Origin of the sequence: Nostoc foliaceum FACHB-393 (assembly GCF_014698505.1) — a bacterium.
GTDB classification, from domain to species: domain Bacteria; phylum Cyanobacteriota; class Cyanobacteriia; order Cyanobacteriales; family Nostocaceae; genus Nostoc; species Nostoc foliaceum_A.
Genome location: NZ_JACJTD010000018.1, coordinates 57,672 through 115,342, shown reverse-complemented (window position 1 = coordinate 115,342; position 57,671 = coordinate 57,672). Strand labels below are relative to the sequence as shown.

Genomic DNA, 57,671 nt, shown 5'->3' with positions numbered 1-57,671 from the left:
ACTATCGCACTCCAATTGATTAGATTATATTTTGTCGATTAAATGAGTTTTGAAACTTTACTCAAATTCAGTTTCACAAAAAGCTTTTAACAAATCGATACAATGAGCGATCGCTCCTAAATGAGCAATTTCATAGCCATGTGTATTTTGGGTGGGAAATGCCAAACACGCAGCACGTCCAACATGCCCAAATTTCATTGCAATCGAAGCATCGCTACCAAATCCGCTCAAAGTTGTTAACTGCACTGGCATATCGAGTTGTTTGGCACTATGGCGCAGTTGCCCATTTAGCCCCTCATCATATATCCCATAAGCATCTTGAGATAAAAGTACAGGACTTTCCCCATCTTTCACAGGATATTCCTCAGATAATGGACAAATTTCTAAAGCAATCAAGGCATCCAAAGGCTGGTTTTGAGTGAAAAATAGCGCCCCAATTGCTCCTACTTCTTCTTTAGCTGATGCCACTAAATAAACATCAAAAACTGGCTGTTTCAAGCTTTGAGCTAAAGCTAGCAAAATGGCAACAGAAGCTTTGTTATCCAAGGTGTAACCGGCAATATGATCCTTTAACCGAATTGGCCGCTTGCGATGCTTGCCAATTACCATTCTAGTTCCAGGTCGAATGCCAGCTGCTTCTAATTCAGCAGATGTGAGCTTCGTTTCAATCCAGGCATTTTCCCACTTAACAGTAGTATCTTCCTGCTGCACTTTTTGGGGCGATTCGTGGGAAACGTGGCGGGAACCAAAGCTGAGAATACCGTTAATGGTTTCGTTATCTCCGAGTAAATCGACAACGCCTTCGCCGTAAACCCACGGGAAAGAACCGCCGAGTTTGCGGACTTCCACGCGACCTTCATCACCGAGATTCTTGACAATTGCGCCAATTTCGTCTTTGTGTGCCGTGATAGCGATCGCTCGGTCTGGACTTTTGCCTGGAATCTTGGCAATAATATTATCGGCGCGATCGCACCAAACTTCTACACCCAGCGCCGCAAATCGTTGCATCAACAACTGATTAATCTCAGCTTCTACACCACTAGGAGAATGGTGCATGACTAATTCTTCAATAATTTCAAATAAGCGATCGTAATCCCACATCAATACAGTTAGTTTAGTTTTCAACTGTTGTATGAAACAATTGTGCATCAACAACCTGACCTGCTGTCATAAATGCTGATCTTTTTTGTTGACGCTTCAGCACTCCTAGCGCACTAAAAGCACCAAGGGCTAAAATCCCCAAGTTGATCGCAGGTTCAGGGACAGACTTAGCTTCAATTGCAGCCAGTGCAGTATCTGCTACTAACTGATGAACGCCTGTTGTTGGATGCACAGAGTCAAAGAACAAATAATCGTTGGGTTGAGAACATACACTTGTGATTGTCTGTAAATTCCCTACTACGCAAGGGGTAGCCACATCTTTCAACCCAAATTCCCCTGGATTTGCTTGTACTTGATTAAATAGGGAAAACACATCCACAGAAATCAGATTCAGGTCAGGGTTATTGCTAAATTTGCCTAGTTCCTCTGCTAATCTTGTGTTATGGTCATTTGTCAAACCAGTCAAGTTACTAGATTGACCTGTTGCGAATGCAAATGGAATCTTGCCCAAATCAGGTAAATTAAAGACTAAAATATTTTTTGCGCCAGATGAGGCAAGTAACGCTACTGCATCTGATAAATTCTGGACTGTTTGAGCCGGATTGATAGCTTGACCAAACAGATAATCATTTGCACCTCCCGATACAGCATAAAGTGCATTTGGATCAAGCTTCTGATTGGCTTGGAAAATCGGTTTTGTCAACAAGCCGACTTGCTCTAGTACTCCCGGTAACGTTGCACTAGGAACAATAGCATTACCCTGACCAGAATTAGCGCCGCCCACAGCAAAGTTAATACCTTGATTGGGAATAGTAGGATTTAAAGTAATGTATGGAGAGGGTTTTAATCCTAGTTGCTCTCCGAGGTAGTCTACCCACACCCGCTCATTGGAAAAACGCCCTTGAAAGTAGGGTGGATCTTGGGGAATGGCTGTTGTCGGAGCAACTAAACCACCAGTAGCAGCGAAAACATTGCCAGTATCAGAAAGACTGTCGCCAAATACATAAAATTTGCTAAAACTCGCAGCATTCGCTTTGAGCGGCAACATGAAAGATAGGAGAACAAATCCTGCTGCTACAGCTTGTTTTTTCATATTTGTTTTACCCGTGATTTTTTTTAGCTTGTTTAAAAGCAATGAAAGGGCTATAGTTCGACAACTTGTCTTTTGAGTTACTTCAAAATTAAGTAGGTCTATTGAGTAACTTACGTTGTTTCACTTAACTATGCCTCAAAAATTCAACAAACACAGGTAAAAACGCTGAAAATACTTAGATTTACCTTTTCTTAATAAAAAATAGTTGTTGTACAAAGAAACGGCAAAATTTACCTCCCAAAAGGTTGTAATTGCTCGCTTTTATGCTAATGATAGACCAACCGCCTTTTAACTTTGCTTTAATTTCAAAGCCTCAGCAGCCGATACACCCTCGCCCTGAGTGCCGAAATACCACAAAGCCGTAGCAGCCTCAGCACGAGTTACTGGTTTTTTGGGTTGAAACAGAGTCGTATAACCAAACACCCGCCGAATATTCGATTGTTCGCTATTCTGGTAATCAGCCAACACTGCTCTTAAAGCTTTGGGGTCAATTCGCGCTGCATCTTGGAAACCCCAGGTTTGTTTGACCGCATCTAAGTTAGCAGAGGGTAAAGCTTGGCGAGTATCTAGGGGTAATTTCCACAGCAGCAACTGTTCCCGCGTTAGGGGTGCATCAGGACGAAACAAAACTACTGTAGAATCTCCAGACAAAGGACTAGGAATTAATCCAGCCTCAGCTAATCCCTGAATTGCTGGAAAATCAGGGTCTTTTGCGGACACATCACTAAAAGCTGGTTGAGTACTTTCTGAAGCCAAACGAATTTGTTTAGCTGGATTGCTGGCATACATGGCATTGTTAGCAGCAATTAGCCAACGGGCGTATTCCCGATGTGTAACGATTTTATTGGGTTCAAACTGGTTAGTTATGGCAGTAGAGTTGCCCTTAGTTGTCTTTGGTTCTAGAGATAAAACACCTAATGCAGCCAAGTCTTGGATGTGTTGCCGCCATTCTTGCGGTACCTTATTCAGATCGTTGAATTCCTGAGATTCAGGTGTTGCTGTAGGAGTTGTTTGGTTATTAGCTGTACTTGGTGGCTGCGCTGCCAAGTTTGCAGGTGGTATTGGGCCAATAAACTGTGTATCTCCTGGTTGAGGAACGGCGTTAGTAGTTTCGTTAGAACTTGTAGTTGGGGTAGGTTGTGCCGTTGCAGTACTATTCGGTACGTACTCAATTAATAATTCAGTGGCTGTTTGGGGTTGATTAAGTGTAGCGTTAGTAACTGATTTAGGCTGAATGGAAACCTTCAACAGCAAATCATTACGACGTGCCTCAAAAGCACCTCCCGCATCATCTGTTGGCTGTTGTAAAATCTGCCAGTTATTTGTTTGAAACTGGCTACTATAAAAGCTAGCAATAAAGTTGCTGGGGTCAGAACTTAACCAACGAGTTGAGACTCTGTTTTCTGAGCCACTAGCAGGTGTAACTTCCTGTAGTTTGGCATTGGAATATAGTGGGATATCTTTGGGAAAATCAGATGGTAACTGAAGTGTTGATTCGTTTTGCTGTGCTTGCGGTTGGTTACCCTGAGATTCTCCAAAGACAACTGGATTGCTTTGCAGCTTAGGATCTGCCGCCAAAGATTGCTCAAGGTTTTTGGCGACTGGACTGTTAGCACAGGCTGTTAACGAAGTGAGTAGAACAGCCCAAATTAGAAATACAGCTGGACGTTTACAGGGAAGCACAGGAAATCACAAATTGAGTTTCAATTCCTACCCTAGCGCAGACTGTTCATTAAATGTGATTTGGACATTGGACATTGGGAAGAAACAAGGGAGAAACTTGTTTAATAATTCTCCCTTGTCCCCGTTGTCCCCTTGATCTCTCCCTCTTCCCCTGCTTATCTTCGCCTTGGTGAAGATGATATCTCAAAAAATTAGTAAACGGTAGCTTTTGCTACCGTGTTGTCTTCGTTCTACGCTTATTTGTTTTACGCTTATTTATATAGTTCCCTAAAATTCTGGCAAACTAACATTTTCGGAAAAAAAATAGAAATAAAGCTGTAATACTTGCTATATAAGAGTTGTATGATTTGGATGCTTGAAGTAATACTCCACCACAGGGATTATGAAAGGTTAAGAGAGTTCATAGTAAGTACTTTAGTGATTAGATGAGGGCTAGAGCCACCCACTACGAACTGCTCAAAATTAATGTGGCAGACTACCAGATTGTGAATCAGTTTTTCAGATAGTTCTGTAATTATTCAGTTACCAGAGCGGATAACTGATTGATAACTCACCAAAAAACAGTGTAGCTACCAAAAGCTTTAATCTTCTTCCAGATGCACTAGCACTCAGGCGATCGCAAAGCAATGGAAGTGATAGACTAGGATTAAAGCCCCCCTTAGCCTCACTCAAGGAGGGGAATAGATCAAGTTCGCTAACGCTCACTTACAATCGATTCTGGAAATTATTCATCTGACGATGGTAAGCTGAGTAAGGCAATAGCCAGAAAATGCCAGTGTTAAGCAATTTCAGGAACTTAGCGTAAGTTTGTGGTCCTTGGAGTCCGGGGTCATAGGCAAAGCAGCCAAGTGTCGCGGCAGTTTCCCTAATATCTATAAATAGATTTTCTGGGGAAATGCTACTTGTGCTGTAGTCAAGAGTTTCTTGGCAGCTTCGAGAGCAGTAAGTGCTTCCTCTAGAAATGCGTAGTTTACCGCCGTAGGCATCGCCTCTATGTTATCCAAAGCTTTCTTTGGGGCAATCCATCCCCTGTTCTTCTGGGATAGGGCAACGGTTCTTTAGGAAGGCTGGGCACAGGGTGCGCTTTACAAGTTATAGAGGCAGTACATAGTCAGCTATGACTTTTTACCCAATCCTACAAATGATTGGGTAGAGGCAAAAAAGACACTTCATCGGATGCACTGGCGGTTGAGAAAACCCTCTACAAACTTGGTCTGAACAGTTAACAGCTTCCTGATAGATTAGATACAATTAGCATCTGCGTTTGCTTGGGTGATCGCTTGTTCAAAGCGAGTACTCTAATTGACATGCTGCTCCACTAGCCGATTTGACATAGTATTAAAACTTTTACCTGCTAGCTCTGGCGAAAATTTTTGATTCAGGGCAAATTAAGACTTATATTCAAGAGCAAGGATGTTTCTTGGAGATGAAGTCAGCGAAAAAGGGGCAAAAGGTTGAAAAACATATGTCTGATGTCAAAAATTCAGATCTGATAAGAGTATGAAAATCTAAAATAGATATTAAATTGAAGAAAAACAACGACCATTGACAACCGTCAGTCCATTTTACTTTCTGTAAAGCGTCGCCAGGTTGTTACCAGTGCTGAAACACGATTACATGCAAGTTTCCCAGGATCAGCCTATTTATTCTGAGGCTCCACTCCAGCTGTTACTGTTTGTCGATGGACGCCCAAAGTCCCGACAGCAGGTACAGCGAATACGTGCTTACTTAAAAGAATTGCAGGCTGAGTATAGTTTTGAACTTCAAACTATCGATGTTGGACAACAACCTTACTTAGCAGAACACTTTAAGCTGGTAGCAACGCCAGCTTTAATCAAAATCCATCCCGAACCACGACAGGTTCTGGCTGGGAGTAATATCATAGCGCAATTGAAAAACTGGTGGCCTCGTTGGCAAGTCGCTATAGACGCTTACTTAAAATTACAGGAAGACTTGCAAGAATGTATAGACGACAATTCTAGGGTGACATTACCCAAATCTACTATCCGTTCAGTTGCCGTTTCTGCTGAACTAATCCGACTCTCAGACGAAATTTTTCGCTTGAAACAGGAAAAAGATAATCTCCAAGAGCAGCTACAGTTTAAAGATCGGGTAATTGCTATGCTGGCGCACGATCTTCGTAATCCCTTAACTGCTGCCGCGATCGCAATTGAAACTCTCCAATCTAACTACAATTTAGAGACAGGGCAATTCCAGCGCCTCAAGCCATCGATGACGGCACATCTATTAAAACAAGCCCGCAATCAAACTAAGGTCATTGACCGGATGATTGCCGACCTTTTACAGGTAGGTCGTGGTAAAGATACAGAATTCCCGATTTTACCACAAAAAGTACAGTTAGGCAAACTGTGCTTAGAAGTTCTGGAAGAATTGTGCGATCGCTACACCGCCAAATCGCAAGAGGTAGAAACAGATATTCCTAATGACTTGCCATACGTATACGCTGACCCAGAACGCATCCGCCAAGTGCTAGTAAATCTGTTGGATAATGCCATCAAATATACGCCAGAAGGTGGCAAAATTAGCGTTGCCGGATTACACCGCACTACCCAAAAAGTTCAGTTTAGTATTGGCGATACTGGGCCTGGTATTCCTGTAGAGAATCGCGATCGCATCTTTGAAAACCACTTCCGTCTGCAACGGGATGAAGGTACGGAAGGTTACGGAATTGGTCTTTGTTTATGCCAACGCATCATCCTGGCACATTATGGCCAAATTTGGGTGGACTCTGCCCCCAATAACGGAGCATGGTTCCACTTCACACTACCAGTTTATCCTTCTTAAAGATTGGTCATTCAAATGACTAATGACTAATGACAACTAAGAACTTGAAACAAAGCGATCGCGCCCCCCAGCCTTTGCTTGGTAGAGTGCCTTATCTGCCTGGACAATCAAATCCGAAGGTGAAGATTCCCAAGTGGGGACAACAGTTGCCACGCCCATACTGAGGGTGACATACTGACTCACCGCAGACCCGTCGTGAACAATTTGCAAATCTTTAATTCCCGCTTGTATCGCTGCGGCAACGTGAACTGCTCCAGATGCAGGGGTGTATGGCATAATCACAGCAAATTCTTCGCCACCATAACGCGCTACCAAATCCTGATGTTTTTGGGCTTTAAGGTTTAAGACAGCACCCACCTTTTGTAAACAGACATCCCCAGCAGGATGGCCATATCTATCGTTATAAAACTTAAAAAAGTCGATATCACACAAAATCATTGATAGTGGAGATTCCTCTTGTGCGAGATTAATCCACTGAGTATTGAGATAATCGTCAAAGCGACGACGATTAGCCAACTCAGTTAAACCATCTACATTGGCCAGGTGCTGCAAAGCTTGGTTTGCTGCCTCTAATTGTTTGTATACTTGCGCTTGCTGTAGCAGTCGGCGCAGGCGCTGGCGCAATACAGGCCAGTGAATTGGCTTAGTGACATAATCAGTCGCCCCTGCATCAAAAGCACGGTTTACAGAGTCCTCATCGTCTAAACATGTGATCATCAATATGGGAGTGCGCTCCCATATCTTGGAGATAATAGTATTGTTAAGAGTCGAGCCAGTATCAAAGGTTGCAAGGGCCGATATTAAATTATTCCTGGCAATCTGGAGCAAGTGCTTACAGCAGGTAAAGCCATCCATCACAGGCATGACAGCATCTAGCAAAACTATATCCGGTTTGATAGTCTCGTAAGCATCTAAACATTGCTTACCATCATTGACCTCGACCACTCGATAACCTTCTTGTTCCATAGCTTTACGCAACAACACTCGGATAGTCTTGTCATCATCAGCCACTAGAATCAGTGGTGGTTGCTTAGAAAGAGAAAATGGGCTTATGCCTGACATGAGTTGCCTTCCAGTTGCGGGACTATCCGGGAAAAGGCTGTGCAACTCAATCGCATAGGGGCGATCGCTCTTTTTATCAATGCCAGAATTTGCGGCAAAGGTGTGTCTGGCTTCACAATCAACTGTTTTTTGACAATAGACTGCTCAATGTTAGTGAGCCAAGCAAGCGGTAGATAACTAAGTTGCATAGACAATCTATAATTGGAACACGAAGGCAATTGTTACCTTTTTCTTCGGCTATGGTTATGGGAGGAAATGTTACTTTTATATTTCCCCATTGTTAAAGTTAAATTACAATTTTTTGGAGAATTGCAAATACACACCTTACTTATTTAATTTTTTAGTTAGTTTATAAACTTTGTGAGACAGGGCAAAATAATTCCCAAAGTTCACTCAGAAGATAGCTAATACTAAATACTAATATCACTTGGCTTTAATTTATTTAGTCTATTCGATAAGTGTTGCAAAGATTTAGTATAATTACATAAGATTGAAATTATACTTGGTTTAAGACTTTATTTTTTAGTAATTATGGGTTAATAAATTAAGTAAAAATTCTGATTTAATTAGATTCAGTATATCTAGCTAAATTAAAAAATAGATTGTTTGTTTTGAAAGATAGAATTTTTTTAGCTATGGTTATATTAATGTAGATATAATAAATAAAGACATATTAAAATAAAATTCATATTTTGAACAACTAAATTCTATAATTACTTCAAAATCTGCACATAAAAACGCCATGTTTTTGGCTACACAAACAACCAAAATTTCTTATCAAAAAACAAAACCTATTTACATTCACTAAATCTTTAAAATGCCAGACCCATTAATGTATCAGCAAGATCACTTTGTAGTTCTAGAAACAAATCAACAAGAACAATTTCTGACACCATCAGAGTTATTAGAAAAGCTCAAAAGCACTCTCCAACAACTCATAATTCAAGATTTACCGCCTGACTTGCAAAAGTTTAATAGCGTGGAAGCTCAAGCACAATATTTACTCGACACCACCTGCGAATTAGATATTGGTCTTGGGCAATATCTACAGTGGTATGCAGTTCGTTTAGAAAAGTAACTTTTTGAGCAATTAGTTGCTTATTGGGAAAACCCCCAGATGCTTCTTTGCATTAGGAAAAGACTGTATTAGTTGGCTACACAGATCAAACCCGCCTATGCGAGTTATTTTATTAAGTCCACGTAGGTGGACTTTGTTTCTGGAGTAGGGAATTATATGAGACTGTTGGCGAATTGATAGGTGGTCTAACCCATCAACTCCAATCCATCTTAATTTTTTAATTTCAGTGTGTTGAAACGCACTTTAGCTACGAGGAAGGAATTTATTGCAGGGCGGGAAAGCAATCCAAAACGAAGCTTTTAGGCGTGGGGGTTTAACCCATCCTGAATTGACCAACAGTCTCATTCTATTCGCCCAATTGTTCTTGACTATTGACTACTGACTAATGACTCTTTTTGAGTATTTATCAGCGCTAGCTCAATTGTATTTTCAGATGGCTGCGTTATTTTAATCTCCAATCCAGGGCCAAAATAGTTGGTCATTTTTTCCTGCTTTTTTTGCCACACATCAATTGGTATTAGCGGAGAATCAAATTCTAAAATTAGGGCATAGCTCCCATTAACTTCTTCTTCTCGCAACCCTGTGACTGTTGGCCGTTCCTGGTCTGTGGGACTCAAACCCAGAAAAGAAAGGGTTGTATCTAGATGAGCATCTTGACCGTAACAATATCGGGTGATATCTTTGCGAATTTTATTTTGAGTATCAGTTGCTTGCTGTTCCCGCAGTATCAATGCTGACGGTGACGTAGTTTGGGGTACTGGCTTGAGTTCATTAGCTTTCAGCGCTAACCCTCCCAACAATAGAGGAATCCCGTAAAAAAATCCGACAAGATTGAGTGTGGCATTATTACCAGCATAGGCGACGAAGCCAATGATGGTTAATATACCGCCGATGGTTAAACCGAGTGTTCCCAAAGAGATTTGGCGTAGCATGAGCTTAAATTAGTATAAAGTTTTAATACCTTAGTTTTATTATCATCGGCTATGAGTAACAAATTAGGGAAGAAGATTGTCCCTAGGCTGTAGTATTCAAGCAACTCAAAATTGCCAAGTTAAGACTGATACCCTAACAAGTCAACAAATTCTGCCTTCCTTAGAATTCAGAACTTCGGTAGACACGGTTATACGGTGAGTTTCTAACCCATAAAATTAGTATATTGGACTACTAAGGGCGTATAGTGCCCCAGAATGTTTGATTTTAAGTTAACTTAAAACTTAAAGGTAGTTAATAGATAGGAAAAAAATAATGGATTTACAGACTATAAAAGAAAGAATTGTCGCAGTTCAAAGTAAACGCGAGTACCTGTTAAGCCTACTGGAACAACCAAACCTGGGAACTTTGAGGATTGACGTAAATCAGGCTTTGGAAGAATTGGATGAATTAATTGATGAATTTAAACGCACCATTCCGGTAGAGTAGAAAGTATCAAAAACCGCGTCGGTATAACCGTCAACTTTAGGTTATACCGACGCTCCTCATTACTATCATGTCCTCAAATCCCCAAAATTGAACTAAGCCTAAGTTGGCGAAGCAACATAGCTGTATATTTATCCTGCAACTGAACCATCTCCTGCACGCTGACCTAACTGCCTAACTAAAGCAATAAGTTCGCTTGTAGGTACATCTTTCTTGCAAACGTCATCAAAGCTAGACATTGCCTTTGCGCCCTGAAAATTTACGTCTTCCACTGAGGAGTAAGCAAGGATTTGGGTGTTCGGAGATATAGCTTTAATGTGACTAGACGCACTCCAGCCATCCATGACTGGCATCTGTAAATCTAAAACAATTACGTCAGGATGGCAACGTTTAACCATTTCTATAGCTTCTTCACCATTACTGGCTAAACCTACTACTTGAATATTTTCCTGGCAAGAAAAAACTAATTGTAAGGTTAAACGAGTCAGTTCGTGGTCATCAACTACTAGAACACGCAAGGTGGAAAGCTCACAGGATAACATTAACATTGAGGGGAAAGACAAATTTATTTAGAATAACCACTCTAGTTTATGGGAACAAGTGCCAGCACTAACTCTATCCTATGGTTGAATAACTTGTGTGAATCCATGACAAACAACTTAGATAACTTCTCAAAAAATTAAAGTTTTCTAAAAAATACTAAGTTGAGCTAGTTGTCAAGGTAGAAGTAACTGATTTTTTAATCAATCAGGTTTGAGGCTACACCACTTGAGCGTAATGCCATATTCATGAGAATTTTTTGTGAATTAGCTTCTGGAGAATCATCATAAGGACGCCGTTGAATATAAGTGCCATCAGCTTGTAATTCCCAAGCTTGCCGATTATCTGCAAGCATGATTCCCATAATTTCTTGCAAATCTTTAGCAATATCAGGGTCTTTCACTGGGGTAATTACTTCCACTCGGCGATCTAAATTGCGGCGCATCCAGTCGGCACTGCCGATATAGATTTCCTCTTGTGTATTGTTATGAAAATAATAAATCCGAGAGTGTTCTAAAAAGCGACCGACAATGCTGATTATGCGAATGTTTTCACTAATGTCTTTGAGTCCTGGACGCAAACAGCAAACGCCCCTAATAATTAAATCGATTTGCACTCCGGCGCGGGAAGCTTCATATAAAGTGGTGATAATTTGTGGATCGACTAGGGAATTCATTTTGGCAACAATGCGTCCAGAAAATCCATTTTGAACATTTTCGATTTCGCGCTGAATTAGTGCCAAAAAGCGATCGCGCATATTCACAGGCGCAACCAGCAACTCTCGATAAGATTTTTGCAGGGAGTATCCTGTCAAGAAATTAAATAAATCTGTGATGTCAGCACCCAATTCCTCACGGCAACTAAACAATCCCAAATCTGTATACAGTCGTGCCGTTTTGGGGTTATAGTTACCTGTGCCAATATGCACATAGCGACGTATCCGGTCTTTTTCCCGCCGTACCACCATAACGGTTTTACTGTGGGTTTTCAGCCCCACTAAACCATAGACAACATGAACTCCAACTCTTTCTAGTCGTCTTGCCCAGTAAATATTATTCTCTTCATCAAATCGCGCTTTTAATTCCACCAGTACAGATACTTGCTTGCCATTTTCGGCGGCGGCAATTAAGGCGTTGACTATAGGCGAGTCGCCAGAAGTCCGGTAAAGGGTCATCTTGATGGCTAACACATTCGGGTCGTAGGCCGCATGGGTAATAAAGCGCACCACTGTAGCGGAAAAGGATTGATAGGGATGGTGTACTAGCAAATCTTTTTCGCGAATTACAGCAAAAAAGTCTTTTCCTTCGTCCGTCTCTAGTGCATCTGGGTCTAGACTTGGTTCCCTCAGCCTTTGCAGGCGTAATGGTACAACAGATTGGCGTGGTGGATCTTTGAGTTCCGGCAATGGCAAGGACATAAAATACATCAAATCCCGCAGACCCAAAAGACCGTCTACTTCGTAGAGATCACTTTCTGTCAATTCCAAATCTTGCAATAATCGCGATCGCACTATTTCAGGAGTCTGCGATTGAATTTCTAGCCGGACTGGACTTCCACCCAGCCGCCGTTTTCGCAATTCCTGTTCGATCGCTAACAACAAATCATCTGCTTCATCTTCTTCTAAGACCAAATCGGCATCACGGGTAATGCGGAACGGATGATATTCTTGAATATTCATCCCTGGAAATAGAGATTCTAAGTTATGAGCGATCGCTTGTTCTAAAGGTACTCCAGTCCAGTGAGCAGGTTTTTCGTTGTTGTGATCTCCCAACTCCGGTGGTATCGGTAAAAATCGTGGTAGAACACTAGGGACTTTAACTCTGGCAAAGAATTCTTCTTCGGTGTCTGGGTTTTTGACCACAACAGCCAGATTTAGACTGAGATTAGATATAAAAGGAAAGGGATGACTAGGATCAACAGCCAAAGGAGTCAAAACTGGAAAGACTTGTTCCTCAAAATAGTTGTTGAGATGAGTCCGCTGTTTTTGATTCAAATCTATGTAATCCAGAATATGGATGCCGTGATTTGCTAGTAGGGGACGAAGTACTTCCTCAAAATGTTGGTGCTGTTTCTTTACCTGGGGAATAAGGGTAGACCGAATATCGTCTAACTGTTGTTGTGGTGTCCGACCATCGGGAGTTAACAAGCTAACTTTCGCTTCTACTTGTTGCTTTAAACCAGCAACACGCACCATGAAAAACTCATCCAAATTAGAGTTGAATATTCCCAAAAACTTGAGGCGTTCCAGAAGGGGCGTGCGATCGTCACAGGCTTCATGTAATACCCTGCCATTAAATTCTAGCCAGCTTAACTCTCGGTTAAGATAATATTGTGGATCGCTGAGATTGATGGGGGTAGAGCTTTTCTTAGATTTTGCCATAATGACCTAAGGACAGGCAGATGTGGCCCATTGAACTGGGGGACAATAAACATAGTAAGTTAAATGGTGCTTGAGCATAACGCTAAGGCAATTTTTGATTGTGCTGATTCTCTACCTCGCTACTGGTAAGGGACAGACATAATCTTTAAATCAAAAATCTATTTCTATTTAAATAACTTCAGTTAAAGATTAAAAAAAACTTGTGTAGCCATAAAACCGAAAATTACTAAGAAATTTTTTGGTTTTGCGATCGCGTCGCATCTCTTTCAGAGAATCACTCTACCCAACCCATAACTCAATACGTTTGGGCTAAGGCTTAGATCCTCTCTAGACCCTCTTTAGGGAATTAGAGCCAAGCCTTTTTAAGGGAGGATGGGGGGATCTTGCAGGGAAAAATATCACTAACACCCAGCCTATTGACCTATAACTAGATTTTATAGCCGTTTTCAACCGTGTGGAATATAGTACGAGCGCATAGTTGTACGCCCCTACAAAATATTGTATCCACATGAGAATTGCTAAAAGCCTGGGAATTCAAATCGTTACCCACAGCATATTAAGCATAAAGATGCACTTAAGATTTCGCAAAGATATGACATAGGCATTTCTGACAATTTATGACGAATTATTAAGTAGTCTTTACAGAGGATTATTGTGTTGTAAGCAGTCTAAAGCTTTACCTCCAGGGCTTTCTACACTTGGTTTTCCAAAATGCGAAATTTAGTAAGCATTGCCACAACTTCACTACAGTAATTACAAGCCATGCTATATGTCTATTTTTTGTGATTGTGCTGCTGTCATTAAGATCCGCACTAATAATTTCGTCTATTAGTTTTTTTAATTTATCACCACCAATATTTTGAATAAATTCAGTGTTATTACTGAAATAGTTATTAATAGTCAAGGTTATATTGAAAACGCAAAGACGAAAACACAAGGAGCTTGTGAATCATGAAACTATCTACAATTATCAAAGGCAGTGTTTGTGTATTAGGTTTGGTTGGCATTGGTAATTTCTTTGCGGCACCTGCAAATGCAGGAGATGCTGCTGCTCGTGGTGCGGTTACAATCGTTAGACCATCAGGTTCTTCTCTCAGCGTCAGTGCTGAGTTAACTGCACCTTCTGGTGCCTATTTTACCGGGCCAACATTAGTTGTTACACCTACATATACTGGTGTTATAGGTGGAAATGATGAAGCTGTGGATACTTTCACAATAGATCCAGGTGCAGTTATAACCCTAACTTCACCGCCTAGTGCCACAATCGAAGCAGCTATTGCAGCAGCTATTGATGCCGGTGCTTTTACAGATGTTGTAGATATAGCAACCCTTGTCAGAGCAGCTAATGGCGGTTTAGAATAGACTTATTGTTACCTGATAGAGAATCACGATAGTGTAAAAAGCGATCGGCTTTTAGTCTAGATGCTTTCACACCTTGCGTTGATTTTCAATGTCTTTTTGGGTGTTGTTTGAGAAAGTGTTGCCATCAGTTGAGACAAAACAACTGTGACATTAACACGCTAGGCATTTGCAGCAAAATATTTGGTAATACGCAAATCGACTCTTTGACAGACTTTCCTTTACCTATATCCATAGTTTTGATGCGGGATAAGGTAGAGAGCGAGTGAGACATAACAGATTGAATAAAAAAATACAGCCCCTTGAATGTAGTTGAGGGGCGGTATTCCAAACTTATCCACTATATTACCATATAAGCCCGATTTCTTGAAGAAATCGGGCTTTTGATATTTTTGATATTGTTTAAATAGATACTTCACTAAATCTTTTAAATTAGGCAATAGGCAAGAGACAACAGGCAATCGGCAGAAGCTAAAAGGCAATCGGCACAAGACAATAACGCAATAATTACTATTGCCTTTTTCCCTTTGCTCTTTGACTTTATTTACTAAGTGTTAATCCTTATACCAAATTTTAGTAGTCTAGCAATCAAATTTTCTAGGAAGTTACGGCTATATTGCTCATGCAAATCTAAAAGAGCATGAGGAGTAGATTAATTATGTATAGCCTGTTTCGTAAATTACCTCTAACTATCAAAAGAAGCCTTTGCTTGCTGGGTTTTATCAGTGTAGGCAATTTAATTACAGCGCCAGTACATGCACAACAAGCTGTGGCGCGTGGTGCTGTTTCTATAGTTTCACCTTCCGGCGCTTATCAAAGTGTTAGTGGTGAACTGTCCTTACCTGTTAGTAATAATTTTTTAAATCCTGGCACAAACACGACTTTAACAATAACGCCTACTTTTACAAATATTGGAGCAACTAATGAAAGAATAACTTCTTTATCTCTCACAGTAGGAACAGCAAGTGAAATAATCACAAATAATAATAATTCGCTTTTGAATCCAACTTTACAAACAGTCAATAATCCAGCATCAATTCCCGATGCAGCATCTCTCATTCAGGCAATCAACAGCACTAACGGCTTAGGGGCTTTAGAATAGTTGAAAAAACTATATTAATCTCGTGGCTGCATCTACGAACATGAGGATTTTTGGGGCAATAGGAAAAGTATTAATTGCCTCTTGCCCTGTGCCTTTAAAATCGATAACCACCTTGAATTTGCAGATCAAATCCATTTTCGCCCGTACCAATTTTAGATTCTAGAAAAACATTATTATCGGTAAAGTTATATCTAAAAATAGCTCCATAGTTTAAGCCAGACACTCGGCTATTTAAACCCAGATTTCTTGTAGAATAATTTTTAATATAAGCACCAACAGATAAATTTGTGCCGAGCCTTTGTAAACCCTGTAACTCATAAAAAAGATTTTTACCTAGCTCTAGGTTGGTGTTAATATTAAAACCCGTGCTAGTACTAAGTTCACCACTAAACAGTCCTAGAAACTCACCATTACTATTATCTTGAATAAAAGCTATGGCAGGCGCTAAAGAAAAACTTAAATTTCTTTCTTGATGATTAAAGTAATAGCTTAAGACAGTAGAAAAAGGATTATTGCTATTTGATGCACTATTCCAGTCAATTTTTAAGGATGGTACGTGAGTATTGATAGCTACAGGTTTTTTATTTGAGCCTAACTGGACATCAGTTTTAATATAATTAACCAGAACATTAGCATATATGCCCACAGATGGTTCTGCTAACCCTAAATTATTATTAGAAACTCCAGGCGCTGAGTTGGCATTTATATTAAACCAAGTTCCCAAGCTAGCGCTATAGTTTAAATCACCAGCAGAACCCGCAGCTAGTAATTCGACTGAGGGTAAAGATAGATAACCATTAAAGCTTTTAAAGCTCACACCTATGAGATCAACTCTGGTGAGTTCAAAATAATCGAACGCTAAATCAAATGTCCGGACAGGAATTGGTACTATAGTGTTATCTTCGGAACTAAATCGTTGGACAAATTGTCTCCCTTGAGAGTTAGTCAAAATAATTTCAGCACCGGTAGATTCGTTAATAGGATTAATATCAGTATTAGTCAAAGGGATTTGATTTCCTATGAAAGTCAGAGGACCAAATCTCTCATTAGAAAGTCTGAGTGTTGAAAAGAATGTATCACCTGGATCTAAAAGTTCAATATCCCTTTGTAAAAATTGAACTGCGCGTTTGTGATTTCCTGTTCTTATTTGCAATATACTAGAGTCATTGGGAGTAATTTTACTCTCAAGTGTAAAACTTCCAGATACCTGTTCTAGACTGCTGGCTGCATTAGAATACGCTAAAGTACGATTAATTCTATTATTAATTTGTCTTCTTTGATCTGGTGTAGACTTTGTATTTAAGGGAACAAAACTTTCTCCGTTTTTAAAGCTTTGCCGCGCTTCTGCTAAACTTTCGTCAATATTATCTATTTTTATAAATTCAAAAATTCCACCTAATGCCAGTCCTAAAGTAGAGTTAGCTGTTTGTATACCATCAATGCTAAATTCACTAAAATTAGCTGTAATCGATAATCCAGGACTAGCAAAAACATTAGAATAAGTAGCGCTAATTTCTTTTGGATCGTATTGAATAATAGTACGATTATGAGGGTGGTTAACATATAACCTGTGCCAATTAGAAGTTTTTTGTGTCTCAGATAAAACTTCAAATACGGGGTCTCTTTTGCCGAAAGATACCCAAGATAAAGAATTTAAATAAGACAAGTCTCTCTCTAGTGGCGTTAAGAAAGGATTGACTGCTATATTCAACAAATCAAAATTATCAAATTCGTCTCTCTGGGCAATCTTAATACCTGGTAATGAAGAGACAGGAGCAGTAAAACCAAAGCCTTCACCTGTCAAAATATTACCCCATAAAATACCAGCTGATTCTAGAACAGAATCAGGAATAATTTCGCCTAGTTCGAGTTTAACGCTTCCCCCATTTAGTAAAGGCTTTAAATTCGTGGTAGGAAAGGCTTGTATAATTCGAGGTGTATTAGTACCATCTAATAATTCAAATAAAGCTCCCCCACCGTCATTACTCAAAGTAGAGCCACTACCAAGAATTGGTGTAATGTTTCCCAGAACTGTGACATTAGGATCTTCAGGATTAATTCCGCTATTAATTATCACTCTACCAGCAGGTATTCCTTCAGGATTAACTAGTTCTCCTGCTATAGAAACTATAGAAAAATCATTAATTCCAGCTTCACCGATTAATTCGTCAAAATTTACAGGTAAAGTCGTAAGAGATTGTAAACCCCAAAATCCTTGGGTTGATGTCATATTTTGGGTAGTGTAATTTTCAGAAGCTCTACCTTGAGCAATAATACCTGCTTGTGTACCCTTAGTCTCAATTACTAATCTATTGTTATCAAGAACCCAGTAAAACTGTTCAGCTTTGGGAAATTTAGCATAGGTAAATTTATCAATAAACTGATTTTCTCCAGAAAATCTGATATTTAAATCCGTATCTATATAATTTTCGTCTTCATTTGGTTTAAATAATTGAGGTCTAAAACTAAGGTTATCTGTAGGGTTAACAATCCACGGGTACCTATTGGCACTAAATGTCAAAGCATCAATAATTATTTTCTTCTGATTTACTTGTTGTTGCTTTTTAGCTTGGCGTAGTTTTTCTATTAGTATTTGTTGTGTTGTTGTGTAGGGTTTCTGTTCATTTAGAGTTGATGGTTTAATCGTATCTGGTTGAGTTTCTTCTTCATCTTGCTCAGGTGGCTTGGGAGGCTCTACTTTATATTCTTCAATTGGGATAACATCAGCTATGGTGAAGTCATGTAACTGTTTTATCTTCTGTAAGTTAGAGTTAGCATCTTTTAAAGTTTGTTTTAACAGTGCTTTGCTTTGCAAATTATCTATTTTGTCAAACTTGCTATACTTTTTAACGCTAGTAATCGCACCATCATCTACTATTAATTCAACATTCTTACGATTGTCTAAATCTAATGCGATCGCAGATAATTGGACTAATATTAGTTTGAACAGAATTGTTGAAGACAACAAGCACATTGCAAGGATTTTTACCTTTTTCTTTAATCTCATTAGTGAGATGCTAAGAAACTTTTCGTTCGGGATTTTACAGGTTTCCACAATAGAAATATGCTGGTTGGTAGATTCAAAAGCAAAAATAAATAAAATTTAAATCAAGCTACTGAAGGTTGGCTATGGTTGTTTGATCTGAAAAAACAATTTATATAGTCATCCATGATTTGATTTAAAAAACTCGATTTTTTGGTTAGTTAATTTGGATGCATTCAACAGTGGTTTCAGTAAATCTCGATATAGATAGTCAAAATAAATCAATTTTTTATCCTGACTGTAAAGAATAAAATAGGATTAAGCAGATTTACTGCAACAAGAGTGTAATTCTTGAGCAAAAACTAAACCTCAGCAAAATCACCAGAAGTAAAAAAGGGAGCTAAAATTTAACCGTATATACACTTAATCTGGGGATATTAAGTCAAAAAAGTGGGTGAAAAATATGTTTCAAGCTACTCGCCGCCGTCTTGCAATTTGGTACACTGCCGTCACTGCCGTATTACTGCTACTGTTTGCTAGTGGCGTTTATTTATACGTCCGCAGCACACTGATTGAGCGGATTGATGATACTCTTAACCATGTAGTGGAAATAGTGGAGCGTTGTCTTACAACAAGCCGTTGTGCATCTACGCTTATATTTGAGCCAATTAATGCTGATGCAGATAAAGTTCGCATTAATTTAGAAGCCAGTTTTCGTGATAATGCAGACACCGTAGAAGATGACCACATTGACCTAGAATGGTTTAGTCCAACTGGTGAATTACTTTGGTCAACGCTATCCGAACCTCTAAATATTCCCATTCATGCCAACCGCACTGGTGAAACTGTGCGCGTAATTAGGCCAGAGAAAGAAAAAGGCAAAGATGATAAACTTCCCAGTACAGACGCGATTAATCGAGTCTCTCCCTACTCCCCACTCCCCACTCAAAACTCTGCACTGTTATTACGGCAAGTTACCCAACGGGTGGAAGTAGGACGGCAAGTATTAGGATATCTGCGTGTTAGTCATCCCTGGTTTGAAGTCACCAAACCCAGTCGCCAGTTAATTTTTGATTTGGCGCTAGGTATTGCGTTAATGGTGCTTTCTGTAGGTGCAAGTGGCTGGTTTCTTTCGGGTAAAGCGATGGAACCTGTAGGCGAGTCCTACCAACGCCTCAAACAATTTACTGCTGATGCTTCTCATGAACTTAGAAGTCCCATTACTTTGATTCAAACCAATGTGCAAGTCGCCCTTGCTGACTTGGATTTAGCAGAGATAGAAGCGACTACTTCTTTGCAGTATCGACAACAGTTAAAGGTGGTGGAACGGTTAACGCAGCGTTTGGGTAAGTTAGTCAATGACTTACTCTTCTTAGCACGACAGGATAGTGGTATTAGCAAAGAAACTTTTTCACCTTGTCCGCTAGATGCCTTGCTGATGGAGGTAGTTGAAGAACAAGAATTGTTAGTCCCTGAAAAAGAAATCGCCCTTTCTCTGGACTTAGTTGATCCTCCTGCTTCCGAAACTAGCCCCGAATTACTGGAAAATTGGTTTACCCTTGTGGGTAATTGGGATCAACTGGTGCGGTTGTTTACAAATTTGATTGCTAACGCCTTGCATTACACTCCAGCACGTGGACGGGTGAAAGTAGAATTGGCGCGGATAGAGGGAATAAATCGTGTTTCTGGACTACGTTACACCAGTGCCCAGTTACAAGTTAAAGTGACTGATACCGGAGTTGGAATTCCAGCGGAAGCACTACCACGCTTGTTTGACCGCTTTTATCGGGTAGATCCGGCACGGACTCATAGGACTGGAAATACAGCTACAGCCAGTGCTACTGGTTCAGGATTGGGATTAGCGATCGCTCAAGCTATTGTCGAACATCATCAAGGTCATATTCAAGTTGAAAGTATCCAAGGCATTGGCACAACTTTTACTGTCACTTTACCAATAACTCTTGAGTCTTAATTTGGCAAGAAATTTTTGTTTCCTGTGATAGATGTAGAAAATTAAAGAAATTTACTACGTAGAACAACATCTGCAATATTTAGCCATTTATTGAATTGCCACAGTTTGATATTTTGACTCCTCCTTCTTTACTTGAACAGAACAATATTATGATGTTGGTTAATTATTGAATTTAATACTAATGATTTAGCTGTTTCAGTCTTAGGAATGAAATAGTTATGTCTAATTTTTTAGTCTTTGGCTAGATACAAAAATTAGAATTAATCGTTAATATTGAAGGCATAAATTACAGATAAAGTCTTATTATTTTTATTTAACAATTCTTACAATAAATAATGTGATTGTTATTAGTTGGAGTCAATCAATGAATATGAAGTCTAAAAAATTTAGGAAGTCTGCTGAGTTATTTGGTGCTATTTGTGGAGGATTACTAATTAGTCTGCCAGCAATTCCTCAAGTAGTAGCACAAGAATCTACTCCCAAGGTTAACCCTTGTCCTAGGATTTTCTACGAAGAACCACATAACAGTCGGGTTGTGGTACCACAAGGATGTCCTCCTAATGCGCTAACTCAAAGATTAGCAGCCCAAGGGCTTCTGCCCGTCCCTGCGACCCCATCACAAGACCAAACAAGATTAGGTGTTGGCGGTGAAGCACCCGTTAGTTCACCAAGGGCTTCCGTAAGTCAACCACCTTTGCCTAGTCAACAACAAGCACCCAGCATTACGATCGCACTGGCAAATGGTGCAGTCAATATCAAGTTGGTGAATGACACTGCGGCTAATGTAACCTACCAAGTAATTGGCGATACAGCACCGCGATCGCTACAAGGTAAGTCAGATGTAACACTGCGAGGTCTAAACGCACCAGTAACGGTGACATTCCAACGAGAAGATGGCGGACAACTGACGGTAACTCCACAACCTTCATCAGAAGCAGGAAATTTGGCAGTTACATTTAACGAAGCCACTGATCCAGCACAGGGTAGAAGTGCTATGAGAATTGAACAAAACGGTTCAGTGTTCTTGAATTAATCGAAGAGTTAGGAGTTAGGAGTGAGGAGTTAACAGTAAAATAAATCTTCAATCCTAACTCTACCCTAACTCCTACTTTCGCTGAAGCATTTTAGTTAGCTGATCTAGCAATTGCACTTCTTGCTTACTGTCTTCCAATGTCCGCGCCAATATAATCGCCCTTTCGTAAAAATTACGGGCAGTTAGGTAATTACCTTGTTGCTTGTATAACTGAGCGTAAGACTCAAAAGATTTTAATTCTTCTCGCAAATTTTGCAATTCTTTAGCGAGTGCTAAACGTTGCTCTAGTAAATCAAAAGCCCGTTCGTAGCGTCCGACAGCAGTGTGAGCAGTAACTAAACCGTCAATTGCTCGTAATTCATTAGTGCGATCGCGGTTAGTTTTAGCTATCCGCATTGCTACCCCATAAGTGCTAATGGTATCTCGATAATTTCCAGATGCTAAGTAAGCATCTCCTAAATTATTTAAGGTATTTGCTTCACCGATAGCATTGCCAGTCTGACGGCGAAAAATTAAAGCATTTTCATACAATTTAATCGCCTTGTTATAATCTCCCAACCTAGCTGCTACTAATCCTAAATTACTCAAAGACAGTCCTTCGCCTTCAATATTTTTAACATTGTGAGCAATTGTGAGTGCATCTTCAACAGTTTTGCCAGCAGCAGCAAATTCTCCTAGTTGCAGCAGAAATGTACCGATATTGTTGAGCACAAAAACCTGAGTTTGAAAGTCTTTAGTATCACGAGCGATCGCTAATCCTCGTCGTAAAGAATCTTCCGCCTCTTTTAAACTGCCTAGCTGCACATAAGCCTTAGCAAGCAAATTGTAAGTCAGACCTTGTGCTTTCAGGTCGCCAATTGAGTGATAAAGTTCCAGCGCCCGCAAGGACGATGCAATTGTTTTATCGGCATATCCTGAAGCATATTGTTGTTCACCGATACGCAGCAAGCTGTCTGCTTCATCTCTTGACTGTCGCCCAACGGAACTATTTAAAGGGCGATGGAGTTGTTGTGTAATATCAACCGCACCCGCAGCTATCGGACTCACGAAAAAAGTAAATAGTAAAAAGCTGTGTAAAAGTACTTGGCGATGAGAAATCGCACCTACACAAATTAAGCCTACCTTTTGCCTGGGAAATACAAGCCTTTGTTTCATAAAAATTACCCCTAAAGTTGCGGGTTTAAGTAGAAGGTCTAAGAAGAAGTTTTAAGTTTTTAAATTGAAGACAGATACTATACGCATTTATACTTAAATCAAGATGGCGTTAAATCTTCTCCAAAGTATATAGTGCGGATATCTGTGGGTAATTTGTCCTCTAGCATACGATAGCCTTCCTGAAGAAAATTGGCTACTTCGTTAGGAGCGATCGCTTCTCCTTCAGCTTGCAGATAGGCAGCGATTCTAGTTTCGCTCCAGTGGAAAGTTTGAGCCATTAACACGATTAATCGCAAAACAGGTGGTAGTTGATCTAATGCTTGTTCTACATAGCACCATAGCGGCGGCGAAGTTGCTTGCAGAGAATAATGAATTGCTTCTGTGGGTGGTAGCTTAATCTCGTTAATACAGAAAGCTGTCATATTAATTAACCAATTTTGCATGGTTAAAGCTTCCTCGCCTGATTCAGAGTCTGTTAAATTTAGCCCACCAAGTTCGTAATAGATATGCCGCCAAGTGAGGGCAAACAGATAATCTGCTTGCACAGGCGATCGCGCCGAATGCCGAATTAAGGTATACACTATGGGACTATAGCGGCAAAAAATCACCGTAAAGTACTTTCCAGCATCTGGATTTTGCTGAAACAGAGTCAGTAGTTCATGGTCACTGTGATGGAACAGCGACTTCACCAGCGGGTGATTAGCTTCCGGGAAATGAGGAATTTGCATAAGCCTTTCGATTGATAGTTGTTAAAATAGTTTTGGGAATTGCACTCCCGTAGCTAATCGCATAATATCTTGGTGTTGCCCAGTTTGTAGCCCAAACTCAGACTACTTCAGTATTGATAAACTAGAAACAAAGACTTAATTTTAGTCTTTATCGACAATCATAAAATCGGCTCCCTTATAGAATCCTTATTTGTTCATGGTTATAGCAGTTAGTGTGATATCGTTCCTGCTCAGTCCCCTTACCTTAGGCTCCTTTCTGCCTTCCCTGCCCTTAGATAGCCTGTTCTCCACCCAAGGCATTATGGTGATGCTGCTAGCAGCTTACGCTGGTGCCATGTGGATGTTCCTTACCAGTGCGCCAAAAGTACACACTGTAATGGTGTCGGATTTGGAGATTGCCCGACAGTTGTATGAAGGGCTGCTAGATTTGCCAGCAGCTGAGGTGCCTTTGCACTACTACTACAACTACGAACAAACTATAGGCGCAACTGGGATTGATCCGCTATATATGTCTACTGGGCCGAGCTTATCTAGCAAAATGATGAATAATGCCAACGATGGACTGTGGTATCAATTAAAGAAAAACACCCAGCTACACGTTATTACTGGCGCGAGTTTAGGTAGCAAAAATCAGCAACGCCACGTTTGTTTTGATCACGACTGCCTGGAAATGATTTTAATGCGAGTCGAAGTGCGTGGTTTGAAATTCAAGATTCGCAACCAGAAGCCCCTGAATTTTTTAGTCAAGGATTATGAAGGGCGCGTTATTGAGGTGGCTGAGGTAGCGAATTAGTCATTAGATTTTAGATTATTTTAGGTTGGGTGGAGTGCGTAGATTGCCGCTGTAAGCATAACTCCACCCAATATTTTTTTATTAGCTAGGCGTAATTCAAAATAATCTACCAAGTATTGATAAATTCGCTCATTAACAGCAGGATAATTTCCCGCGTTCTACTTACCGTATTACTAAAGCTGATAGTGAGGAAGCCCTAGGAACTCAAAAGTTTTGTTAACTTTAAATGCGGGGTCTTTATATAAATTTTCACTTTCTAGGATAAGAAATTGTTCTTTAGGAAAGTACTCACAAGTATTGAAGAACCAAGATTGATCCATAAAAATGGTGCGTTAGGCAGCCATAACGCACCCGACTGTTGAATAGTACTTACTAGCTCAACTCAACTGTTCAAACTTAAATTTCCCTTTAATCAACTTGTTAAAGTATTGACCTTTAGATGGTGCATTATCTAAGTCATCCTTGATACTGGGAGGTACTTTGAAATACTCGTAAACACTTCCACTATCAAATTCAATAGTCAGTGTTTGAGTTTTTGGCTCATAGGTAAATTGCTTAATAACGCTGCCTTCAGGCTTGAGTAGCGGGAAGGCGATCGCATCCCGAATACTGGCACAATCAGTTAATAACATTACCAACCGATCAATCCCAATCCCTAAACCACCCGTAGGCGGCATACCGTATTCAAGGGCTGTCAAAAAGTCTTCATCTACACCTTGGGCTTCTAAGTCGCCAGCAGCTTTCCTTTCAGCTTGGGCTTCTAGGCGTTCTCTTTGATCGATGGGATCGGTAAGTTCTGAAAAGCTGTTCCCAGTTTCTCGCCCGACGATAAATAACTCAAATCTTTCCACCAAACCAGGTTGAGAACGGTGGGGTTTTGCTAAAGGCGAAATTTCTACAGGGTAATCAATTACAAAGGTAGGTTGAATTAAATTAGCTTCTACTTTCTCTTCAAAAGCTAAATTTAGTAACTTACCAATTGATTTAGCTTCATCTACACCAGGAATAGCTGCATTTTTACTTGCTGTTTTTGCTTCTTCCAATGTTTGGAAAGAATTGAAATCCAAGCCTGTAAATTCTTTAACTAAATCGTGCATTGTCACCCGTCGCCAAGGTGGTGTTAAATCTATAGGTTCCCCTTGGTAGGTGATTTGCAATGTGCCGAGTACATCTTGGGCGACAGTGGTAATAATTCCCTCAGTCAGCGCCATCATATCGTTGTAGTCGGCGTAGGCTTGGTAAATTTCAATCGTCGTAAATTCGGGATTGTGTCGAGTCGAAATTCCCTCATTGCGGAAAACCCGCCCTAATTCAAACACCTTTTCAAAACCACCCACAATCAACCGTTTGAGATGAAGTTCTGTGGCAATTCGCAGATACAACTCCATTTCTAGGGTGTTGTGGTAAGTGATAAATGGACGCGCATCTGCACCCCCAGTCTCACTTTGCAAAACTGGCGTTTCAATTTCCAGAAAATCTCGTTCTTCTAAATAACGGCGAATACCAGCAGTTATTTGGGCGCGACGGCGGAAAGTTTGCCGGACTTCCGGGTTAACAATCAAGTCAACGTAGCGCTGACGGTAGCGCTTGGCAACATCCGTTAATCCATGCCACTTGTCGGGTAGCGGCAACAGGGATTTAGTCAGGATAGTATATTGTTTAACGTAGACAGATAACTCGCCCTTTTCAGTCCGTTTAATAGTACCTTTAACTCCCAGGATGTCGCCTGCATCTGTGAGTTGTTTTAAGTGATTAAAGGCATCAGCATCAATATCTGCCATCCCTTCTTGGATGCGATTTTTATCCAAATAAAGCTGAATTGTGCCAGTTTCATCTTGCAAAGTGAAGAAAGCCAGTTTACCAAAAACGCGACGCGCCATAATGCGTCCAGCGATCGCAACTTCTAAATCAACTTCTTCACCACTGGCTAAATCGGCAAACTTTTCTTGCAACTGCGCTGCATGATGGGTAGATTCCCAACGATAGGCGTAGGGATTAGTCCCTAGCTGCTTGAGTTGTTCTACTTTCTCCAGCCTGGCGGCCCGGATATCTTCTTCCGACATGGTAACGAACTAAATAGGGCAAGATTAATTATAGATGCTGCAAAAGTTGAGAGTAAGAGATATTTGCACTTTTGCAGATGATGATATCCGCCTAAAAGTTATGAAACTAGAGTCAGCCTCTGGACTGTAAACGAATATCACCGGATGTTTGAGACGGTTATGATCACAGCCGATGAACGGGTGGAACTCATAGAAGGGCAAGTTATCCCCATAACCTCTACACATAGCAACAACGCTGTGTGCGTCTGAAATAATTTATTCTAGATGAAGATGCAACGTTCGTTATGCGTATTGGGCAATAGTAGGTGAGATACCTACAAGAAAAAGTGCGATCGCTTGATCGCATTTTATCAAAAAGGCTGTCAGAGAAAAGGCTATTGATATCTTCTATGACAAAAGCTCAAAATTTTACTCTACAAGTAAAACCTTTATTGCTGTACTATTTTGAGTGAATGCCTAGATGAGATTGCTTTGATTTTCAAGTTAGTAAATTGCACGATCGCCTTTACAAAATCTTGCTGTTCTGGTTGCAAATTCAGTTTTTCTAGGGCTTGATTGATATTATTACCAGCCCGAAGATTGTGATTAAGTTGGGCACGTTGCGACGTGCTTAAGACTGCCTCAATTTCCCTGTTTCTTCTCTGACGCACAGCCTGGAGTTGTTGGCTTTGTAGCGGAGTCAGGTTAATCTCCGACAACTTGGAGTAGCTAGCAGTTTTAGTTTGGGCGAAAATTACACCAGAAGTAGTATAGAGTTGAACGGGTGCAGCTAAGGCAATTCCCGGCATGAAAAGGACAAGAGCTAGAATAGCAGCTAACACAGAAAGCCGTTTTGTCAAGTGAATTGCCATATTGAGAAATGCCTACATCTAATTTAATCCTGAGATATAGTTAAGCAATTTTCAAGTCTTAACTTTGAATCTCGGATTTATCCTACCCCTAATACCATTTCCTTTAATAAGGATACTTAAAGGAAATGGTATAAGAGGACGGTAGTCCAGCTATAAAATATTATCCGCTTTGAGGGAATCCAAAAAAACTAAAGTGGTAAACTTTATCTATGCTTTTGTCGAGCAGATATCTCTATCAATGCGTAATTAGAGATTTATGTACTTTTTTTAAAAAATAAAATCTTTTGTCTCTTTAGACTGCTTCAGGGCAGCAATAATTTGAATATTTGCTTTAGGAAAACTAAACTGCTCCAGTTGTTCTAAGGTTACCCAGCGAATTTCATCTGATTCCAAAGGTTGGGGAACACCTGTAAGATGGCGGCAGTGATGTACTGTGAGGGTAACGCGCAAGTCTATATAGGAGTGGTCAATAGTAATCAGATGCTTTCCCACTTCAATTATTATTCCCAGTTCTTCGGAAATTTCGCGTTGAATACACTCTTGGATAGTTTCACCAGGCTCAATTTTGCCCCCAGGAAATTCCCACAAACCACCCATAGCTCCTTCTGGACGGCGGCGATCAATTAAAATTTGCTCTTGGGCGTTCCAAATTACTGCAACACCAATGATTTTATGGGGTGGGAAAAAACTGGTTTGACTCATAGTTGATTGAGAAGAGGGGGAGATGAAGAAGAGTAATAACTAATGATTAATAACAAAACTCGGCAGACTAGTTTTAACTCTGCCGAGTTTAGATTTATTGCAAAGGCCGTCTACCGCTATTAGTTTCTCCACAAATATGTATTAATCATTTAGCAATAAGCCTCTAGTTATAACTAATCAACAAATTACATCAGTCCATAGGTTACCACATTCAAAACTTTTGTGCTCCTCTGCGATAATCTTTGTGCTCCTATCCTGCGGGAAGGCGAATTGCCTATGCGTTTAAATTTGAATTTTAATTCGTCACTGCTTTAGATTTTAAAAAATTTTAGCTGATGCATGATTGGAAATTAGGGGCAAAGATTTCGCAGAGGCTTATTTTCACTTAGTATAGTCGTGACTGTGACTAGCTATCAGCCCAACAAGAATATTAAATTTCCCAAATTTTATATTTCTAGTCAATTTGGTTATTGTTGGTTTCAGTCCCTTGTAGGGCGATTTCAAAATTCATTCTCTGTTCAGCGTTACGCAAGAAATAACCACTAATCATAGCAGAAGCAAGAAGCCGGCCCAGACTTTCTCGACTGGTGGTTACAGTAACGCCAAAGTGTTCTGAAGGTAGGTTTCCCAATAGTCCTGTAATATTCCGTTCCATCACCTGAAAAACTTCAGTAGATGTAGGTTTGGATAGTTGGGTAACTGTCTCTGGACTCAAGGATTTAACGTACTGCCATAGTAAATCGCTAGTTTCTGATTCGCTATTGAAAAATTCTGAGACACGATTGGATGGATTACTCATTTTTTAGCTCCTTAACTACCACTGCTGGCTGCGGTGCTTGTGATTTGAACTTGTGATTTGAATATGAAATGCCTGTTTTGGATTAGACTTAGCTAGTTATTTTGTCTTCCTGTCAACTAATGTAACAGCCTAGCTTTCTGATGGAAGTAGGCGTAACCGTACCAAAGTCAGCGTATTTTCTCACCCTAATAAATAAAGTTAGGAGTGAGGAGTTTTTAATTAACTCCTCACTCCTACCTTTTAACTCCTAACTTTCTTCTAACTTGCCAAATACTCATCCATGTTGGCTTTAGACTTGCGAAGCTTGGTTAAGGCTTCCCGCTCAATTTGCCGAACTCGTTCCCGGCTGATGTTTAGGATTTCACCGATTCTAGCTAGCGTTAGGGCTTGTCCATCAGTTAAGCCAAAACGCAATGTGATCACTTCCCTTTGTTGTGGCGTGAGATCACCCATCAGGCGATCTAAGTCATAAGATAGGGAAGATTGCATGACAAACTCCTCTGGAGATGCTCCTGGATCTTCCAGCATTTCTCCCAGTTCGGTGTCGTAATTATCACCTAGCCGTAAATCCAAGGAAAGGGGCAAACGCGCCTTTTCTAGATATTCTCGTACTTGTTTGGGGGTCAATTCTAATTCTTCAGCTAGCTCACCAGCTGTAGGAGCGCGTCCCAACTTTTGAGACAATTGGCGCTGTGCCTTTTTAATTTTATTTAATTTTTCAGTAATATGGATAGGCAGCCGAATGGTGCGGGCTTTTTCGGCTATAGCACGGGTGATAGCTTGGCGAATCCACCAATAGGCATAGGTAGAAAATCTATACCCTTTGGTAGGGTCAAACTTTTCTACGCCCCGTTGCATACCAATACTACCTTCTTGGATCAAGTCCAGTAAATCGACGTTGCGCTTTATGTACTTTTTAGCAACGGAGACTACCAGCCGCAAATTGGCTTCTACCATCTTACGCTTGGCAATCTCACCATCAGCGATCGCTTCATTCAACTCTGCTGGTTCTAACTTTGTCGCTTCGGCCCACTCTTCTAGGGTCGGTTGACGACCTAACTGGGTGGCAAGAGATTCCCTTGATTCGTGCAAGGTGCAGGAACGTTGCACCTGCTTACCATAGAAAATCTCTTCCTCGTGGGTTAAGAGTGGCACACGGCCAATCTCACGCAGGTAAGTCCGCACGAGGTCTGTGGCTGTCTGAGCGGTCTTCATGGCGCTACTCTTTGGTAATGATGGGTTTGGCGGTAGGGTCATTAAGGTATAGATGCTTTGTTAGGGTACTAGCCAGTCAGTCTGGGAACCCATGCTATGGTTTGCAACTTACGCGCCCGAGAAACTCGGCTGCTCATAATAATCAAATTTAGGCTTCTTAACTGCTAAAAGTTACAGTTATTTCCTACTTTTCACAAGTATCTACAGTTAGATAAAAGGTAGCTTCTTAAACATTTTTCTATTGGAGCCTTATTAACAATTGTAACATTTATGAGAATATTTTGGCTATATGGCGACATTAAATTTCCTGGTTGTTCCAGTTCATACAATATCTACCTCTCTCTCAAGGCTGACTATTAGTCAATTTAAGAAATTATCTGGTTAACATAAGCTTCCTCATATTTGTTAAAATATCTCTAATGAGAACTATAGTCATTCTCTTATAACAATTACTTAATTTTTGCTGGGAATGGGGACTAGGGACTGGTGATTGGGTATTAGGTACTGGGGATTGGGAATTGGGCATTGGATATTAGGTATTGAGTATTTCAAAAACTTTTTTCTAGTCCCCAGTCCCCAGTTCCCACTCCCCACTCCCTACTTCCTCGCAATCGGGCAGTACTCTTGAATGGTTTTTACATCCAAAGTCGTATTTTGTAAAGAACGGATGGCGGCAACGGTAGCTTTTGCGCCAGCAATGGTAGTAATGATGGGAATTTTGTAAGCTAAGGCTGTGCGGCGGATTAACCTAGCATCAGTCTGGGCTTCTTCCCCGGAAGGAGTGTTGATAATAAGTTGGATTTTCTGGTTTTTGATTGCATCTAGGACGTGGGGACGACCTTCGTGGAGTTTTAACACTAATTCAACATTTAACCCTTGTTCGAGAAGAACTTTGCGTGTACCAAGGGTAGCCATCACTGTAAAGCCCAAATCGATAAATTCCTTCACCACGGCACCGGCAGCAGCTTTATCGCGATCGCTCATTGATACAAATACAGTTCCCGTCAGTGGTAAACGCTCTCCAGCACCCAATTCTGCTTTGGCAAAGGCCCGGCCAAAATCACTGTCAATCCCCATCACCTCACCAGTAGAGCGCATTTCTGGGCCCAATATTGTATCAGTTCCAGGGAATTTATTAAAGGGTAATACAGCTTCTTTTACAGCAATATGTGTGGGAATGACTTCCTCGGTGAAGCCTAGCTCCTCTAAGGTTTTACCCGACATAATTAAGGATGCTAATTTTGCCAATTGTACACCCGTTGCTTTAGATACAAAAGGCACTGTACGAGAGGCGCGGGGGTTAGCTTCCAGAATGTAAACTTGGGGAGAATAACTGCTTGCACCCACTACGGCAAATTGGATATTCATCAACCCCACGACTGACAGTGCTTGTGCTAGCTGCACTGTCCAAGTGCGAATTTGATTGAGAACTGCTGGTGAAAGGGAAATGGAAGGTAAAGAACAAGCTGAATCTCCTGAGTGAATTCCTGCTTGCTCAATGTGTTCCATAATGCCACCAATCACTACCCGTCCTGTATGATCGGCGATCGCATCTACATCGACTTCAATCGCATTTTCCAAAAACTTATCAATCAAAATCGGATGTTCTGGTTCCACTAATACCGCAAAGGTCATGTAGCGTTCCAACTCAGCATCGGAATAAACGATTTCCATCGCTCGTCCCCCCAAAACATAGCTGGGACGCACCACCACCGGATAACCAATGCGTTTGGCAACAATCAGCGCATCTTCGTAACTCCGCGCAATACCATTAGGCGGTTGGGCAATATTCAACTGTTGGAGAATCTTTTCAAATCGCTCCCGGTTTTCTGCCATGTCAATGGAATCTGGTGATGTACCCCAAATTTTAGTGATCAGTCCTGATGTGTCATTGTTAAGAAACTCTTGTAAAGGAATAGCCAACTTTAGCGGTGTTTGTCCGCCAAACTGGATAATTACCCCCACTGGATTTTCAGTTTCGATGATGTTAAGGACATCTTCTTTTGTTAAAGGCTCAAAGTAAAGGCGATCGCTAGTATCGTAGTCTGTCGAAACTGTCTCTGGGTTAGAGTTGACCATAATCGTCTCATACCCTGCTTTCTTCAAGGCATAGGCGGCGTGACAACAACAATAATCAAACTCAATTCCCTGCCCAATCCGGTTGGGGCCACCACCCAAAATCAACACTTTTGGCTTGGTTGCGGGCATTACCTCTGTTTCTTCTTCGTAGGCAGAATAATAGTAGGGAGTAAAGGCTTCAAACTCAGCGGCGCAAGTATCTACGGTTTTGTAAACTGGGATGATTCCTAGTGACTTGCGGTAGGCGCGAACTTCATCTTCGGTAGTTTTGGTGGCATAGGCAATCTGGCGATCGCTATATCCATCCCGCTTTACTTCATAAAGTTGCTCTTTTGTCAATTGCTGCAAGGGTGTCCGCTTGAGAAATTTCTCGACATCCAGCAGTTGCTGAAATTTATCTAAGAACCACGGGTCAATACCAGTCAGTTCGTAGATTTCCTCAGCACTAATTCCTAGTTGCAAGGCATGGCGCACGGAGAAAATGCGATCGGGGTTAGGTGTTCGCAATTGGGCGCGGATTTGTTCACCACTGGGTAATTTCTCGGCTTTGTCGCAACCCCAACCAGCGCGTCCGGTTTCGAGCGATCGCAGCGCCTTTTGGAAGGATTCGTTAAACGTCCGCCCAATTGCCATTGCTTCCCCGACTGATTTCATTTGGGTTGTCAGCACTGGATCGGAGCCGGGGAATTTTTCAAAGGCGAAGCGAGGGATTTTTGTTACTACATAGTCAATTGTTGGCTCAAAGGATGCGGGAGTTTTCTTGGTGATGTCATTTTTAATTTCATCCAGGGTGTAGCCCACAGCCAATTTTGCTGCCATTTTGGCGATGGGGAAACCCGTAGCTTTGGAAGACAAAGCCGAACTGCGAGAAACACGGGGGTTCATTTCAATTACAACTACATCTCCATTAACCGGATTGACGGCAAACTGGATATTAGAACCGCCAGTTTCCACACCTATCTCGCGGATGATTTTAATTGCCATATCCCGCAGCCTTTGATATTCTTTATCAGTGAGGGTTTGCGCGGGAGCGACGGTAATCGAGTCTCCGGTGTGGATGCCCATAGGATCAAGGTTTTCGATGGAGCAGATAATCACTACGTTATCTGCCAAATCACGCATCACTTCGAGTTCATATTCTTTCCAGCCGAGTAAAGATTGGTCAATGAGAATTTGCGAAACGGGGCTGGCATCTATACCTACCTGTGCCATTTCTTCAAATTCTTCTTGGTTGTAAGCAATACCGCCGCCACTTCCACCCATTGTGAAAGCTGGACGAATAATTAGGGGATAAGTACCAATTTGGCGGGCAACAGCTTTGGCTTCTTCCAAAGATTCGGCTGTGTCGCTGGGACATACAGCTACCCCAATCCTTGCCATTGCTTCACCAAAAAGTTTTCGATCTTCGGCTTTTTCGATGGCTGGTAGTTTAGCGCCGATTAACTCAACGCCGTACTTTTCCAACACCCCATTTTTCGCTAAAGCAACAGCGAGGTTGAGAGCGGTTTGTCCTCCCATTGTTGGTAGGAGAGCATCTGGGCGTTCTTTCTCAATGACTTTTTCGACCAATTCTGGAGTTAGCGGCTCAATGTAAGTGCGATCGGCCGTTTCCGGGTCGGTCATAATCGTTGCAGGGTTGGAGTTGACCAAAACCACTTCATAGCCTTCTTCTCGGAGCGCTTTGCAGGCTTGAGTGCCAGAGTAGTCAAACTCACAGGCTTGTCCAATCACAATTGGACCAGAGCCTAACAGTAGAATCTTCCGGAGGTCATCACGGCGGGGCATAGTCGTTGCCTTGGAGTACGAGAATACAAATCCTGATTATTTTAAGGGTCTTTACCCCCTGTCGTGCTTTTTATTATTAAGTTTTCTAAGTTTGATGACAAAGGGGAGTGGGTAGAGACACGATTAATCGCGTCTGTACAAAGCAGGGAGGCAGGGGGAGTAGGGAGGCAGGGGAAGAACTATTGATTCTTGACCAATGCCTTATACCTAATGATTATTTTGTATTTCTAATTTTATTTAATTGCGATGCTAAAATTCTTAAGGTTTTTGCGAATCTTTATTATTTAATTTAGTGAGATTTAGCAACAGATGGTGATTTATTCTGGCATATACTTTTTTGATGATTGAATATTAATAAATTTTTTAACTAAAAATATTTATTAACTATCTAATTGCCAAATATTTTCAATATTAAATATTATGAAAATATGTTTACTTAGATTAAAAATGGCAGAGAGATAAGGATTCCATTCTCTGCCATTTTTTATAATATTTTAAGAGTTAGTGCTGCTAACTTTTTCTTTCAGTCTAGCTAGACAAATCTAGATTATGAGAGTTTTAGCTTTGAGCAGCTTGGACAAATCCTAAAGTTAAGCTGTCTTTAGCGAGGAAGTGAGACAAATGATAAGCACGTTCCTCAGTTTTCAACAAAATCTTTTCGTACAGATAGCGTGTGCCCCGATCGCCTAAACTCTCTGCCTGAGCAGCTTGGCGGCGAATTACGCCAAGAATAGCTTGTTCTGCGGCTAAGTCATTTTCTACCATTTGGCGAGAGGAATATACACCTTCAGATTCTTGCTCAAAACAGGTTAATTCTGCTAGTTTGCTGAAGGTAGCTACTGGCACACCACCTAGTCCATCCAAACGTTCTCCAATTTCATGGATGTGGTCTTGTACTTGGTTGTAGCTTTCGTTAAAAAACTCATGCAGAGAGTAAAATTCTGAACCTTCAACTACAAAATGATGCTTTTGGTACTGCAAGTATAGTGCTTGGAAACTAGCTAATACAACGTTAAATCCTTCTGTGACTGGAGCTGTTACGCTGTGATCCAGCAACACAGGATTGTCATATACATTACCAAAATTACGTAACAAAGTTTGCGTTTCAGACATTGCGTTCCTCTCTTTTTAACAGTTATAGATTTTAACTGCTTATTCCTTACATATTAACATTTTAACAATAATAACAAGCCGATTCGCCATCACAAGATTTTGTATTTTTGCTTACTAAAAGTCTCAAGTTTATTGTTTGCTAGATGATGCCACACTCATCAAGTTGCATAAAATTCTCATTATTATTGACATGCAAGCTTAAATGTGCATATTTCTCAACGGGAACAGGGAGAGAAAATTTTATCTTGTCCTCTTTGCGTCCCTCATCCCCCTCTCAATATGGAATGGCTGCAAAAAGTTGATTTTTTTTCCAAAGTTACTGAGAATTCTTTGCACTTAAGGTATGCTGGTTTTAAGAGGTTACACTCCTCAGACTCTCAAAAAGCAGAGAGTTAAATCGCGGTAGTTACTGCAAGTTTGTTGCACTTGAGGGCAATTCTCTTGAAATCGTTTAGTTCAGAAATAGAAAGCAAGCACCTTGTAGAGGTGAATTGGGCAGACCGCTGGCAAGTCTATCAACGCCTAAAGGAGTTAGACATTCCCTGTAGTTGTACGGCTAACCAGCCCTTAAAAGTTGAAATTGGCTCTCCTATGGCAGCTGTTCAACTTTGGAGTGTGATACGGCGATTAGCAGCCTCCCGTCAAGACCAGATTTGGACTCTTGAGTGTTGCTGGAAAAGTCGCTACCAATAGTTCTAATCTTTAGTTGTTGCTGAGAATATCTCGCTTGATAGCTTGTATTAGTTAAAAGGAGGTTAAAAAATGGGTGCATCTCACAATATGGAAGTATCACAATTTTGTCTTGAAGGCAGGTTTATAAATTTTGTTATTAAAGATGGCTATAAGTTGAAAGGTTTATTGCTGGGTACTCATGAGGGTGAATGCTACGTTAAACTCGCTAAACATTTACGGGCTGCTTTTGACTTGCGGCTACCAGCAGGTACTTGGCTACAAGTTGTTGGTTATAAAGAACACGATATAAAAAAAGACAAAGTTACACTGAAGGCTGAACGTGTGATGGCGGCGCGTTCTGAAATGGCGACAGTTCAAACTATCGCTGCACCACAAGAACCCCCATCGATTGATAATGTCAAGGTAAAGCCAGCTAAGACTAAAGCCACGATTTTGGTGTGTCAAAAGTCTGATTGTATGAAACGCGGTGGTAAAGGAGTTTGTCAGGCGTTAGAGGCGGCTTTAAGCGATCGCGGTTTAGAAGACCAAGTTACAATCAAGGGCACTGGTTGCATGAAAAACTGCAAAGCTGGGCCAAACCTAGTTATGCCAGATAAAACGCGCCATAGCCGAATTCAAGCTGCACAAATCCCCGCACTAATGAATCAGCATTTTGGTGATAAGAGTTTATCAGCGCAGCCTGAGAATTTAAGGGAAGTGGCGATATATAATGGCAAGGTTTGGGGAAAGAATTCATAAAATCTTGACATTTCAATGAAAAAGCTTCATAATACCTTCTCAAGTGTGTTCCATTAATACTCGGCATTAGACTTTTGCCAAGTATTTGCAAGAGTTTTGAATTAAGCGATCGCCTACGGTTTGTCATAAGCAAGGCAAAGTAGTAGTTGCGATCGCTTAATATTTGTATGCAATTGGGTTTAGCGATGCCTGCGGCGGGCTACGCCTACAGCCTTTCATGAGAAGGACACAGTTGTAAAAGCGATCGTTTAATATTTTTATGCGATTGAGTTGATTGCTGGTTTGGTAGGGTGCGTTAGTAGCAGCATAAAGCATCGAAAGTATCTAAAAAGGTACGTTAGGAAAATAACACAGCCTACAAATTTTGAATCTCAGTATAAGGCTAGTTGTCTAATCAAAGCTGATGTGGGTTACTTATTGGAGTCTGATCTGAATCTTGATTGAAGTTTGTTAACTCTTTACCCTCAAGAATTGTTCCTTGAAGATTCGCCCCTTCAAAATTTGCCTTTTCAAAATTTGCGTCTACAAGATTCTCCTGAACAAGATATGCCCCTTGAAGATTCGCTTCCCTGAGATCCGCGCCTTCAATATTTATCGGAAAAAAACTGGCTCTTTTAAGATTTGCTTTTATAAAATTGCTATTTTTAAGATTAACCAAAGTTAAATTTGTATTTTCAAGGTTGGCATTTTCAAGGTTGGCATTTGACAGATTGGCATTTTCAAGGTTGGCATCTGACAGATTGGCATTTGATAGATTGGCATTTGATAAATTGGCATTTGATAGATTGGCACCTCTAAGATTCGCGCCTCTAAAATTTGCATATTTGAGATTTGATTTAACAAGATTTGTCAATATCATCTCTACATCTTCAAGATTTGCTTCCTCAAAATTTGCACCACAAAAATCTTGGATATGGAGAACTGAACCTTGTAAACATAAAAAACTAAGATATTTCAAAGATAAAACATCTTCATCTAATCTTTGTCCACGAAGACGTGAAATCCATATACCAAAAGAATCAATGTAAGGGCATTGAATGTCTGATTTTTTTCTCGTTAATTGGGCACAGGCATTTAATACAGCTAATAAAGCCTCTTCTGCATTACGTGCCTGCCAGTTGTCTAGCCAAAATTCCTGTCCCCTGTTCAAAAGTTCCATTGGCATTCCATGACGTAACATGAAACTAATCAACTGACATAGTGTCTGCTGCCAGTTACTTACATCTAATAGATGCTGTAAACGAAGTTCATCTAATATGAAGTTGAACAGATATTCATCCATTGAGGATGGACAACACAAAATTGCCCAGTGCGCTAAAGCTTGTCGATCATCCCAGCCCCGATCTAGGTCATTCTTTCGTTGTTCTAGTTCGTTATGAATACGTTTAATGCCTCGCACAATGCGTCTCGCTGTGAGATATTCACCGAAACTCTTATGAGTAAATTCAAAGGTTTTATTCTCTGATCTAACTCCACTTTGCCGGAAATAAAAAGCAGCTAACAAACGAGTCAAACCTAATTTTGCACCTTCTTGAAATATGTCTAGAAGACGTTTTAAACCAATATTTTCACAATGATTTTCTATTTCTTTGACTGTTGTTGTCCTTCCATAGCCATGCCAAGAAACAAGAGCAATCTCTTCCAAAATTCGGACAAAATCTTTTTCTTCAATTCCCTGAATTGCCGGATGCTGATAACCAGTCCAGCCTCGCTCATAAACTGCTTTAAGCAGGTCTTCATAAATAGCATTTAGGTTGCTATCTTCAGAAAAGTGTACTGTACCCCGTACAAAGCTCAAAGCAACCAAATAATTCAGCAAAGGTTGGGCAGTAATTTCTGTAAGATTTCCTTGGTCTAGTTCTGATGGTAAGCCAGTATACTCGTAACCACTAGCTTTGCCATAAGATTGCCACCAAAGTTGCCGTTGATCTTGCTCTAACAACTTGTGAGCATCAATATAATTTTTCCTTTCATCTTCAGTTACAAAATAAGGCAGTATATGTAATATTTGCTGATGTAGACGAAAGTCAGCGCTATTTGCTTGCACTACTAATTCCCGACCACTGATTAATACTTGTAAACGATTTTCACGCCCATTAAAGCGATCTACTTTTTTTTGTACTTCACGAACAAAGTCTTGGGCAGTTTTTTCCGCAATTTTGCCCTGCATAGCAAGCTCATCTAAGGCATCGAAGATAATGAGTAAACGTGATTCACCCTCGTCTTGCAGTAGAGGATTATAGCGGAGAAAACCATCATCTCGCACAAATTTACCCACTGCATCAACCAAATCATCCGAGGGATCAAAATGGTGCAAAGGTATAAATAACACAGAAATTTGTCCTTTTTCTGCCTGGTTAGCGGCAAAAATTTTTGCAAAAGAAGATTTCCCACTTCCTGGGCCACCACTAATCACTCGGATGGCATCATTGCGATCGCCCTTTTCTAACCAAAGTTCCAGTTCAGTTTCTAAGTCAACAACAATCTGCTCATATTTATTATCTTCTTTCGCCTTGCGTTCAAATTCTTCATTTTTGTCAGCCTCAAGTTTACGCTGATAGTAAGCACGCAAGGGAACGTAAACTTGTTTGAGACCAAAGGCTTCTAAAAACATCGGTTCTTCAACTTGTTTTTGTAGCCATGCCAAATAGCGTCGCCATCTTTGTTCCCGTTCACTTGCTTTAGTAAAGGGGGTATCTAGCTTCTCTTTTAAACAGGCATAGTCTTGAGGATGATTTCCCCAAAGTTCATTCAGAGCATCTACAAAATAGCTAGGAAGCCGATTACTAATTGTCTCTGCTTGAGGTTGGTTAAAACCACAGTCTTCTAACCATTCTCTAAAAGGAGTTTTAATTACTTCAAAAAGGGGTAAGTCTTTGGGACGCTCAAAAAAGTTCTGATCTATAACTAACTGACTATTTTGCAATGACTTGTCTAAACGATTGCATAATACTTTAAAATCAATTTCCTTGCTTAGTAAGTCTTTATTTCCTTCCTTTTTAACCAATAAGTCTTTATTTCCCTCTACCAAGCTACGCATTGCCTGCATTAGGGAGCGGTAAATCAGCAACCATGCCACTTGTCCAGTATCTGCTCCTAGTCCAAGTGCGCCTAAAGTGTCTACCGCATCTCCAGCTAAACTGTCCCATTTACCAAAGCCAGCATCTACCGCAGCTTTGCCTAGAGATTTAAACAAATCCCTGAAATTTACCTTGATATCCTTATTCCATATAGCAACTGGCTTGCTAACTGGAATTCCAGAGGTGTTGCTCATAATATATATAGATGCTTGACTAGCAGTATTTAGATAATCTATTTAAACAAGACTTTATAAGTAATGTCACTGCAACTAAAAAGTTGTAGCCTTTTTTGTACAGCAACAACACCTTACTTAAAGTTGTCAGGCTAAAAGGCTCAACTGTCAGGCTAAAAGGCTCAATGCTGAGGTTAAAAGGCTCAACTGTCAGGCTAAAAGGCTCAATGCTGAGGCTAAAAGGCTCAACGCTGAGGTTAAAAGGCTCAATTGTCAGGCTCAAAGGCTCAATGCTGAGGCTCAAAGGCTCAACTGTCAGGTTCAAAGGCTCAACTCTGAGGCTAAAAGGCTCAATGCTGAGGCTCAAAGGCTCAACTGTCAGGTTCAAAGGCTCAACTCTGAGGCTAAAAGGCTCAACTGTCAGGCTCAAAGGCTCAAAAATGACCTGGCGATTAGAAATCGCGGCTACACAGACAAAACCCGCACTTCGACAAGCTCAGTGACCACCTGCGCGGGTTAAAAAAATCTTTATACTATTTCAATTGATGATTGCAATACATCCTTGGGTAAAGACGCGATGAATCGCGTCTCTACAAATGGTCTATTTGTCGTATTCTTTTTTTAAATTGGTATTAGATACAAAATATGATGGGGAAGCACGGGTGTACTTCCCTACGATTAACGTGTATTGCACCCAAATTTATAACTGCTGCGATTGCCTATTTTAGGCTTTAGCTAGCTGCGGCTTCGGGTTTCTTTTTCTTGAAACGGCGGCTAAACCTTCGTCCCATTTCATCAATGACTGCATCCAAACCTGTAACATCACCGCTAGCTTTGGCATAGTTGTAAATTGCCAAGGCTGCTGCATAAGCTTCACTACCAGCCGCAATACAGGTATCATCTACCAGTTCTTGCAGTTGGGTTAAAGACAACAGCACCGGATACAAGTCCTCATATATTTCCAAATCCCGGCGCATCTCTTCCAAATCAAAATAACGAGGCAAAAAGTTAGGGTTCTGTGTCGCCACTTCTAAAGCTTTACTGACAAAAGCCCGACTTTTATCTCCCATCTTAACTATGGTGCGTCGGTCTTCGGTGGTCAAATCAATCAAGAATGGTAACTTTTCTCTAATTGTAGCGATCGCTTGCATGACTGCTTCTTTATCTGCTGGGGCTAGGCTGGCACTGATGCGATTTTCTGCCATTTTTAATACTCCTCTAGGGTACTTAATTTCAGTATTCCCAAAGTTCTAGAGGCTATCGCATTTATTGAGAGATAATTAACAATGAAACTGAATGCAGAAATCAATGCGTAAACAAATCATTGAATATACATCTCCACTAGATGCGCTGATTGCCCTTACCAAACAGTTAAATACCTATGAAATAAACTACCAAATGAATTCAGAAGAATTTTTTGCTAAATATAACCAAGGCGAAACTTCTGATGATGAAGTATTTGTCGAATGGGCAGCAAACTACCAACATTATCTAGCTCTACACCAAGAAATAGAAAGCAAACTCAGAGATGTCGCGTAAAGTTATTCAAGCCTATTTAGATGAAATTGAGCAACTTTTACTCAACTGCTCTAATACATACATTGAGGAATATAGTGCAGTAATTTTAATGCCAGATAGAGCTAATCTCCGCATTAAGATACGTTTTGCTCTCAAATATTTACTGGCAGTTAGTGAAGCCTTTGTTATTGTAGATAATCAGATTACATATATCGATTACCGCTATCACTTTTAAGATGAGCAAAATAGTCTGATTTTTTGTTATGACAGTACACCACACTTTCCCAACTTGCCTAGCTTCCCGCACCATAAGCATCTTTCCGACAACGTAATTGCTTGCGAAAAGCCACATATAGCCGATGTGCTACAAGAAGTGATGGAATTTTTAGAGTCAGAACAGAACAATCAAATGTAACCGTTAAGATTTTGCTCCTTGATACGTTCCATCTAACCGCTAATTACAGCGATCGCATCAATTTCTACCAACACATCTTTAGGTAAGCGCGATACCTGCACACAAGCCCGTGCTGGGGCTGTATTTTCCGGGAAATATTTCGCATAAATGGCATTCACTGCTGCAAAATCATTCATATCAGCTAGAAATACAGTGGTCTTAACCACATCTTGGAAAGTCGCCCCCGCTGCGGTGAGGATGGCTTCAAGATTAGCTAATACCTGCTCAGTTTGCTTTTTAACATCATCAGTGTAGACGACATCACCAAGGCGGGGATCGATGGCAATTTGTCCAGCGATGAATAGAAATTGACCTGAAGCTGCGATCGCTTGATTATAAGGGCCGACTGGAGCGGGTGCGTTATCAGTATTAATTACTTTACGGGTCATAGATATTATTTTCTCTAACGATGTTTCCTGCTTACCGATTTCCGCTTCAGCAGCGATCGGTTTGTAGACTTCTCCATCTGGCATTATCGCACTAGTCAGGTCAGCATCGCGATCGCACTCGTATTAATGACTTAGGTATTGTTCTCCTCTCTTTCTTCTCTTCTCTACGAGAGGCTGCACCAACGAGACGAACCGCGTTCGCGGTTCGTCCTCTACCCCAACCTCGGACGTATCCCATAATGACGATATCGCCAATAATCGCGCAGAATGCGATCGTGGTCAAAACATAAATTACCAGGGACACGCCAAGACTCAAAAATGCCTACACCCTTAGCATCATCCCCAGCCACAGGTTCCCCCGTCGCTGTCGCTAAAAATACAATACTAATGGTATGCTGACGCGGATCGCGATTGGGATCAGAATACACCAGTAATTGCTCAACCAACTCCACCTGCAAACCCGTCTCCTCCTCAGCTTCCCGCCGGGCCGCCACTTCCACCGCTTCACCATAATCCACAAAACCACCAGGAATAGCCCAACCTAAGGGTAGATTATGTCTTTCAATTAACACTATTGGCCGATGAGGTCGATCTACTAGTTCAATGATGATATCAACTGTCGGTGCAGGATTTCGGTAAGTCATAGTTATTAGTCATTGGTCATTAGTCACTTGTACTGAGCGACTTGCCTTGAGAGAAGTCGAAAGGAGTCGAAGTATTGGTCATTAGTTAATCAACCAAAGACAAATGACAATCAAGATGAGTTTACTTGATTTACCCTGCAAATACTGTTCCGTGATAAATTCGATGCGATCACGTAGCGTGTCCATCAGATAATTGCTCCCTCTCATAATTCAGGTTAAATATGCCTTTTCCTAGATCCAGTGGCATTTTGCTGCATCCTACTTCCTTTCCCAGTCGATTCGGCGTTGGAGATTTAGGCTTAGAAGCCTATCGCTTCATCGATTTTCTTAAAGAGAGCCATCAACAATATTGGCAAGTTTTACCCTTGGGCCCCACTGGATACGGTAATTCCCCCTATATGTGCTACTCGGCAATGGCAGGAAATCCCCTGCTAATTAGCCCAGAAAAACTGCGAGATGAGGGTTTGCTAACTGAAGAAGACTTTGCTAATTTACCAGGATTTCCTGTAGAAAAGGTAGACTTCGACCAAGTTGTGCCGATTAAGATTGGGCTGCTGAAAAAAGCCTGTGAAAATTTTAGAGCAAATGCTACGGAAATCCAACAAAAAGAGTTTGCAGGTTTTTGCGATAGCAAAGCCTATTGGCTAGATAATTACGCCTTATTTATGGCGTTAAAAGATGCTAACGACAATGCAAGCTGGCACACATGGAAGCCAGAATTTGTCAAGCGTGAACCCGAAGCCTTAGCTCAGGTAGAGCGTCGGCTGAATGGGGAGATTTTTTATTACAAGTTCATCCAATTTGAGTTTTTCCGGCAGTGGTCAGACCTGAAAAGCTACGCCAACATGCGCGGTATAGACATTATCGGCGATATCCCCATCTACGTAGCTCATGATAGTGCTGATGTGTGGGCACATCCCGACATCTTTTGCTTAGATGAAGAGACTGGAGTTGCTGCCCAAATGGCCGGAGTTCCACCAGATTACTTTAGCGCCACTGGTCAATTGTGGGGTAACCCGGTTTATAACTGGGAAGAATTGCAAAAACAAGACTTTAAATGGTGGGTACAGCGCTTTGAGGCAATGCTGGATTATGTAGATATAATTCGCATTGACCACTTCCGGGGCTTCGAGGCATATTGGTCAGTAGCCAAAGGCGAAGAAACTGCCATGAATGGCAAATGGGTGGAAGCGCCTGGTGATGCTTTTTTTGAAGTGATTAGGCAGAAGTTGGGCAAGCTACCCGTCTTGGCGGAAGATTTGGGAGTAATTACACCAGAGGTAGAAGCACTGCGAGATAAGTATGAATTTCCTGGGATGAAGGTTTTACAGTTTGCCTTTGGTTCTGATCCCGGTAATCCATTTTTACCATTCAATTACCCGCGAAATGCTGTAGTTTATACCGGCACTCACGATAATGACACAACTGTAGGCTGGTTTAATTCAGCCAGCGACTACGAAAAGCAAAATCTGTTGCTTTATTTAGGTTGTATTAGTCCTGAAGGCATCCATTGGGATTTAATTCGCCTAGCTTTGAGTTCCATAGCCAACCAAACGATTATTCCCTTGCAAGATATTTTGGGATTAGGAAACGAAGCGCGGATGAATTTTCCCAGTATTGCTGAGGGTAACTGGGGGTGGCGCTATCAAGGAGCAGCTTTGACAGAAGAATTAGGCGATCGCTTGAAAGTTCTTACCAGACTTAATGGACGCGCTCCGCAAGCCCAGTGAAGAGTGGGGATATGAGGAAGGAGAGGGATCAGGGGAAGACAAGGCAGACAAGGCAGACAAGGCAGAGGGAGGAGTAAATGCCTCCTTGTCCTCCTTGTCTCGTTGTCCCCCTCATCCTCCTCATCTCCCTCATCTCAAAACTTAGGTTTAGCAGCCGCAATCCTAACTTCTTCCTCTTTCCCCGGTTCTCCCATTTCCTTAGCTTCTTCTTGATTGACGCTCATCAACACACCACCAGCATTATCAGTTTTCACTGTGAGTTGCTCTTGGGCTTTCCAAATCCGGTGAGTTCCTTCTGGCAGAATCCCCTCAAACTCGGTTTTGCCATCGGCTACTACGCGAATCCAAGATGACGCTTTCAAAGTGACACCAATCTGTACAGCCTTTCCCTGTTGGACAGCGCTAAGGGTATTGCTAACTGGTTGAACCTCCGCAGACTCTTTTAGTTGGGCTAGTGCTGGTTTAACAATGGACTTTTGCTTTATGTATGGCTGGTTTTGGCTATTACTTGCTTGTAGTACCGCATTATTTAATAACTGAGATAAGCCATTTACGGAGCATACAATTAGGAATATGTAAAGAAAGTAAAGGTGAATCGGACGTAGTTGATCAAGGGGTGAATTATTCCCCCTACCTGGAGGGTTCACTTGTGCAGAACTGATTGGAAAAGTGCCAGAAAAGTCTACTCCATTCAAGCCTAATGCATCGGCAAATTGCCTGATTAAACCCTGAATATAGACTGGTTCTGGCAGATCGTTTAAATTCCCTTCTTCGATCGCCTGCAATAATCGCCGGGGAATCCTGGTCAATACAACCACTTGCTCTAGAGATAATCCCTGTTCTTGACGCAATGCCCAAAGTTGAGCGCCCATCTCTGCCAATTTTTCGGCTCGTTGTTGCTCTAATGAAAGTGATGGCTGGTGATTATTCTTCTTTCTTAGCCATTTCATGCCTGCTGAAACTCCTTAACTCCACTGAATCAATAATTAGGTTGCGTTATCTGATCTTGCAAAAAGCGAATCTCGTGATCTTTGAGGGAACGATATTGACCCTCTTCCAACAAGGGTTCTTTGGGAGTTTGTAACTGAATTGGGCCGATAGCAGTCCGATGCAGCTTGATTACTGGGTATCCTAACTGTTGAGCTATACGGCGGATCTGGCGATTTCTTCCCTCCTGCAACACTATTTCTAAAAAGCTTTGCTCGGCTCGATGTTCTATTAGGTGTACCTTAGCGGCCCTGGTTTTTCTACCCTCCAACATCACACCTTGACGCCACATTTGCAGTACTGCTTCTGGAGGATGTCCTTTGACCAAAACACGATATGTTTTGGAAATACTGTGACGTGGATGGGTTAGTCCAAATGTCAGATTTCCGTCATTGGTAAGGATTAATGCTCCTGTAGAGTCTGCATCTAAACGCCCAACTGGGTGAATACCTGAACCCTCCCGTAATTCTTTCGGTAGTAGATCCAGGACTGTTGGTCTGCGGTGAGGGTCGTAGCAAGTCGAAACCACTCCCACTGGTTTATGTAGCAATAGATATATTAAAGCCGGACGCTGCTTTTCGGATACAGGTTTACCATCGATTGCGATCGCATCTTTTTGGGGATCAACTTTTTGACCTAAATGTGCCAACACCCCATTGATCCGCACCCGTGAGTGCCTAATCATTTCTTCGGCTTCACGACGTGAGGCGATACCCCATTGAGCGAGAATTTTTTGTAACCGTGCCTCCATGTGGAAATTGCTTATTTACTGTTAACAATTAAATGATATTTGTATTTTGTAGTGAGTATGCATAAATGTTACATTTAAGACTTAATTTAATTTATGTTCGGTTGTTGAACAAATACTCATAAACAGATTGGTTAAATGCCAGAGCAAAATTCCCAAACAACAAATGCAAATAAAATCCGCATAATTACGCAAGTACTCACAACAGCACTAAAGCTCTGGTTGAGAGCGCAAGTGAGCCAAATATCTGAATTAGAAGTGGAGATTAAAGCGAGCGATCGCCAAATCCTCTCTGGGCGTATCCCTTCGGTATCTATTTTTGCTACTCATGCCGTTTATCAAGGTCTCCTGATTACACAAATTAAATTAATAGCAGAAAATATTCGGATAAACATCGGCTCCGTACTCAACGGGAAACCTCTGCGGTTGTTAGAAACAGTACCAGTGGTTGGCGATTTGATCGTAGACGAGAAGGATCTCAATGCTTCTCTCTCATCTGACTTATTATCGACTGCTTTGAGCGATTTGCTGGTTAAGGTTTTACCAACACATTGCCCAAAGTCACAACCAATAAATTGGCAAGAAATTACCCTTGATAACAACCAAATTATACTGCGAGGTATGAGAGTAACCAATAGTGAAACAGTACCTCTAGAGATTTGTCTGGGCTTACAGTTACTCAGTGGACATGAGTTGCAACTGGCACATATAAAAATCAAGTCCAACCAGGGAGATATATCAGAGGACAATCATGAGTACAATCTGGATCTTGGCTCAGATGTCGATATTCAAGAACTAACGCTGATCCCAGGCAAGCTATTGTGTCGTGGGAGGATTAACGTTAATCCTTGAGGATTAGAAATTAAAAAATGCTAATACATTATTTTAAATCATATAGCGGCTCTCAGGGGATGAGGAAGACCAGGGGCAATACTGTTCAGTTAAGCCCGAAATCCTCTGTAGAGACGCAAAATTTTACTTCGTCCCGCTGCCCTAACGCGTCTCTAAGTGCCGAAATCAATGCCAAAAATTCTTAACCCAAGTGTATTGGGACAAGGGGACAATCCCTCGCTTGGTTTCTATCCCGCCTTGGAATAGAATTCTAAGGCTAAAGCTTAAGTTCTGGGCGGGATGTGGGTCAGTGCAATACTTTAACTGTTACAAAAATGTGGATAATGACAAGTCTTACAAGAGTTGGGACTGTTCTTCTTAGGTGTGTATTGAACTCAACTGAGAAGCTCTATAGTAGCGGCAACAGTAGTGTCACGAAATAATAAACCAAAGGAGCAGTGAAAATATAACTATCAGTACGGTCTAAAATACCACCGTGACCAGGGATTAATTGTCCAGAATCTTTGACCCCAGCATCCCGCTTGAGCATAGACTCGGTAAGATCCCCTAAAAGGCTAGCAATACCAATTAGTAAACCCAATGCTAAACCAGTCAAGGGGGATCTGGGTAAATGTAGATAATAGGCTCCTGCTATGGCTACAGCAACACTTGAAGTAATACCAAAGACAGCACCTTCTACAGTTTTTTTCGGGCTAATCTCAGAAAGACGGGTTTTCCCAAAGAATTTGCCAATAGTGTAAGCACCGATATCCGCTGCCCAAATACACAAAAAAGTCAGCAGTGTTGCTGTAAAACCTTGTGGTAAAGAAGCAGAATTTGCCTTTTCCCAGAAATCTGCCCAGGTTGTGGGCCAGTAACCTCCGAAAGCGAGATTGCTAAAAGCAGTACTATCAATTGCTCGTAATCGCACCCAGTAACTCGGCAAATAACCTACGTAAAATAGCCCCATAATAGAAGCGGAAACATCAGCAATCGTGGCAAATTTGGGCTGAAACAGCAGGTAAAAACAAATAAGTGTGCCAGCAATTGGCATCACAGCGTCAGCTAAACTGCCATCAAGGGTACAAATTGCCAGCAAAACTTGGCTGACAACCATAGTCGTTTTAGCGGCCGGAGCGATGCCTCTGGCTCGCACCAAATTAAAATATTCCTGTTGACCCAAAAAGATGATAACCGCAAAGATGATGGTAAAGTACCAACCCCCCAAAAGGGTTGCAGAAAGAGCAAGAGCGATCGCAACAATTCCACTAATAATCCGAGACCAAGGCATAGAAGTATTTGGGATTGGGTACTGGGGATTGGGTATTGGGTACTGGGGATTGGGTACTGGGTATTAGGTATTTGGAAAACTTTTTCCTAGTTCCTAGCCCCTAGTCCCCAGCCCCCAGTCCCTAGTCCAGTTTCTCACCACTGAGGATAAAAATGGGATCAACGGCGGTAAAGGTTTGAGAAAAGCCACGCGTCTCTAAGCGGTTAACCGCAGACTGAACGACTTCGATATTTCTAGCCCTTAACAGAGAAAAACTCTGGGAAATAGCATACAGACTTTCTAGATTAGCAGCTGTGGCTACAACCCGACCGGATGGGGGTAAATAATGCCAAGCTGCTTGCAGAATTTCCTGAATGGGGCGTCCTCCTTCGATACAAACACGGTGAGGGGTGACCTTAAGATCGTGTAAACACTCTGGGGCGCTACCTTCAATTACTTCGACATTTTTAACCTCAAAGCGATCGCAGTTACGCTTGATCAGATTAGCTACTTCTTCATCCCTTTCTATAGCAATAATCTTTCCGTTTGGACACAATAGCCCCACTTCTACCGGAATTGTCCCCGTCCCTGCGCCAATGTCCCACAAAACAGAATCTGATTTTAGTCGCAGTTGGGCAATCAATAGTAGTCTGACTTCTCGCTGGCTCAGGGGAATTCCTGGCAAATGTTCAAACAATTCATCGGGAATACCAGGGGTAATATAAGGCCAAAGTTGGGAGGGCATAGAATTACGCAATTATACTAAAGATATCGATTTGCCAAATTGAAAAGCTCTAAGCTCTAAAAACTTTTCAAACGTAGCATTATAAGAAACCATAATGATTGGCGAAATATTAGGTGAGCGCTATGAAGTTCAGCAGCTACTAGGAAAAAAAGCAGGGCGGCGAACTTTGTTAGCTCGTGACTTGCAAACTCAGGAATTAGTCGTTATCAAGCTACTCTCTTTTGGCGGTGATTTTGAATGGGATGATTTAAAGCTGTTTGAGCGAGAAGCCGAAACCTTAAAAAACCTAGCACACCCCTTAATTCCTCGCTATTTAAACTATTTTGAGGTCAATTTACCAACCATCAAAGGTTTTGCCCTGGTACAAACTTATATCCCAGCAAAAACTTTAGAGCAATACTTACAAACTGGGCGAACTTTTACAGAAGCTGAAGTCAAACAGATAGCCAAAGCGCTTTTAGAGATTCTTATTTACCTACATGAGCTACATCCGCCTGTAATTCACCGTGATATTAAGCCTAGCAATATTTTATTAGGGGAGCGTTCTGGTAATAGTGTTGGTCAAGTTTATTTGGTAGATTTTGGCTCAGTGCAGACTGTCCTCGCCACCGAAACTGGAACAAGAACTGTGGTAGGAACCTATGGCTATATGCCACCAGAGCAATTTGGTGGACGCACTGTTGCAGCCTCTGACCTTTATAGTTTAGGCGCAACCTTAATTTATTTAATGACGGGTAATCACCCAGCTGATTTACCGCAAAAGGATTTTCGCATTCAGTTTGAACAAGCGGCTAATGTAAGTCCCAGCTTTAGTAATTGGCTAAAGTGGATGATTGAACCAAGTTTAGAACGGCGTTTGAGTTCTGCGACCGAAGCGATCGCAGCTTTAGAGAAACCACAGTCGAAATTACCTATTTTGGTTGTTAGCAAACCAGATGGGAGTAAGATTCAACTAACCAAAAATTGGGATTCTCTAGAAATTATCGTTCCACCAGCTGGTTTTGATGCATCAATAGTACTCACAGGTTTATTTGCGATCGTCTGGAATTCATTTATCCTGTTTTGGACAATTGGCGCTCTCTCGGCCCCTTTTCCTGCCAACATCCCCTTTGCCTTGTTCTCACTTCCTTTTTGGGGTGCTGGCTTTATGATGGTGTATAAATTTTTCTTTAATTTGTTTGGACGCATCTGCTTACGCCTGAATCCAAAACAAATTGCCCTAAGCTGGGAGTTGTTTCGTTGGAAATTTGAGCGTCCCCGGCCATCGCCAAGGCAAAGTGTTAATAAGTTGGTTTACATTCCAAAGCACTTTACTAAAGACTCTGAAGGCACTAGAGTTGCCGTTCCAGCACAATTATATATTTGCTCAGGAGTACAAAAATATCAGATTGGTGGAAACGATGGTGGCATTAAATCCGAAGTAGAACTGGAATGGTTAGCTCATGAATTAAGTGACTGGTTAGGTTTACCAATCACCAATCCAATGGGAAGTTAGTTCAGCAAGCGATCGCTCAAGAGGGTCGAGCGCTTCGCTTATCAATGGCGAACTCATCAGATTTGAGCCATCAATGTCTATATTTAATTAAAGGAGCCTTAGAGGAAATTTATATGTTTGGACTGGGATGGCCAGAAATAGCTGTAATTACCATAGTCGCTGTTCTAATTTTTGGCCCAAAAAAAATTCCCGAACTGGGAACCGCACTGGGCAAAACCCTACGAGGGTTTAAGGAGGAGATGAAAACTCCCAGTGACGAAACCAATTCGGAACAAGAAAAACAGTAATTAAAGTAGTCAGAATACAAAAGGCAGGAGGAGGCAGTACGTTGGAGAGCCAGCGCGGTCTTCTCCTGACTACAGCAAGGTATTAACAACAGAAGAAGGTGCTATTCCATTTTGGGAATCGATGACAGTTGTGCCGGAATTTTGTTGGTGTGTCTCTTCCTTGGCTAAACCACGCAGCTTAATTAACTTAATAGCCCGACTCACACTTTCTGGCAAAATTACCACCAGACTGTTATCAGGAGCCATGTCTAAGCCTTTATTTATCGCTTGAGTTTCATCCAGAATTGATTCATAGCGGCTGTCAGGCTTAACCTCGGTGATGCCTTGAATAATCAACTGGGCGGCTGAACCTCGTGCCCGTCCCCGTGTGTCATCGTCTTCTTTGACGATGATATAATCAAAAATTTGTGCTGCTAATTTGCCCAAAGTAACAAAGTCTTCATCACGGCGATCGCCTGGGCCACCAATTACGCCAATCCGTTGTCCTGTAGTCCAGTTCCGAACAAAGGAACCTACAGCTTCGTAACTGGCTGCGTTGTGAGCATAGTCCACCAAAGCGTGGTAGTTGCCTAAATTAAATAAATTCATCCGTCCTGGCGTTTGACTAACTGAAGCCCGGAAAGTCTTCAAACCAGCACGAATCTGCTCAATTGTGACGTTTTGCACGAATGCTGCCAAACTTGCAGCTAAAGCGTTGGCAATCATAAACGGTGCACGTCCGCCCATTGTTAAAGGTATATTTTCTGCTCTTTCTATGCGGTGTGTCCAATCACCTTTAACAATTGACAAATAGCCATTTTCATATACTGCCGCGACTCCACCCTTTTGGATGTGCTTCCGCACCAATTCCGAGTCGGGGTTCATTGTGAAGTAAGCAATATTAGCCTTAGTTTTTTCTGACATGGCGGCGACGCGGCGATCGTCGGCGTTCAATACCGCGTAGCCATCCGGGTATACGGCTTCCGCTACTACGCTCTTGAGGTTAGCTAACTGCTCAATAGTATCTATATCGCCAATTCCCAAATGGTCGGAGGCTACATTCAATACCACCCCCACATTTGCTGCTACAAAGCCTAATCCAGAGCGGAGAATGCCACCGCGAGCCGTTTCTAGTACCGCTACCTCTACTGTGGGATCTTGAAGGATGACGTGGGCACTTTGGGGGCCTGTGTTATCACCAGCTTCTACTAAATAATCACCGATGTATGTCCCATCAGTTGTAGTATATCCTACTACTTTCCCAGTCTGTTTATAAATATGTGCTAGTAGTCGGGTAGTAGTGGTTTTGCCATTAGTACCCGTAATGCTGAGGATCGGTATTTGGCTAGATTGCTCGTTGGGAAACAACATATCCATTACTGCGCCGGCGACGTTGCGGGGGATACCAACGCTTGGGGCAACGTGCATTCGGAAGCCGGGAGCGGCGTTAACTTCCACAATCACGCCATCAACTTCCCGCAGTGGACGGCTAATATCCGTGGTGACGATATCGAGTCCGGCGATATCCAAACCGATAATCTTAACTACCCGTTGTGCTAACCAAAGATTTTCTGGGTGAATTTCATCGGTACGGTCTACAGCGCTACCACCTGTACTTAAGTTGGCTGTTGCTCGGAGATAACAAATAGTACCCTTGGGTGGCACGCTATTTAGGGTATAGCCTTGCCTTTCTAGCAGCTGGTAGCTGGTGCGGTCTAGTTCAATCTTGGTCAGGACGTTATCATGTCCTTCACCACGATTTGGGTCAAGGTTTGTTTCTTCAATTAATTCGGCAATAGTGGATCTGCCATTACCAATCACATGAGCAGGAACGCGTTCGGCAACTGCTACTACTTTGCCATTTACAACTAGTACCCTGTGGTCGCGCCCTACATAATATCTTTCGACAATAATTGACCGGGAAACCTGTCTGGCAGCTTCGTATCCGGCTTCAGCTTCTTCCCAAGTTCTGATATCAATAGTGATCCCACGTCCGTGATTGCCATCCAGTGGCTTGATCACGATGGGATAGCCGCCAACGTATTCAATGGCTTGTTCTAAATCGTCTAAGAAGTTGATCACTGTACCTCTGGGTACTGGCGCACCAGCGGCGGCGAGGATGCGTTTAGTGGCTTCTTTATCACAAGCTAATTCTACGCCCAGAATGCTGGTGTTATCAGTCATTGTGGCCTGCATCCGCTTCTGATTCACGCCGTAGCCTAGCTGAATCAAAAAGCGGGCTTCCAGAGACATCCAGGGAATACCTCTTTTTTCTGCTTCTTTGACGATCGCTTCAGTAGAAGGCCCTAAGGATGCATCGCGAACAAAGTCTTTCAGGTCTTGGATATCTTGCTCTAGTTCTGCCTTGGGATAACGGCCTCGATCAACGATACTCTGACACAGCCGCACTGCTGCTCGTCCAGCGTAGCGTCCCGCTTCCTCATTCTGATACTCGATTACTACTTGGTAAATTCCGGGTGTGGCAGTTTCGCGGGTGCGACCAAAGCCGACATGCATACCAGCTAATTCCTGGAGTTCAAGGGCTACGTGTTCCACGATATGGCCGATCATAGTGCCTTCTTTGACTCGCATCAAAAAACCACCACGACAGCCAGGCGAACAATAATGGCCCTCCAGACTCGGCAGCGCCTCAACTAATCCTTCATAAAAGCCAGGGATTTCATTCGAGGGCGTCTCGGCAAGGGTTTCTAAATCGAGGCGCATGACGATCAGCTTGTGGCGTCGAATGCTCCAATAGTTTGGGCCGCGTAAGGTCTGGATCTTGAGGATTCTCATGGGAATAGGTAGATGGAGATTCGGAACCAAAATTCTAGTTTCTTACTGGAATTGACCGCTAAACTGTTCATTGCAAACAGTTTTTTCTTTTTACATGGTATTCTTATCATTTTTCTACGGTAAGAAATAAATGTGCGGTCAACTCAGTGTAACCTCAGATACTCTATCCCGTCAGCTGGAGATTCGGTGTACAGCAGGCAATACAGTCCGCTGGTACAAGTGAAAGCGATCGCCGTAGCTGAGGATATGGAGACGTAAATTATGCACTGTTAATGGTTCATTAGCACCGACATGGGGTTCGTTGGTGTGGGTGGCTTCAGTGGGATCAACAATGGTGACACTGCCTTTACCCATAACTTGTAGCCAACCATCACGTTCAAATACTGCACAAGTATCTTCGTCAATGCCAATACCTAAGCGATCGGGGTGAGCTGCGATCGCACTAATTAGCCGCCCCATCCGATTACGGTTGTGAAAGTGTTGGTCAACGATTACTTCAGGAATAAATCCCAAACCCGTTGCCATATCGACTAGGGAACGATTTGGCGACTCTCCACTACCGCCGCCAGCAATCATGTGATGCCCCATTACTGCCGCTCCTGCACTGGTGCCTGCTAGTGTAAGTTGCCCCGCCCTCACCCGCTGCCGAATAATTTCCATTGCTGGTGTATCTGCCAATACGCCACAAAGACGCAGCTGGTCTCCTCCTGTCAAAAATACCCCACTACAGGCTTCTAAGGATGCTTTGATCTGGGAGGCTTCACACTGTTCTCGTTCGCGGATGTCTAAAATCTCTACCTTCTGAGCACCCATTTCTTCAAAAATGCGAATATACCGACCACCGATGATGGCGGGTTCGCGAGAGGCAGATGGAATAATTGTAATATAAGCCTTACTAGCACCGGCACGTCCAAAAAAAGTTCGTAGGATTTCGCGCCCATGAACTTTATCTTCTGCGCCTCCGATAACCAGAACGGCTGTTTTAGTTGCTTGGGGTGTCCTCATTTCTAGCGATTTAGCTTGTAATTGCGGCATTTTGTTTCTCCTGTCAACAACTTCAGGTGAATTTAACAAGGATCAGTTGCCTGATGATTTTTGCGCTTTGCTTCTTTGAGAGGACACTTTTTGGAAGTTTGGAACTGAGTCAGCCACTCTCCAAATTCTCGCTTAACGCTCGCGTTGCCTCAGTCTAAACGTGTTCGTTCCCATTTCTCAAAGCCAGGGCCTTGTTTTTCACCTGTCCACTTGCAGCAGGGCAAAATAGTCTTTAGGGGGCTAGATTCCCCCTCTGGGGCTGGGGACGAGCAGGTAAGACTACGCTTTTTTCTGAGGCTGGCTCGATGCATCCTGGAAGTTGTTAACTTGATATGATTATTAATTTAAATGTAGTTGTGACAACATTTAAACATAAATTAAGTAATTAGAAAAACTTTTGATCCCATCTAAAATCCAAGAGGTCTGGTAGTCTTAGATACTATTGATAAAGTTTAACTGGAGTTTGACTCGACCTTGGCTTGGCGATGTTTGCTAGACATCCAAATTTAAGATTAGTGTCCTCGAATACGAATAACTGTGCGCTTTGATATAGTTACACTTTTTCCTGACTGTTTTAACTCTGTTCTCAATTCGGGGTTACTGGGTAAAGCCTTAGCCAAACAGATTGCCGAAGTGCATCTGGTTAACCCACGGGACTTTACCACTGACAAGCACCGAAAGGTAGATGATGAACCCTACGGTGGCGGCGTAGGGATGCTAATGAAGCCAGAACCGATTTTTAGCGCTGTGGAATCGCTGCCGATTCTACCCCGAAGAGAAATAATTTTGATGAGTCCACAGGGTCAAACAATTAATCAACCTCTTTTGAAAGAATTGGCGACAAATTATGACCAGTTAGTAGTTATTTGTGGGCATTACGAAGGAGTGGATGAGAGGGTGCTGCATTTGGTAACTCGTGAAGTATCTTTAGGCGATTTTATTCTGACTGGCGGAGAAATTCCAGCAATGGCTTTGATTAATGGCGTAGTGCGGCTAATACCAGGAACCGTAGCCAAAACTGAGTCCCTCACCGCAGAAAGTTTTGAGGAAGGGTTGTTGGACTATCCCCAATATACTCGTCCTGCCAATTTTCGCGGTTTGAAAGTGCCTGATGTCTTGCTTTCTGGAAATCACGCAGCGATCGCCCGGTGGCGTTACGAACAACAAATCCAAAAAACCCGCGATCGCCGCCCTGATCTCCTGGAAAAATTGGACAAGGGGACAAGGGGACGAGGGGACGAGGAAGAATAACTAATGCCCAATAATAAATAACAAATGACTAAAATTCGTATTGGTAACGGCTACGATATTCATCAACTGGTGAGCGATCGCGCTTTGATTTTAGGTGGAATTCAAATTCCCCATGAATTGGGTTTATTAGGTCATAGTGACGCTGATGTGCTTACCCACGCGATTATGGATGCCATGCTTGGGGCATTATCTTTGGGGGATATTGGTTACTATTTTCCGCCTAGCGATCCCCAATGGGCGGGAGCAGATAGTTTAGTACTATTAACTCAAGTACATCAACTAATTCGGGATCAAGGCTGGCAGGTGGGAAATATTGACTCGGTGGTAGTAGCAGAACGTCCAAAATTAAAACCGCATATTCACAACATGCGCGACAAACTAGCGGCGGTTTTAAAATTAGAACCAAATCAAATTGGCATCAAAGCTACCACTAACGAAAAATTAGGCCCTGTTGGACGCGAAGAAGGTATATGTGCTTATGCTGTTGTCTTGCTAGTTGCTTCAGAATAACTTTTCTTTTAGCCCCTGAAAAAGATATTCAAGACTGATTAGGATGGAAATCAATTTGAAATTATGAAATTTTTTAGAAAAATATTTCTGGCAATGAAACATTTTTGGTTGCCAATAATTTTGACTTCAGCAACAGCGCTTACACTTACCGCCTGCAACCCAGCTAACTTCAAAAGCACAGCTGCTCAAGTGCCGCAATTGGTAAGTGCCATTCTCAGTGATCCCAAAACTTTTAATTATCCTCTCAGTCAGGAGTCTCCAAATGTTTTTCCTCTGATTTATGAAGGATTAACTACAGAAAACCCCATAACTGGGAAAATCGAACCTTCTTTAGCGGAATCTTGGGAAATTTCTGATGACAAATTGCGATTTGTTTTTACCCTACGCCAGGGATTGAAATGGTCTGATGGGCAGCCTTTAACAGCAGATGATGTAGTATTTACCTTCAACGATATTTATCTTAACGAAGCGATTCCCACGGACGCTAGAGATGTGCTACGAATTGGTGAAAGTAGGGCATTGCCAAAGGTACGAAAAATCGATGCTCGACGGATTGAATTCACAACTCCAGAACCATTTGCGCCATTCTTGGGAACTTTAGGGCTGCCAATTCTACCTGCTCATACCCTAAAACCATCTATAAAGACAAAAGACCAAGAGGGTAAGCCAATATTTTTGTCAAAATGGGGCGTTGATACTCCTCCAGATCAAATTATTGTTAATGGCCCTTACAAGCTAGAGCGCTATAACACAAGTCAGCGTGTAGTGTTCAGGCGCAATCCCTACTATTGGCGCAAAGGGCCAAAAGGAGAATCCCAACCTTATATTGAAAGGATTGTGTGGCAAATTGTGGAATCAACAGATACTTCCTTGCTGCAATTTCGTTCTGGCGGGTTAGATACTGTAGGAGTCTCACCAGATTACTTTTCTTTACTAAAGGTGCAAGAAGAACAGGGGAATTTTAAAATTTTTAATGGTGGCCCAGCAACAGGTACGACGTTTGTTTTCTTTAATTTAAATAAAGGTAAAAGGGATGGAAAACCCCTGGTTGATCCAATAAAATCGCGTTGGTTTAATACTGTAGAATTTCGGCAGGCAGTAGCCTATGCGATTGATCGGCAAACAATGATTAATAACACTTTTCGTGGTTTGGGTAAACCACAAAATTCACCTATTTCCGTGCAAAGTCCTTATTATCTGTCGCCTGAAGAAGGTCTAAAAGTTTATAACTACAATACACAAAAGGCGAAGGAACTGCTACTAAAAGCAGGATTCAAATATAACGACAAAAACCAATTAATAGATGCTCAAGGAAACCGCGTCCGCTTCTCATTGCTTACCAATGCTGGTAACAAAATCCGCGAAGCAATTGGTTCGCAGATTAAACAAGACCTGAGTAAAATTGGTATTCAAGTTGATTTCACTCCT

At 41.7% G+C, this 57,671-nt stretch carries 50 protein-coding genes and 1 pseudogene (1 of these 51 only partly in view); 20 read left to right on the top strand and 31 right to left on the bottom strand.

The window, feature by feature from the left end:
- Window positions 1–57: 57 nt before the first annotated feature.
- The 4 genes from H6G92_RS16795 to H6G92_RS40330 all read right to left on the bottom strand — a co-directional run bounded on the left by H6G92_RS16795 (window position 58) and on the right by H6G92_RS40330 (window position 4,881).
- A complete protein-coding gene (locus H6G92_RS16795) occupies window positions 58–1,101 on the bottom strand; it encodes a M42 family metallopeptidase (RefSeq protein WP_190894810.1) in 1,044 nt (347 codons plus the stop codon).
- 13 nt (window positions 1,102–1,114) lie between these two features.
- On the bottom strand, window positions 1,115–2,194 hold the full coding sequence (locus H6G92_RS16790; RefSeq protein ID WP_190894778.1) for an SGNH/GDSL hydrolase family protein: 1,080 nt from the start codon (window positions 2,192–2,194) through the stop codon (window positions 1,115–1,117).
- Between the two features lie 288 nt (window positions 2,195–2,482).
- Entirely contained in the window at window positions 2,483–3,877 is a 1,395-nt protein-coding gene (locus tag H6G92_RS16785) for an S-layer homology domain-containing protein (RefSeq protein ID WP_190894777.1), read from the bottom strand.
- Between the two features lie 872 nt (window positions 3,878–4,749).
- Entirely contained in the window at window positions 4,750–4,881 is a 132-nt protein-coding gene (locus H6G92_RS40330) for a hypothetical protein (protein ID WP_269141782.1), read from the bottom strand.
- Between the two features lie 595 nt (window positions 4,882–5,476).
- On the opposite strand from H6G92_RS40330, the gene H6G92_RS16780 reads away from it, so the two are divergent.
- On the top strand, window positions 5,477–6,682 hold the full coding sequence (locus tag H6G92_RS16780) for a histidine kinase (protein ID WP_190894776.1): 1,206 nt from the start codon (window positions 5,477–5,479) through the stop codon (window positions 6,680–6,682).
- 36 nt (window positions 6,683–6,718) lie between these two features.
- On the opposite strand, the gene H6G92_RS16775 is transcribed toward H6G92_RS16780, so the two are convergent.
- Window positions 6,719–7,744 (bottom strand): response regulator, encoded by a 1,026-nt coding sequence (locus H6G92_RS16775; RefSeq protein WP_190894775.1) that lies wholly within the window; start codon window positions 7,742–7,744, stop codon window positions 6,719–6,721.
- Complete coding sequence (locus tag H6G92_RS16770) at window positions 7,732–7,932, bottom strand: hypothetical protein (RefSeq protein WP_190894774.1); 201 nt, start codon at window positions 7,930–7,932, stop codon at window positions 7,732–7,734. Before H6G92_RS16770 ends, H6G92_RS16775 begins: the two co-directional genes overlap by 13 nt.
- A 629-nt stretch (window positions 7,933–8,561) precedes the next feature.
- On the opposite strand from H6G92_RS16770, the gene H6G92_RS16765 reads away from it, so the two are divergent.
- The gene (locus H6G92_RS16765) at window positions 8,562–8,822 is read left to right on the top strand and encodes a chlororespiratory reduction protein 7 (protein ID WP_190894773.1); all 261 of its coding nucleotides are present in this window, start codon (window positions 8,562–8,564) and stop codon (window positions 8,820–8,822) included.
- Window positions 8,823–9,190: 368 nt separating this feature from the next.
- Here H6G92_RS16765 and H6G92_RS16760 read toward each other — a convergent pair whose 3' ends face one another.
- Complete coding sequence (locus H6G92_RS16760; RefSeq protein WP_190894772.1) at window positions 9,191–9,754, bottom strand: DUF2854 domain-containing protein; 564 nt, start codon at window positions 9,752–9,754, stop codon at window positions 9,191–9,193.
- Window positions 9,755–10,067: 313 nt separating this feature from the next.
- Here H6G92_RS16760 and H6G92_RS16755 point away from each other — a divergent pair, with 313 nt between their 5' ends.
- Window positions 10,068–10,241: a hypothetical protein gene (locus H6G92_RS16755; RefSeq protein ID WP_190894771.1), complete on the top strand. Its 174-nt coding sequence runs from the start codon at window positions 10,068–10,070 to the stop codon at window positions 10,239–10,241.
- Between the two features lie 128 nt (window positions 10,242–10,369).
- On the opposite strand, the gene H6G92_RS16750 is transcribed toward H6G92_RS16755, so the two are convergent.
- Both H6G92_RS16750 and ppk1 read right to left on the bottom strand, forming a co-directional pair.
- The gene (locus H6G92_RS16750) at window positions 10,370–10,786 is read right to left on the bottom strand and encodes a response regulator (protein ID WP_190894770.1); all 417 of its coding nucleotides are present in this window, start codon (window positions 10,784–10,786) and stop codon (window positions 10,370–10,372) included.
- Window positions 10,787–10,977: 191 nt separating this feature from the next.
- Complete coding sequence (gene ppk1, locus H6G92_RS16745; protein ID WP_190894769.1) at window positions 10,978–13,158, bottom strand: polyphosphate kinase 1; 2,181 nt, start codon at window positions 13,156–13,158, stop codon at window positions 10,978–10,980.
- A gap of 951 nt (window positions 13,159–14,109) precedes the next feature.
- Here ppk1 and H6G92_RS16740 point away from each other — a divergent pair.
- Both H6G92_RS16740 and H6G92_RS16735 read left to right on the top strand, forming a co-directional pair.
- Entirely contained in the window at window positions 14,110–14,520 is a 411-nt protein-coding gene (locus H6G92_RS16740) for a hypothetical protein (RefSeq protein WP_190894768.1), read from the top strand.
- Window positions 14,521–15,175: 655 nt separating this feature from the next.
- Complete coding sequence (locus H6G92_RS16735; RefSeq protein ID WP_190894767.1) at window positions 15,176–15,619, top strand: hypothetical protein; 444 nt, start codon at window positions 15,176–15,178, stop codon at window positions 15,617–15,619.
- Window positions 15,620–15,713: 94 nt separating this feature from the next.
- Here H6G92_RS16735 and H6G92_RS16730 read toward each other — a convergent pair whose 3' ends face one another.
- Window positions 15,714–18,626 (bottom strand): hypothetical protein, encoded by a 2,913-nt coding sequence (locus H6G92_RS16730; RefSeq protein ID WP_190894766.1) that lies wholly within the window; start codon window positions 18,624–18,626, stop codon window positions 15,714–15,716.
- Between the two features lie 439 nt (window positions 18,627–19,065).
- On the opposite strand from H6G92_RS16730, the gene H6G92_RS16725 reads away from it, so the two are divergent.
- Window positions 19,066–20,574, top strand: a complete 1,509-nt coding sequence (locus H6G92_RS16725) for a sensor histidine kinase (protein WP_190894765.1) — start codon at window positions 19,066–19,068, stop codon at window positions 20,572–20,574.
- Window positions 20,575–20,938: 364 nt separating this feature from the next.
- Window positions 20,939–21,607 (top strand): hypothetical protein, encoded by a 669-nt coding sequence (locus H6G92_RS16720; RefSeq protein WP_190894764.1) that lies wholly within the window; start codon window positions 20,939–20,941, stop codon window positions 21,605–21,607.
- Between the two features lie 72 nt (window positions 21,608–21,679).
- Here H6G92_RS16720 and H6G92_RS16715 read toward each other — a convergent pair whose 3' ends face one another.
- Both H6G92_RS16715 and H6G92_RS16710 read right to left on the bottom strand, forming a co-directional pair.
- Complete coding sequence (locus H6G92_RS16715; RefSeq protein ID WP_190894763.1) at window positions 21,680–22,762, bottom strand: tetratricopeptide repeat protein; 1,083 nt, start codon at window positions 22,760–22,762, stop codon at window positions 21,680–21,682.
- 98 nt (window positions 22,763–22,860) lie between these two features.
- Window positions 22,861–23,490: a sigma-70 family RNA polymerase sigma factor gene (locus H6G92_RS16710; protein WP_190894762.1), complete on the bottom strand. Its 630-nt coding sequence runs from the start codon at window positions 23,488–23,490 to the stop codon at window positions 22,861–22,863.
- 196 nt (window positions 23,491–23,686) lie between these two features.
- Here H6G92_RS16710 and H6G92_RS16705 point away from each other — a divergent pair, with 196 nt between their 5' ends.
- Window positions 23,687–24,283 (top strand): glyoxalase-like domain protein, encoded by a 597-nt coding sequence (locus H6G92_RS16705; RefSeq protein WP_190735826.1) that lies wholly within the window; start codon window positions 23,687–23,689, stop codon window positions 24,281–24,283.
- Between the two features lie 173 nt (window positions 24,284–24,456).
- Here the strand turns inward: H6G92_RS16705 and H6G92_RS41145 are convergent, their stop codons facing one another.
- The 8 genes from H6G92_RS41145 to H6G92_RS16665 form a co-directional block, all read right to left on the bottom strand.
- Window positions 24,457–24,603, bottom strand: coding sequence for a sulfotransferase domain-containing protein (locus H6G92_RS41145; RefSeq protein ID WP_190894761.1), 147 nt, complete (start codon window positions 24,601–24,603; stop codon window positions 24,457–24,459).
- Window positions 24,604–24,660: 57 nt separating this feature from the next.
- Window positions 24,661–26,346 carry a lysine--tRNA ligase gene (lysS, locus tag H6G92_RS16695; RefSeq protein ID WP_190894760.1) on the bottom strand — a complete coding sequence of 562 codons (1,686 nt, stop codon included), beginning with the start codon at window positions 26,344–26,346 and terminating at the stop codon, window positions 24,661–24,663.
- A gap of 428 nt (window positions 26,347–26,774) precedes the next feature.
- Window positions 26,775–27,197: a hypothetical protein gene (locus H6G92_RS16690; protein WP_190894759.1), complete on the bottom strand. Its 423-nt coding sequence runs from the start codon at window positions 27,195–27,197 to the stop codon at window positions 26,775–26,777.
- A gap of 267 nt (window positions 27,198–27,464) precedes the next feature.
- Complete coding sequence (gene mutT / locus H6G92_RS16685; protein WP_190894758.1) at window positions 27,465–27,899, bottom strand: 8-oxo-dGTP diphosphatase MutT; 435 nt, start codon at window positions 27,897–27,899, stop codon at window positions 27,465–27,467.
- Between the two features lie 454 nt (window positions 27,900–28,353).
- Window positions 28,354–28,698, bottom strand: coding sequence for a DUF760 domain-containing protein (locus H6G92_RS16680; protein WP_190894757.1), 345 nt, complete (start codon window positions 28,696–28,698; stop codon window positions 28,354–28,356).
- A 258-nt stretch (window positions 28,699–28,956) separates the two neighbouring features.
- Window positions 28,957–29,913 (bottom strand): RNA polymerase sigma factor, RpoD/SigA family, encoded by a 957-nt coding sequence (locus H6G92_RS16675; RefSeq protein WP_190894756.1) that lies wholly within the window; start codon window positions 29,911–29,913, stop codon window positions 28,957–28,959.
- Window positions 29,914–30,510: 597 nt separating this feature from the next.
- Window positions 30,511–33,777, bottom strand: coding sequence for a carbamoyl-phosphate synthase large subunit (gene carB, locus H6G92_RS16670; RefSeq protein WP_190894755.1), 3,267 nt, complete (start codon window positions 33,775–33,777; stop codon window positions 30,511–30,513).
- 558 nt (window positions 33,778–34,335) lie between these two features.
- Window positions 34,336–34,890 (bottom strand): DNA starvation/stress protection protein DpsA, encoded by a 555-nt coding sequence (locus tag H6G92_RS16665; protein ID WP_163934571.1) that lies wholly within the window; start codon window positions 34,888–34,890, stop codon window positions 34,336–34,338.
- Between the two features lie 441 nt (window positions 34,891–35,331).
- On the opposite strand from H6G92_RS16665, the gene H6G92_RS16660 reads away from it, so the two are divergent.
- Entirely contained in the window at window positions 35,332–35,583 is a 252-nt protein-coding gene (locus tag H6G92_RS16660; protein ID WP_190894754.1) for an Asr1405/Asl0597 family protein, read from the top strand.
- Between the two features lie 69 nt (window positions 35,584–35,652).
- Window positions 35,653–36,321 (top strand): (2Fe-2S) ferredoxin domain-containing protein, encoded by a 669-nt coding sequence (locus H6G92_RS16655; RefSeq protein WP_190894753.1) that lies wholly within the window; start codon window positions 35,653–35,655, stop codon window positions 36,319–36,321.
- 394 nt (window positions 36,322–36,715) lie between these two features.
- Here the strand turns inward: H6G92_RS16655 and H6G92_RS16650 are convergent, their stop codons facing one another.
- The 3 genes from H6G92_RS16650 to H6G92_RS16640 all read right to left on the bottom strand — a co-directional run bounded on the left by H6G92_RS16650 (window position 36,716) and on the right by H6G92_RS16640 (window position 40,779).
- Window positions 36,716–39,595: a pentapeptide repeat-containing protein gene (locus H6G92_RS16650; protein ID WP_190894752.1), complete on the bottom strand. Its 2,880-nt coding sequence runs from the start codon at window positions 39,593–39,595 to the stop codon at window positions 36,716–36,718.
- A 19-nt stretch (window positions 39,596–39,614) separates the two neighbouring features.
- On the bottom strand, window positions 39,615–40,004 hold the full coding sequence (locus tag H6G92_RS16645) for a hypothetical protein (RefSeq protein WP_190894751.1): 390 nt from the start codon (window positions 40,002–40,004) through the stop codon (window positions 39,615–39,617).
- Window positions 40,005–40,305: 301 nt separating this feature from the next.
- Window positions 40,306–40,779, bottom strand: coding sequence for a hypothetical protein (locus tag H6G92_RS16640; protein WP_190894750.1), 474 nt, complete (start codon window positions 40,777–40,779; stop codon window positions 40,306–40,308).
- A gap of 103 nt (window positions 40,780–40,882) precedes the next feature.
- Between H6G92_RS16640 and tumA the strand changes: the two genes are divergently transcribed.
- The 3 genes from tumA to H6G92_RS39510 are packed head-to-tail and all read left to right on the top strand — an operon-like array spanning window position 40,883 to window position 41,507.
- On the top strand, window positions 40,883–41,113 hold the full coding sequence (gene tumA, locus H6G92_RS16635; RefSeq protein ID WP_190894749.1) for an antitoxin TumA: 231 nt from the start codon (window positions 40,883–40,885) through the stop codon (window positions 41,111–41,113).
- Window positions 41,103–41,327, top strand: coding sequence for a toxin TumE (gene tumE, locus H6G92_RS39515; RefSeq protein WP_242059167.1), 225 nt, complete (start codon window positions 41,103–41,105; stop codon window positions 41,325–41,327). The genes tumA and tumE overlap by 11 nt, the downstream gene beginning before the upstream one ends.
- A 15-nt stretch (window positions 41,328–41,342) precedes the next feature.
- On the top strand, window positions 41,343–41,507 hold the full coding sequence (locus H6G92_RS39510) for a toxin-antitoxin system TumE family protein (RefSeq protein WP_277926751.1): 165 nt from the start codon (window positions 41,343–41,345) through the stop codon (window positions 41,505–41,507).
- A gap of 32 nt (window positions 41,508–41,539) precedes the next feature.
- On the opposite strand, the pseudogene H6G92_RS16625 reads toward H6G92_RS39510, so the two are convergent.
- Together H6G92_RS16625 and H6G92_RS16620 are read right to left on the bottom strand one after the other, a co-directional pair.
- A pseudogene (locus tag H6G92_RS16625) lies at window positions 41,540–42,043 on the bottom strand (RidA family protein); the annotation flags it as partial.
- A gap of 104 nt (window positions 42,044–42,147) precedes the next feature.
- Entirely contained in the window at window positions 42,148–42,579 is a 432-nt protein-coding gene (locus H6G92_RS16620; RefSeq protein WP_069073405.1) for an NUDIX domain-containing protein, read from the bottom strand.
- Window positions 42,580–42,800: 221 nt separating this feature from the next.
- On the opposite strand from H6G92_RS16620, the gene malQ reads away from it, so the two are divergent.
- A complete protein-coding gene (malQ, locus tag H6G92_RS16615; protein ID WP_190894748.1) occupies window positions 42,801–44,309 on the top strand; it encodes a 4-alpha-glucanotransferase in 1,509 nt (502 codons plus the stop codon).
- A gap of 134 nt (window positions 44,310–44,443) precedes the next feature.
- Here the strand turns inward: malQ and H6G92_RS16610 are convergent, their stop codons facing one another.
- Complete coding sequence (locus tag H6G92_RS16610; RefSeq protein ID WP_190894747.1) at window positions 44,444–45,259, bottom strand: helix-turn-helix domain-containing protein; 816 nt, start codon at window positions 45,257–45,259, stop codon at window positions 44,444–44,446.
- Between the two features lie 29 nt (window positions 45,260–45,288).
- The gene (locus H6G92_RS16605; protein WP_190894746.1) at window positions 45,289–46,047 is read right to left on the bottom strand and encodes a pseudouridine synthase; all 759 of its coding nucleotides are present in this window, start codon (window positions 46,045–46,047) and stop codon (window positions 45,289–45,291) included.
- 135 nt (window positions 46,048–46,182) lie between these two features.
- Here H6G92_RS16605 and H6G92_RS16600 point away from each other — a divergent pair, with 135 nt between their 5' ends.
- A complete protein-coding gene (locus H6G92_RS16600) occupies window positions 46,183–46,896 on the top strand; it encodes an LmeA family phospholipid-binding protein (protein WP_190894745.1) in 714 nt (237 codons plus the stop codon).
- A gap of 388 nt (window positions 46,897–47,284) precedes the next feature.
- Here the strand turns inward: H6G92_RS16600 and H6G92_RS16595 are convergent, their stop codons facing one another.
- Complete coding sequence (locus tag H6G92_RS16595) at window positions 47,285–48,166, bottom strand: phosphatidate cytidylyltransferase (RefSeq protein WP_190894744.1); 882 nt, start codon at window positions 48,164–48,166, stop codon at window positions 47,285–47,287.
- 121 nt (window positions 48,167–48,287) lie between these two features.
- Window positions 48,288–48,890 carry a precorrin-6Y C5,15-methyltransferase subunit CbiT gene (gene cbiT, locus H6G92_RS16590; RefSeq protein ID WP_190894743.1) on the bottom strand — a complete coding sequence of 201 codons (603 nt, stop codon included), beginning with the start codon at window positions 48,888–48,890 and terminating at the stop codon, window positions 48,288–48,290.
- A 94-nt stretch (window positions 48,891–48,984) separates the two neighbouring features.
- Here cbiT and H6G92_RS16585 point away from each other — a divergent pair, with 94 nt between their 5' ends.
- Window positions 48,985–50,385, top strand: coding sequence for a serine/threonine protein kinase (locus H6G92_RS16585; protein ID WP_190894742.1), 1,401 nt, complete (start codon window positions 48,985–48,987; stop codon window positions 50,383–50,385).
- A 113-nt stretch (window positions 50,386–50,498) separates the two neighbouring features.
- Entirely contained in the window at window positions 50,499–50,672 is a 174-nt protein-coding gene (tatA, locus tag H6G92_RS16580) for a twin-arginine translocase TatA/TatE family subunit (RefSeq protein ID WP_190894808.1), read from the top strand.
- Between the two features lie 69 nt (window positions 50,673–50,741).
- Here tatA and cphA read toward each other — a convergent pair whose 3' ends face one another.
- Together cphA and H6G92_RS16570 are read right to left on the bottom strand one after the other, a co-directional pair.
- On the bottom strand, window positions 50,742–53,447 hold the full coding sequence (cphA, locus tag H6G92_RS16575) for a cyanophycin synthetase (protein WP_190894807.1): 2,706 nt from the start codon (window positions 53,445–53,447) through the stop codon (window positions 50,742–50,744).
- A 171-nt stretch (window positions 53,448–53,618) separates the two neighbouring features.
- A complete protein-coding gene (locus tag H6G92_RS16570) occupies window positions 53,619–54,482 on the bottom strand; it encodes a cyanophycinase (protein ID WP_012412065.1) in 864 nt (287 codons plus the stop codon).
- A 537-nt stretch (window positions 54,483–55,019) separates the two neighbouring features.
- On the opposite strand from H6G92_RS16570, the gene trmD reads away from it, so the two are divergent.
- The 3 genes from trmD to H6G92_RS16555 form a co-directional block, all read left to right on the top strand.
- Window positions 55,020–55,733 carry a tRNA (guanosine(37)-N1)-methyltransferase TrmD gene (gene trmD / locus H6G92_RS16565; RefSeq protein WP_190894741.1) on the top strand — a complete coding sequence of 238 codons (714 nt, stop codon included), beginning with the start codon at window positions 55,020–55,022 and terminating at the stop codon, window positions 55,731–55,733.
- Between the two features lie 24 nt (window positions 55,734–55,757).
- The gene (gene ispF / locus H6G92_RS16560; protein WP_190894740.1) at window positions 55,758–56,243 is read left to right on the top strand and encodes a 2-C-methyl-D-erythritol 2,4-cyclodiphosphate synthase; all 486 of its coding nucleotides are present in this window, start codon (window positions 55,758–55,760) and stop codon (window positions 56,241–56,243) included.
- A gap of 63 nt (window positions 56,244–56,306) precedes the next feature.
- Window positions 56,307–57,671: the 5' portion of an ABC transporter substrate-binding protein gene (locus H6G92_RS16555; RefSeq protein ID WP_190894739.1), read on the top strand. It continues 420 nt past the right edge of the window; 1,365 of the gene's 1,785 nt are visible here — the first part of the coding sequence; its start codon is at window positions 56,307–56,309; its stop codon lies off the right edge, out of view.

Excerpts from the sequence above, each read along its gene's own strand:
- H6G92_RS16655 (WP_190894753.1), top strand. The coding sequence starts at position 35,653 with ATGGGTGCATCTCACAATATGGAAGTATCACAATTTTGTCTTGAAGGC.
- cbiT (WP_190894743.1), bottom strand. The coding sequence starts at position 48,890 with ATGCCCTCCCAACTTTGGCCTTATATTACCCCTGGTATTCCCGATGAA.
- H6G92_RS16765 (WP_190894773.1), top strand. The coding sequence starts at position 8,562 with ATGCCAGACCCATTAATGTATCAGCAAGATCACTTTGTAGTTCTAGAA.
- H6G92_RS16730 (WP_190894766.1), bottom strand. The coding sequence starts at position 18,626 with ATGAGATTAAAGAAAAAGGTAAAAATCCTTGCAATGTGCTTGTTGTCT.
- H6G92_RS16710 (WP_190894762.1), bottom strand. The coding sequence starts at position 23,490 with ATGCAAATTCCTCATTTCCCGGAAGCTAATCACCCGCTGGTGAAGTCG.
- H6G92_RS16640 (WP_190894750.1), bottom strand. The coding sequence starts at position 40,779 with ATGGCAGAAAATCGCATCAGTGCCAGCCTAGCCCCAGCAGATAAAGAA.
- H6G92_RS16760 (WP_190894772.1), bottom strand. The coding sequence starts at position 9,754 with ATGCTACGCCAAATCTCTTTGGGAACACTCGGTTTAACCATCGGCGGT.
- H6G92_RS16650 (WP_190894752.1), bottom strand. The coding sequence starts at position 39,595 with ATGAGCAACACCTCTGGAATTCCAGTTAGCAAGCCAGTTGCTATATGG.
- H6G92_RS16750 (WP_190894770.1), bottom strand. The coding sequence starts at position 10,786 with ATGTTAATGTTATCCTGTGAGCTTTCCACCTTGCGTGTTCTAGTAGTT.
- H6G92_RS16675 (WP_190894756.1), bottom strand. The coding sequence starts at position 29,913 with ATGAAGACCGCTCAGACAGCCACAGACCTCGTGCGGACTTACCTGCGT.
- H6G92_RS16595 (WP_190894744.1), bottom strand. The coding sequence starts at position 48,166 with ATGCCTTGGTCTCGGATTATTAGTGGAATTGTTGCGATCGCTCTTGCT.
- ispF (WP_190894740.1), top strand. The coding sequence starts at position 55,758 with ATGACTAAAATTCGTATTGGTAACGGCTACGATATTCATCAACTGGTG.
- lysS (WP_190894760.1), bottom strand. The coding sequence starts at position 26,346 with ATGTCGGAAGAAGATATCCGGGCCGCCAGGCTGGAGAAAGTAGAACAA.
- H6G92_RS16715 (WP_190894763.1), bottom strand. The coding sequence starts at position 22,762 with ATGAAACAAAGGCTTGTATTTCCCAGGCAAAAGGTAGGCTTAATTTGT.
- H6G92_RS16770 (WP_190894774.1), bottom strand. The coding sequence starts at position 7,932 with ATGCAACTTAGTTATCTACCGCTTGCTTGGCTCACTAACATTGAGCAG.
- H6G92_RS16755 (WP_190894771.1), top strand. The coding sequence starts at position 10,068 with ATGGATTTACAGACTATAAAAGAAAGAATTGTCGCAGTTCAAAGTAAA.
- ppk1 (WP_190894769.1), bottom strand. The coding sequence starts at position 13,158 with ATGGCAAAATCTAAGAAAAGCTCTACCCCCATCAATCTCAGCGATCCA.
- H6G92_RS16680 (WP_190894757.1), bottom strand. The coding sequence starts at position 28,698 with ATGAGTAATCCATCCAATCGTGTCTCAGAATTTTTCAATAGCGAATCA.
- carB (WP_190894755.1), bottom strand. The coding sequence starts at position 33,777 with ATGCCCCGCCGTGATGACCTCCGGAAGATTCTACTGTTAGGCTCTGGT.
- mutT (WP_190894758.1), bottom strand. The coding sequence starts at position 27,899 with ATGAGTCAAACCAGTTTTTTCCCACCCCATAAAATCATTGGTGTTGCA.
- H6G92_RS16705 (WP_190735826.1), top strand. The coding sequence starts at position 23,687 with ATGGTTATAGCAGTTAGTGTGATATCGTTCCTGCTCAGTCCCCTTACC.
- H6G92_RS16740 (WP_190894768.1), top strand. The coding sequence starts at position 14,110 with ATGAAACTATCTACAATTATCAAAGGCAGTGTTTGTGTATTAGGTTTG.
- H6G92_RS16665 (WP_163934571.1), bottom strand. The coding sequence starts at position 34,890 with ATGTCTGAAACGCAAACTTTGTTACGTAATTTTGGTAATGTATATGAC.
- H6G92_RS16735 (WP_190894767.1), top strand. The coding sequence starts at position 15,176 with ATGTATAGCCTGTTTCGTAAATTACCTCTAACTATCAAAAGAAGCCTT.
- tumA (WP_190894749.1), top strand. The coding sequence starts at position 40,883 with ATGCGTAAACAAATCATTGAATATACATCTCCACTAGATGCGCTGATT.
- tumE (WP_242059167.1), top strand. The coding sequence starts at position 41,103 with ATGTCGCGTAAAGTTATTCAAGCCTATTTAGATGAAATTGAGCAACTT.
- H6G92_RS16775 (WP_190894775.1), bottom strand. The coding sequence starts at position 7,744 with ATGTCAGGCATAAGCCCATTTTCTCTTTCTAAGCAACCACCACTGATT.
- H6G92_RS16570 (WP_012412065.1), bottom strand. The coding sequence starts at position 54,482 with ATGCCGCAATTACAAGCTAAATCGCTAGAAATGAGGACACCCCAAGCA.
- H6G92_RS16620 (WP_069073405.1), bottom strand. The coding sequence starts at position 42,579 with ATGACTTACCGAAATCCTGCACCGACAGTTGATATCATCATTGAACTA.
- cphA (WP_190894807.1), bottom strand. The coding sequence starts at position 53,447 with ATGAGAATCCTCAAGATCCAGACCTTACGCGGCCCAAACTATTGGAGC.
- H6G92_RS16690 (WP_190894759.1), bottom strand. The coding sequence starts at position 27,197 with ATGGCAATTCACTTGACAAAACGGCTTTCTGTGTTAGCTGCTATTCTA.
- H6G92_RS16605 (WP_190894746.1), bottom strand. The coding sequence starts at position 46,047 with ATGGAGGCACGGTTACAAAAAATTCTCGCTCAATGGGGTATCGCCTCA.
- H6G92_RS16720 (WP_190894764.1), top strand. The coding sequence starts at position 20,939 with ATGAATATGAAGTCTAAAAAATTTAGGAAGTCTGCTGAGTTATTTGGT.
- H6G92_RS16790 (WP_190894778.1), bottom strand. The coding sequence starts at position 2,194 with ATGAAAAAACAAGCTGTAGCAGCAGGATTTGTTCTCCTATCTTTCATG.
- H6G92_RS16725 (WP_190894765.1), top strand. The coding sequence starts at position 19,066 with ATGTTTCAAGCTACTCGCCGCCGTCTTGCAATTTGGTACACTGCCGTC.
- H6G92_RS16600 (WP_190894745.1), top strand. The coding sequence starts at position 46,183 with ATGCCAGAGCAAAATTCCCAAACAACAAATGCAAATAAAATCCGCATA.
- H6G92_RS16585 (WP_190894742.1), top strand. The coding sequence starts at position 48,985 with ATGATTGGCGAAATATTAGGTGAGCGCTATGAAGTTCAGCAGCTACTA.
- H6G92_RS16795 (WP_190894810.1), bottom strand. The coding sequence starts at position 1,101 with ATGTGGGATTACGATCGCTTATTTGAAATTATTGAAGAATTAGTCATG.
- tatA (WP_190894808.1), top strand. The coding sequence starts at position 50,499 with ATGTTTGGACTGGGATGGCCAGAAATAGCTGTAATTACCATAGTCGCT.
- H6G92_RS16610 (WP_190894747.1), bottom strand. The coding sequence starts at position 45,259 with ATGAAATGGCTAAGAAAGAAGAATAATCACCAGCCATCACTTTCATTA.
- malQ (WP_190894748.1), top strand. The coding sequence starts at position 42,801 with ATGCCTTTTCCTAGATCCAGTGGCATTTTGCTGCATCCTACTTCCTTT.
- H6G92_RS41145 (WP_190894761.1), bottom strand. The coding sequence starts at position 24,603 with ATGGATCAATCTTGGTTCTTCAATACTTGTGAGTACTTTCCTAAAGAA.